The organism is Paraburkholderia sediminicola (assembly GCF_046027825.1).
GTDB lineage: Bacteria > Pseudomonadota > Gammaproteobacteria > Burkholderiales > Burkholderiaceae > Paraburkholderia > Paraburkholderia sediminicola_D.
The window spans coordinates 115,343-173,013 of the sequence record NZ_JAQQDU010000005.1 but is presented as its reverse complement, the minus strand read 5'-3'; the positions used below and the strand labels follow the sequence as shown (position 1 = coordinate 173,013).

General features: G+C 61.9%; 43 protein-coding genes (2 of these 43 running past the window's edge). 18 read left to right on the top strand and 25 right to left on the bottom strand.

Annotated elements, in window-relative coordinates:
* Positions 1-340: the 5' portion of a Rap1a family protein gene (locus PQQ96_RS04615; RefSeq protein WP_408289360.1), read on the bottom strand. It extends 5 nt beyond the left edge of the window; only the first 340 of its 345 coding nucleotides appear in the window; the start codon lies at positions 338-340; its stop codon lies beyond the left edge, outside the window.
* 346 nt (positions 341-686) lie between these two features.
* Between PQQ96_RS04615 and PQQ96_RS04610 the strand changes: the two genes are divergently transcribed.
* A complete protein-coding gene (locus tag PQQ96_RS04610) occupies positions 687-2,501 on the top strand; it encodes a methyl-accepting chemotaxis protein (protein WP_408289357.1) in 1,815 nt (604 codons plus the stop codon).
* Positions 2,502-2,601: 100 nt separating this feature from the next.
* Here the strand turns inward: PQQ96_RS04610 and PQQ96_RS04605 are convergent, their stop codons facing one another.
* From PQQ96_RS04605 to PQQ96_RS04590, 4 genes are all read right to left on the bottom strand, one after another.
* Positions 2,602-3,225, bottom strand: coding sequence for a glutathione S-transferase family protein (locus tag PQQ96_RS04605; protein ID WP_408289355.1), 624 nt, complete (start codon positions 3,223-3,225; stop codon positions 2,602-2,604).
* A gap of 260 nt (positions 3,226-3,485) precedes the next feature.
* Complete coding sequence (locus PQQ96_RS04600; RefSeq protein WP_408289353.1) at positions 3,486-4,517, bottom strand: histone deacetylase family protein; 1,032 nt, start codon at positions 4,515-4,517, stop codon at positions 3,486-3,488.
* A gap of 45 nt (positions 4,518-4,562) precedes the next feature.
* Positions 4,563-5,456: an N-carbamoylputrescine amidase gene (gene aguB / locus PQQ96_RS04595; protein ID WP_408289350.1), complete on the bottom strand. Its 894-nt coding sequence runs from the start codon at positions 5,454-5,456 to the stop codon at positions 4,563-4,565.
* 206 nt (positions 5,457-5,662) lie between these two features.
* Positions 5,663-6,700 carry an AraC family transcriptional regulator gene (locus PQQ96_RS04590; RefSeq protein ID WP_408289347.1) on the bottom strand — a complete coding sequence of 346 codons (1,038 nt, stop codon included), beginning with the start codon at positions 6,698-6,700 and terminating at the stop codon, positions 5,663-5,665.
* Between the two features lie 208 nt (positions 6,701-6,908).
* Between PQQ96_RS04590 and PQQ96_RS04585 the strand changes: the two genes are divergently transcribed.
* The 3 genes from PQQ96_RS04585 to PQQ96_RS04575 all read left to right on the top strand — a co-directional run bounded on the left by PQQ96_RS04585 (position 6,909) and on the right by PQQ96_RS04575 (position 10,402).
* The gene (locus PQQ96_RS04585; protein WP_408289388.1) at positions 6,909-8,246 is read left to right on the top strand and encodes a glutamine synthetase family protein; all 1,338 of its coding nucleotides are present in this window, start codon (positions 6,909-6,911) and stop codon (positions 8,244-8,246) included.
* Between the two features lie 40 nt (positions 8,247-8,286).
* Entirely contained in the window at positions 8,287-9,645 is a 1,359-nt protein-coding gene (locus PQQ96_RS04580) for an aspartate aminotransferase family protein (RefSeq protein ID WP_408289345.1), read from the top strand.
* Between the two features lie 109 nt (positions 9,646-9,754).
* Entirely contained in the window at positions 9,755-10,402 is a 648-nt protein-coding gene (locus PQQ96_RS04575; RefSeq protein WP_408289342.1) for a GntR family transcriptional regulator, read from the top strand.
* A 112-nt stretch (positions 10,403-10,514) separates the two neighbouring features.
* On the opposite strand, the gene PQQ96_RS04570 is transcribed toward PQQ96_RS04575, so the two are convergent.
* Positions 10,515-11,411 carry a LysR family transcriptional regulator gene (locus PQQ96_RS04570; RefSeq protein ID WP_408289339.1) on the bottom strand — a complete coding sequence of 299 codons (897 nt, stop codon included), beginning with the start codon at positions 11,409-11,411 and terminating at the stop codon, positions 10,515-10,517.
* A gap of 147 nt (positions 11,412-11,558) precedes the next feature.
* Between PQQ96_RS04570 and tam the strand changes: the two genes are divergently transcribed.
* Together tam and PQQ96_RS04560 are read left to right on the top strand one after the other, a co-directional pair.
* Positions 11,559-12,335 (top strand): trans-aconitate 2-methyltransferase, encoded by a 777-nt coding sequence (gene tam, locus PQQ96_RS04565; protein WP_408289336.1) that lies wholly within the window; start codon positions 11,559-11,561, stop codon positions 12,333-12,335.
* Between the two features lie 173 nt (positions 12,336-12,508).
* A complete protein-coding gene (locus PQQ96_RS04560; RefSeq protein ID WP_408289334.1) occupies positions 12,509-12,874 on the top strand; it encodes a hypothetical protein in 366 nt (121 codons plus the stop codon).
* Between the two features lie 82 nt (positions 12,875-12,956).
* Here PQQ96_RS04560 and PQQ96_RS04555 read toward each other — a convergent pair whose 3' ends face one another.
* The 3 genes from PQQ96_RS04555 to PQQ96_RS04545 form a co-directional block, all read right to left on the bottom strand.
* Complete coding sequence (locus tag PQQ96_RS04555) at positions 12,957-14,171, bottom strand: porin (RefSeq protein ID WP_408289331.1); 1,215 nt, start codon at positions 14,169-14,171, stop codon at positions 12,957-12,959.
* A 157-nt stretch (positions 14,172-14,328) separates the two neighbouring features.
* The gene (locus tag PQQ96_RS04550) at positions 14,329-15,780 is read right to left on the bottom strand and encodes an APC family permease (protein WP_408289328.1); all 1,452 of its coding nucleotides are present in this window, start codon (positions 15,778-15,780) and stop codon (positions 14,329-14,331) included.
* Between the two features lie 284 nt (positions 15,781-16,064).
* A complete protein-coding gene (locus PQQ96_RS04545; RefSeq protein ID WP_408289325.1) occupies positions 16,065-17,063 on the bottom strand; it encodes an AraC family transcriptional regulator in 999 nt (332 codons plus the stop codon).
* Between the two features lie 199 nt (positions 17,064-17,262).
* Between PQQ96_RS04545 and PQQ96_RS04540 the strand changes: the two genes are divergently transcribed.
* From PQQ96_RS04540 to PQQ96_RS04525, 4 genes are all read left to right on the top strand, one after another.
* Complete coding sequence (locus tag PQQ96_RS04540; RefSeq protein WP_408289323.1) at positions 17,263-19,248, top strand: primary-amine oxidase; 1,986 nt, start codon at positions 17,263-17,265, stop codon at positions 19,246-19,248.
* Between the two features lie 202 nt (positions 19,249-19,450).
* Positions 19,451-20,512, top strand: coding sequence for a hypothetical protein (locus PQQ96_RS04535; protein WP_408289320.1), 1,062 nt, complete (start codon positions 19,451-19,453; stop codon positions 20,510-20,512).
* Between the two features lie 275 nt (positions 20,513-20,787).
* Entirely contained in the window at positions 20,788-22,266 is a 1,479-nt protein-coding gene (gene styD, locus PQQ96_RS04530; RefSeq protein WP_408289317.1) for a phenylacetaldehyde dehydrogenase StyD, read from the top strand.
* 758 nt (positions 22,267-23,024) lie between these two features.
* Positions 23,025-23,960, top strand: a complete 936-nt coding sequence (locus PQQ96_RS04525; protein WP_408289385.1) for a LysR substrate-binding domain-containing protein — start codon at positions 23,025-23,027, stop codon at positions 23,958-23,960.
* 151 nt (positions 23,961-24,111) lie between these two features.
* Here PQQ96_RS04525 and PQQ96_RS04520 read toward each other — a convergent pair whose 3' ends face one another.
* The 4 genes from PQQ96_RS04520 to aldA form a co-directional block, all read right to left on the bottom strand.
* The gene (locus tag PQQ96_RS04520; RefSeq protein ID WP_408289314.1) at positions 24,112-25,773 is read right to left on the bottom strand and encodes a GMC family oxidoreductase; all 1,662 of its coding nucleotides are present in this window, start codon (positions 25,771-25,773) and stop codon (positions 24,112-24,114) included.
* A gap of 119 nt (positions 25,774-25,892) precedes the next feature.
* On the bottom strand, positions 25,893-27,110 hold the full coding sequence (locus PQQ96_RS04515) for a mandelate racemase/muconate lactonizing enzyme family protein (RefSeq protein ID WP_408289311.1): 1,218 nt from the start codon (positions 27,108-27,110) through the stop codon (positions 25,893-25,895).
* Positions 27,111-28,433, bottom strand: coding sequence for an MFS transporter (locus tag PQQ96_RS04510; protein ID WP_408289309.1), 1,323 nt, complete (start codon positions 28,431-28,433; stop codon positions 27,111-27,113).
* Between the two features lie 148 nt (positions 28,434-28,581).
* Positions 28,582-30,006, bottom strand: a complete 1,425-nt coding sequence (gene aldA / locus PQQ96_RS04505; RefSeq protein ID WP_408289306.1) for an aldehyde dehydrogenase — start codon at positions 30,004-30,006, stop codon at positions 28,582-28,584.
* A gap of 283 nt (positions 30,007-30,289) precedes the next feature.
* Between aldA and PQQ96_RS04500 the strand changes: the two genes are divergently transcribed.
* On the top strand, positions 30,290-31,447 hold the full coding sequence (locus PQQ96_RS04500) for a porin (RefSeq protein WP_408289304.1): 1,158 nt from the start codon (positions 30,290-30,292) through the stop codon (positions 31,445-31,447).
* A gap of 4 nt (positions 31,448-31,451) precedes the next feature.
* On the opposite strand, the gene PQQ96_RS04495 is transcribed toward PQQ96_RS04500, so the two are convergent.
* The 3 genes from PQQ96_RS04495 to PQQ96_RS04485 form a co-directional block, all read right to left on the bottom strand.
* Positions 31,452-31,769, bottom strand: coding sequence for an ArsR/SmtB family transcription factor (locus PQQ96_RS04495; RefSeq protein ID WP_408289301.1), 318 nt, complete (start codon positions 31,767-31,769; stop codon positions 31,452-31,454).
* A gap of 61 nt (positions 31,770-31,830) precedes the next feature.
* A complete protein-coding gene (locus PQQ96_RS04490; protein ID WP_408289299.1) occupies positions 31,831-32,316 on the bottom strand; it encodes an SRPBCC family protein in 486 nt (161 codons plus the stop codon).
* Positions 32,317-32,508: 192 nt separating this feature from the next.
* Positions 32,509-33,525, bottom strand: coding sequence for a zinc-dependent alcohol dehydrogenase family protein (locus tag PQQ96_RS04485; RefSeq protein WP_408289296.1), 1,017 nt, complete (start codon positions 33,523-33,525; stop codon positions 32,509-32,511).
* Positions 33,526-33,662: 137 nt separating this feature from the next.
* Here PQQ96_RS04485 and PQQ96_RS04480 point away from each other — a divergent pair, with 137 nt between their 5' ends.
* The gene (locus PQQ96_RS04480; RefSeq protein WP_408289293.1) at positions 33,663-34,589 is read left to right on the top strand and encodes a LysR family transcriptional regulator; all 927 of its coding nucleotides are present in this window, start codon (positions 33,663-33,665) and stop codon (positions 34,587-34,589) included.
* A gap of 159 nt (positions 34,590-34,748) precedes the next feature.
* On the opposite strand, the gene PQQ96_RS04475 is transcribed toward PQQ96_RS04480, so the two are convergent.
* From PQQ96_RS04475 to glcC, 6 genes are all read right to left on the bottom strand, one after another.
* Positions 34,749-36,116: an MFS transporter gene (locus tag PQQ96_RS04475; protein ID WP_408289290.1), complete on the bottom strand. Its 1,368-nt coding sequence runs from the start codon at positions 36,114-36,116 to the stop codon at positions 34,749-34,751.
* 204 nt (positions 36,117-36,320) lie between these two features.
* Positions 36,321-40,520 carry a bifunctional nitrate reductase/sulfite reductase flavoprotein subunit alpha gene (locus PQQ96_RS04470; RefSeq protein ID WP_408289287.1) on the bottom strand — a complete coding sequence of 1,400 codons (4,200 nt, stop codon included), beginning with the start codon at positions 40,518-40,520 and terminating at the stop codon, positions 36,321-36,323.
* Between the two features lie 41 nt (positions 40,521-40,561).
* Positions 40,562-40,915 (bottom strand): nitrite reductase small subunit NirD, encoded by a 354-nt coding sequence (nirD, locus tag PQQ96_RS04465; RefSeq protein ID WP_408289284.1) that lies wholly within the window; start codon positions 40,913-40,915, stop codon positions 40,562-40,564.
* Between the two features lie 34 nt (positions 40,916-40,949).
* Positions 40,950-43,490, bottom strand: a complete 2,541-nt coding sequence (nirB, locus tag PQQ96_RS04460; RefSeq protein WP_408289282.1) for a nitrite reductase large subunit NirB — start codon at positions 43,488-43,490, stop codon at positions 40,950-40,952.
* Positions 43,491-43,909: 419 nt separating this feature from the next.
* Positions 43,910-44,785 carry an MOSC domain-containing protein gene (locus tag PQQ96_RS04455; protein WP_408289279.1) on the bottom strand — a complete coding sequence of 292 codons (876 nt, stop codon included), beginning with the start codon at positions 44,783-44,785 and terminating at the stop codon, positions 43,910-43,912.
* 158 nt (positions 44,786-44,943) lie between these two features.
* Positions 44,944-45,711, bottom strand: coding sequence for a transcriptional regulator GlcC (gene glcC / locus PQQ96_RS04450; protein ID WP_408289276.1), 768 nt, complete (start codon positions 45,709-45,711; stop codon positions 44,944-44,946).
* A gap of 250 nt (positions 45,712-45,961) precedes the next feature.
* Here glcC and glcD point away from each other — a divergent pair, with 250 nt between their 5' ends.
* The 5 genes from glcD (at position 45,962) to PQQ96_RS04425 (ending at position 52,660) form a co-directional block, all read left to right on the top strand.
* On the top strand, positions 45,962-47,461 hold the full coding sequence (gene glcD, locus PQQ96_RS04445) for a glycolate oxidase subunit GlcD (protein ID WP_408289274.1): 1,500 nt from the start codon (positions 45,962-45,964) through the stop codon (positions 47,459-47,461).
* Positions 47,461-48,528: a glycolate oxidase subunit GlcE gene (gene glcE, locus PQQ96_RS04440; protein ID WP_408289271.1), complete on the top strand. Its 1,068-nt coding sequence runs from the start codon at positions 47,461-47,463 to the stop codon at positions 48,526-48,528. The genes glcD and glcE overlap by 1 nt, the downstream gene beginning before the upstream one ends.
* 134 nt (positions 48,529-48,662) lie before the next feature.
* Entirely contained in the window at positions 48,663-49,919 is a 1,257-nt protein-coding gene (gene glcF / locus PQQ96_RS04435) for a glycolate oxidase subunit GlcF (RefSeq protein WP_408289268.1), read from the top strand.
* A gap of 48 nt (positions 49,920-49,967) precedes the next feature.
* Positions 49,968-50,372, top strand: a complete 405-nt coding sequence (locus PQQ96_RS04430) for a heme-binding protein (protein WP_408289265.1) — start codon at positions 49,968-49,970, stop codon at positions 50,370-50,372.
* Positions 50,373-50,488: 116 nt separating this feature from the next.
* Positions 50,489-52,660, top strand: a complete 2,172-nt coding sequence (locus PQQ96_RS04425; RefSeq protein ID WP_408289263.1) for a malate synthase G — start codon at positions 50,489-50,491, stop codon at positions 52,658-52,660.
* A gap of 237 nt (positions 52,661-52,897) precedes the next feature.
* On the opposite strand, the gene galU is transcribed toward PQQ96_RS04425, so the two are convergent.
* On the bottom strand, positions 52,898-53,815 hold the full coding sequence (gene galU / locus PQQ96_RS04420) for a UTP--glucose-1-phosphate uridylyltransferase GalU (protein WP_408289260.1): 918 nt from the start codon (positions 53,813-53,815) through the stop codon (positions 52,898-52,900).
* 305 nt (positions 53,816-54,120) lie between these two features.
* Positions 54,121-54,264: a hypothetical protein gene (locus PQQ96_RS04415; RefSeq protein WP_408289257.1), complete on the bottom strand. Its 144-nt coding sequence runs from the start codon at positions 54,262-54,264 to the stop codon at positions 54,121-54,123.
* 242 nt (positions 54,265-54,506) lie between these two features.
* Here PQQ96_RS04415 and PQQ96_RS04410 point away from each other — a divergent pair, with 242 nt between their 5' ends.
* Positions 54,507-55,718: an acyltransferase family protein gene (locus PQQ96_RS04410; RefSeq protein ID WP_408289255.1), complete on the top strand. Its 1,212-nt coding sequence runs from the start codon at positions 54,507-54,509 to the stop codon at positions 55,716-55,718.
* Between the two features lie 284 nt (positions 55,719-56,002).
* Here PQQ96_RS04410 and PQQ96_RS04405 read toward each other — a convergent pair whose 3' ends face one another.
* Positions 56,003-57,671, bottom strand: the 3' portion of a protein-coding gene (locus PQQ96_RS04405) for a glycosyltransferase family 4 protein (protein WP_408289252.1). Its footprint extends 779 nt past the window's final position; 1,669 of the gene's 2,448 nt are visible here — the last part of the coding sequence; its start codon lies beyond the right edge, outside the window — the gene reads right to left on this strand; the stop codon is at positions 56,003-56,005.

Sequence of the window (57,671 nt, the reverse complement as noted above, 5' to 3'; positions counted from 1 at the left end):
AGGGAAACGCCGCCTGAAGCGTGCGCAGAATGGCGAGGCCGATCGGAAAGTCGTCTGAAAGGCCCGGATGGTTGGTGAAAAACTGATCGAGCAGCGGATAGACGTTCTGGTTGCCAATCGCGAGATTCGGCGGCGGACAGAACAGCGGCGGGCGCTTCTTCGTCACCAGATCCCCATTCGCCCACCCCAGCGCGTTGATCGTGCCCGTGATGTAAGCCGCGTAGACCGAGTTGTTGTCGGCATGCGCCCAGAGCTTGTATTGCGCGGCCGTCATTTCGGCGCTTGCGTTGAGCGTAAAACAGGCCGCCAGCACAGCCAGTGCAAATTTCAATACCCGCATCTTTGAACCTTCAATCTGTATCGCAAAAGCGGCCATTGTAGGCGAGTCGGGCCGTGATACGCAGAAGCATCGAACGTTCAGGATTTCGTAAGAATCTCGCGGATATTTTTGTAAGCGATCATCTGCGAATGAGCCCGGCGACGTGAAGGTCGCCGTAACTGGGCAGCGCCGGCGTGTTCGCCGAGGCGCAAGCGCGCGCGCCACGCCGCCCACTGCGCCTCAAGTTCTCCCTTTTTTCGCCGTAGTCCTTGAAGGTAGCCCGAAAACCGTGGCCCGGCTCGGGTCGTGCCGAGGTGTCGCTGCAGGCGTTCCGATTCGTGCAATATCCTCCCCCTTCACGGAAACCATGATTTCGTCACTCCGCACCCGCATCCTGATCATTTCCTCCGCCACCGTCATCGGCGCGCTCGCGCTCTCGGGGGCCACCGCTTACGTCACGGTGCGCGCCAACACGATGGAGACCATCTCGCAGAACCTGAGCGCCATCGCCGGCGCCAATGCGCTGGCCATCGACAAGTGGGTGGCGGCCAAAGCCCAGGCCGTGAAGGTGACCGCGGAAGAAGTCGAGCACGGTGATCCGCAAGGCTTCGTCAAGCATATGAGTGCGGCGGACGGCTTTCCGATCACCACAGTCGGCTGGACCGACAAGACCTTTTTCTCGACCAGCAGCACCACGCCCAAGGACTACGACCCGACTGCGCGACCCTGGTACAAGGCTGCCGTCGCGGCCGGCACGCTGATTGTCACGAAGCCGTACGGCGACTCGTCGACGGGCGTGCCCTACGTGGCGTTTTCCGCGCCGATGATCCGTAACGGCGAAGCGACCGGCGCGTTGAGCGGCGCTGTCCCGCTCGACGGCGTGCGCGAAGTGGTCGCCGCCGTGCATCCAACGCCGTCAAGCCTGGCCTTCGTGGTGGCGCGCGACGGTCAGGTTATCGCGCATCCGGATGCCAAATTGATTCTCAAGCAGGCAACCGACATTTCCGCCGCGCTCACGCCGGACGCGCTGGCATCGCTCGCGCAAGCCGGCGCGCCGATGAAAGTCGATCTGGGCGGGGTTGCGAAGCTGCTCAAGGCGCAGCCCGTACACGGCACCGACTGGTATCTGGTGATCGCGCTCGACAAGGCGGAGGCCACGGCAGGTCTGGCCAACGTCCTGCAAGCGCTCGGTGTGGCGATGGTGCTGCTGACGCTGGCGGCGGTGGGCATTGCCGCGTTCTTCACCTCGCATTCGTTCCGCAGCCTCTCGCAGGTGCGCGATGCGATGGATACCATTGGCTCGGGCAGCGGCGATCTCACGCATCGCCTGCCGGTGGTCGGCAACGACGAGGTGGCGCAGATTTCCGCCTCGTTCAACGCGTTTGTCGACAAGATCGGCACGGTGCTACTCGAAGTGCGGGCCGGCGTCGAGAACATGAAGACCGCGACCAGCGAAATCGAAATGGGCAACCGCGATCTGTCACAGCGCACGGAAACGTCCGCCTGCAATCTGCAGAACACCTCGGCTGCCCTTACGCAACTGACCGCCAGCGTCAAACAGTCAGCCGAAGCCGCCATGGAGGCGACGCGGCTGGCGACCTCGGCGAGCCAGGCAGCGGCGCGCGGCGGCGAAGTCGTGACGAGCGCGGTCAGCACGATGGATGACATCGCCAGGTCCTCGGCGCGTATAACCGAAATCATCGGCGTGATCGATAGCATTGCGTTTCAGACCAACATCCTCGCGCTCAACGCTGCCGTCGAAGCGGCACGGGCCGGCGAGAACGGCCGCGGATTTGCCGTGGTAGCGGGCGAAGTGCGCACGCTGGCGCAGCGCTGCGCAACCGCCGCGCGCGAGATCAAGGACCTGATTCAGACCTCGGAAGCCAGCGTCGGCACCGGCGCGCAGCGTGTCCAGGCGGCCGGCGCCGCGATGCAGGAAATCGTCGCGGGTATCGACCGTGTGAATCGCGTCATTGGCGAAATCGACGGCGCGATGAATGAGCAAAGCGCCGGTATCAGTCAGATCGACCGCAGCGTCGCCGAGATGGACCAGGCGACACAACAAAACGCCGCCCTCGTGGAGCAATCGACCGCCGCCTCCGCGACGCTGAACGAGCAGGCGCACGGCCTGTCGCGCATCGTGGGCCTGTTCAGGCTGCGCCACGCCGACGCACGCGCTTGAGGGACACCAACGTCGGCACACCGACGACGCGACTTCGCTTAAAGCCACCGTTGCCAGCGGGCGCCAGATCGGCGATCTGGCACCAGCGCGAATGCGCGGCTTACGGCGTGCCGTTGCGGCAGTACGCCAGGTAGCCCGGGCGCGCGGCAAGGCGCGCCATATAAGCCGTCAGCGCAGGAAAATCGGCATGCTGCAGCGGCGTTTCGAGCCAGCGGTTGATCGAAAGCGCAATTGGAATGTCCGCAAGCGAGAACGACGGCCCGGCGATGAAGGCGCCAGTTGTCGCCAGTTGCCTGTCGACGATGGCAATATGCTTCGCCCAGTTCGCGCACGACAGGTCGATCTGCTGACGGTCCTGATGAGCCGGCGAGTGCCGGACCAGCGCGAGAAACGCATAGCTCCATGCCCGGTTCAGTTCGCTCGCCTGCCAGTCGATCCATTGATCGCACTTTGCGCGCTCGCAAGGGGCGCTCGGATAGAGCGATTCGCCGTCATAGCGGCCGGCCAGGTAACGGATGATCGAGTTGGATTCCCACAGGACGAACTCGCCGTGCCGGATCACCGGCACCATGGCGTTGGGATTCAACGCGACGAATTCGGGCACGTCGGTTGCCCTGAATCCAGCACCCCAGTCCTCCCGTTCAAACGGCAGGCTGAGTTCGGCACACGCCCACAGGACTTTGCGCACGTTGATGGATGAGGCTTTGCCTAGTATCTGGAGCATGGGATCGTGGCCGCTCGTTCGGTCGCTATGGATAAATTCGCCGGGAATCCGGCTCGAATCGTAGCGTATCGGCGGCGCGATAAACCGGACATAGACACTTTGTACGTTGCGCGCTGGGCCAGCCGCTAAGCATGTCTTGTGGCTGCTTTTCCGCCTAAGTGCTCTGGCACTCGCGTGATGAGCAAGGTGTGAACGCCGCGCTGACTGTGTCACCCCCTTCGTTCACAGTCAGCCGGCGCCAGGACAAAGGACAAACCAAGCTAAACCGACTCAAACCCCGTCAGCACATTCACCGCGTTCACTCCAATCGCGGCGACCGCGTAGCCGCCTTCCATCACGAACAAAGTCGGTTTCCCCAATCGTCCGATCGCCTCGCCGATGCGCAGATAGTCGGCGCTGCGCAGCTTGAATTGCGAAATCGGGTCTTCTTCAAACGTATCGACACCGAGCGACACCACCAGCGCATCCGGTGCGTAGTCAGCGACACGCGCGCACGCCGCGTCGAGCGCCACCGTATAGTCCGCCCACGCCGTACCCGGTTGCAGCGGGAAGTTAGCGTTGAATCCAAGGCCCGCGCCCGCGCCGGTTTCATCCGCGTGCCCGAGAAAGAACGGGTACTCAGTGCGCGGATCGCCATGTAACGACGCGAACAATACGTCCGGACGGTGATAGAAAATGCTCTGCGTGCCGTTGCCGTGGTGATAGTCGACGTCAAGAACCGCCACGCGTTTCGCGCCTGCGTCGAGGAACGACTGCGCTGCCACTGCCGCGTTGTTGATGTAGCAGTAACCGCCCATATAGTCCGCCGCCGCGTGGTGCCCAGGCGGGCGGCACAACGAAAACGCGCCGCGTGCGCCCTCCCTCACGTGGCGCGCGCCGGTCAGCGCGACATCCACTGCATCGCTCACGGCAGCCCACGTGCCCGCGGTAATCGGCACACCCGCATCCATCGAGTAGTAGCCAAGCTTGCCGTCGATATCTTCCGGCACGCGGTCCTGCCGCATGCCGCGCACCGGCCATATGAGCGGCAGCGCGTCGTGCTTGCGGCCGAGCGCGCTCCATTCGTCCCATGCGCTGCCGAGAAACGCAATGAAGCCCTTGTCGTGAATACGATGCACTGGATCGAGCCCGAACGATGCGGGCGCAATCACGTCGCCGAGTTTCGTTTCGCGCACCCGTTCGAGGATGAAATCGGCGCGGCTCGGCATTTCGAAGCAAGGCTTCATTTCGCCGTCGATCAATTCAGCATGGCCATGGTGTAGCCGGTGCCGATCGCTATACACAGTCAACATGCAACGTCTCCTAAGGATGCTTGCTGCTCGAATTCGATACGACGCTCAAGCTCGACCTTCGTGGGTACGGTGTTCGCCATCGCTCGTCCCGAGGAGGCCGTAGCAGGCCGGACGCCGGTCGCGAAACACGCCCCATGCGTGACGTGCCGCGGCAACCGCGTCCAGATCGAAACGATGCAGCAGGATCGCGGGCTCGTCGCGCCCCGCTTTTTGCACCTGCTCGCCGTACTGATCAGCGATGAAGGATGAGCCGTAGTAGCGCTGCGGGAAGTCGCGGCCTTGCTCGCGGCCGGTGCGGTTCGCGGCAATCAACGGCACGAGGTTCGCGCCTGCATGGCCCTGCATCACGCGCTGCCAGTGCGCGCTGCTGTCGAGCGAGGGGTCTTGCGGTTCGCTGCCGATCGCGGTCGGATATAACAGCAGTTCGGCGCCGAGGAGCGCCATCGCGCGGGCCGTTTCCGGAAACCACTGGTCCCAGCAGATACCGACGCCGAGTGTGCCGTACCGTGTCGGCCAGACGCGAAAGCCCGTGTCGCCAGGCGTGAAGTAATACTTCTCGCTGTAGCCCGGGCCGTCAGGAATATGGGTTTTGCGGTAGCGGCCGAGCACGCTGCCATCGGCGTCGATCATCGCCACCGTGTTGAAGAAAACGTTGCCGGCCCGTTCGAAGAAGCTGATCGGCAGGACCACGTTTAATTCGGCGGCCACGCGGCTAAAGCGCTTGATAGCAGGATGGTCCTCGTACGGCAGTGCATGGCGGAAGTGCTTCGCGTCCTGTTCGGTGCAGAAGTACGGCAACTCGAACAACTCGGGCAGCAGAATCACCTGCGCACCCTGGGCCGCCGCTTCGCGCACCAGGCGCTCAGCCTCGGCGAGGTTAGCCTCGCGATCCCATCCCGGGACGGCCAACTGGATTGCCGCCACATTGACTGCTCGCATCTCGTGTCTCCTTTGTATTCGTCTGGGAAAATTCTGCCCGAGGTGCGCGGATGAGCGATAACGGAGAAGCGGTCATCGAGGGGATAAATGTGGCCAATCTGGTTGGGGTGGCCGGGGTGGACATAGGTCAAGACGTGGCTTCACAGCGCATGGCCACGCGGTCGATGGCTGGTAGGCTTCGAAGAGACTGTCGACAGAACCGCTGACTACGCGCAGCGGTAGTCGCTCGGGCAATGACCGGTCCAACGGCGGAACGCGTGCCGGAAGCCGGCCGTTTCGCTATAACCGAGCCGCTCGGCGATATCCGACATCGACAGGCGCGTCCGCACCAGGTAGTCGAGCGCGAGATCGTGGCGCACGCGGTCGAGCAGCGCCTGGAAGGCGGAGCCGCTGCCCGCCAGACGCCGTCTGAGCGTGCGTTCCGACACGCACAGCGCATCGGCGAGCGCGCGCAGCGAACCGTAGCGGCGTGGGTCGGAATACAGCAGGCGCAGGCTGCGCGCGGTCACGTCGTTACCCGCCGCGGTGGCCCATTCGCGCTCCAGTTGCGCGCATTGCTGGCGCGCCATCAGATAGCTCACCGGCTCGGCGAGCGGCAACGGTTCGTCGAGCCAACTGGCCGGAAAAATCAGCGCGTTTTCGGTGGCGTCGAAGGTGGCGTGACGGCCTATCCGTTCTTCGTAGGCATCCGCGTGCGCCGGCGCACCGAACGTAACCTCAAGCGCCGCAGGTGCGCGCCGCGCTGACAGCACGTCGCAGACGATCGCCCACATCGACGCGAGACACATGTCGGTATTGAGCACCGTGAGATCGGGCCGGTAGTGATAATCGGCCGCAACGATCGCCGCTTCGTCTCCGTTGCGGCGCAGCGAAACCTTGAAATAGCTCCCGAGCAGTACGGGAAAGTCCTGGGCGCATTGCAGCGCGTCGCCGAGCGTGGGACTCACCAGCATCGCGTAACCGAGGATGCCGTAGCTCGAAATATGCATGGCGCGGCCGATGTCCAGCCCGATGCGCGTATCGCCGCAGGCACGCAGCGCATTGGCGAACACGATCAGCTCCTGCGCGTGCGTGACGAGCCCGGACGGCTGGCGCAACCCGGGCTCGCCGACGCCGCTGCCAGCCAGCAACACATCAGCGCCGATCCCCTGCCGCTCCAGCAAGGAGACGGTGGCGGCAATCGTATGCAAGGTCGCGACGCATTGGGCCGGCGACGGGCATGGCGAGCTCGGTGCATCGGTCATGGGCGGTTCTCAGGTTCCCTCGATCAGCCGATGATATTTGATCAAATTTCCCAAAAGGAAAAATCCGTGCGATGATTTGATCAAATCCCATCATGCAAAATGCCCAGCTTTCCCGAACAGGCTCGTCCGCGCAAGGTTTGCAGCCGCGCTTCGCGCCGTCTTCATCAACCGACTGGAGTCAACCTTGCAAAGCGACCTACGCGACGACCTGCGTGCGGATTTGCGTGAATTCCTGGAACATCACCACATCCATGAAGTGGAATGCGTGATACCGGACATGACGGGCGTTGCGCGCGGCAAGATCGTGCCGAAGAACCTGTTTCTCTCGGAAGGCAAGATGCACATGTCGAACGCGCTCCTGATGATCACCGTCAACGGCGAGTTCGCGGATTTCGAGCGCTTTGTCGGGCCGAGCGATCCTGACATGGTCTGCATCCCCGATCCCAACTCGGTACGGCTGGTCCCGTGGGCCCTCGAGCAGGTCGCGGTAGTGATCCACGATTGTGTCGGACTCGACGGCAAGCCGATCGCCATTTCGCCGCGCGCGGTGTTGCGCCGTGTGCTGAAGCTCTATGAGGAGAAAGGCTGGCGTTCCGTGGTCGCGCCGGAGATGGAGTTCTACCTGATCGCGCAGAACAAGAATCCGCATGAACCGCTGCGCCCGCCGCTCGGCCGCGCGGGGCGCAGCGAAGCCGGCCGCCAGTCGTTTTCGATCGATGCGGTCAACGAATTCGATCCGTTCTTCCAGGACCTGTCGCGTTTCTGCGAGATGACGCATCTCGGCGTCGAAACGCTCGTGCATGAAGTCGGCGCGGGGCAGATGGAAATCAATTTTTCTCACGGCGACGCGCTCGATCTCGCCGACCGTGTGTTTCTGTTCAAGCGCGCGGTGCGTGAAACCGCCTACCGTCATGGCATTTTCGCGACTTTCATGGCCAAGCCGATGGAGCACGAACCTGGCAGCGCGATGCATATTCATCAGAGCATTGTCGATCACACAACCGGCGAGAACATCTTTTCACTGCCAGACGGGACGGCGAGCCCGCTGTTTTTCAACTATATCGGCGGCTTGCAGAAGTACATGCCGAAAGCCATGCCGATGTTTGCCCCCTACGTGAATTCCTACCGGCGTCTGTCACGCTTCACTGCCGCGCCGATCAATGTGCGCTGGGGTTACGACAACCGCACCTGCGGCATCCGCGTGCCGAATTCCGGGCCGGACGGACGGCGGCTCGAAAACCGCGTGCCGGGTGTCGACGTCAATCCGTATCTGGCGATGGCGGCCACCCTCGCCTGCGGTTATCTCGGCATGGTGGAGCAACAGGAAGCGTCGGCGCCGATGGTCGAAAGCGCCTACGACCTCGAATACGAACTGCCGCGCGGTCTGGAAGATGCGCTCAAGGCGCTCCTGAAATGCACCGAACTCGCGGATGTGCTCGGCGACAAGTTCGTGCAAGCCTATTGCGCAGTAAAGGAAAAAGAGTTCGAGACCTTCTCGCAAGGCATTACCGCGTGGGAACGCGAGCACCTGCAACTGCTCGTCTGAGCGCGAGCGGCTTATGGAAACATCATTGGAGAAGTAGGATTTGAATACCCGCCACGGCATCAACTGGGAGCGTGCGCAAGCGCTCGTCGAACGCGAACGCCGCGCGTTTACCGAGGCCATGCCGAAGTCGCGCGCGCTATCTGAACGCGCCGCGCGCCACCTGTTGTTCGGCGTGCCGCTGCACTGGATGAACGACTGGTCGACGCCCTTCTCGCTCTACGTCGATCAGGCGCGCGGCGCCTCGTTCACCGACGTGGACGGTCATCGCTACGCGGACTTCTGCCTCGGCGACACGGGCGCGATGTTCGGCCACTCGCCCGCCCCGGTAGCCCGCGCGCTGGCTGACCAGGCTGAGCGCGGCTTGACGACCATGTTGCCGGGCGAGGATGCCGCATGGGTCGGCGAAGAACTCGCGCGCCGTTTCGGGCTGCCCTACTGGCAGTTCGCGATGACGGCAAGCGACGCCAACCGCTTTGCGTTGCGCTGGGCGCGCGCGGCGACCGGACGCCGGCAGATCGTGATCTTCAACGGCTGCTATCACGGCACTGTGGATGACGTGTTCGTCGATCTCGTCGACGGCAAGCCGCAGCAGCGCGACAGCCTGATCGGCCAGGTGCACGACCTGCTCGAGACCACGCGCGTAATCGAATTCAACGACCTCGCGGCGCTGGAAAACGCCCTGAAAGATGGCGACGTCGCCTGTGTGCTGGCCGAACCGGCGATGACCAACATCGGCATGGTGCTGCCCGAACCGGACTACTGGCGGCAAGCGCAAGCGCTCATGCGCCGCTACGGCACGCTACTCGCCATCGACGAAACCCACACCATCAGTTGCGGGCCAGGTGGTTACTCGACGGCGTACGGCCTCGAACCCGATCTGTTCATCCTCGGCAAGCCGGTGGGCGGCGGCTTTCCCTGCGCGGTGTACGGTTTCAGCGCCGAGCTGGCGGCCCGCGCGCAGCACGCCAAACGCAGCGCACCGCCTGGCCACTCCGGTATCGGCACCACCCTCACGGCGAACATGCTGGCGATGAGCGCGATCCGCGCAACGCTCGCCGAGGTGATGACCGAGGCCGCCTACGATCACATGTTCGTGCTCGCCGAGCGGATCGAGGCCGGCCTGAAGAGCGCGATCGAGCGTCATGGCCTCGCGTGGTGCGTGACGCGCGTCGGCGCCCGCACCGAATTCCAGTTCACGCCGACACCGCCGCGCAACGGCGCCGAAGCCGGCCGCCAGCTCGACCCGGATCTGGAACATATCGTGCACCTGTACCTGCTCAATCGCGGCGTGCTGATCACGCCGTTTCACAACATGATCCTGGTGTGTCCCGATACGTCTGCGGCCGACGTCGACAAACTGGTTTCCACGTTCGACGCCTGCCTTGCCGAACTGACCTGAGCGTTTTCGGCTCGAGGTTGATCGAGCGCGGCCCGCGCTAAACTGTCGGCCTTTTGCAGCCTTCTCGCAGCATTTTTGGCAGCCTTTTGGGGCCCCAGCACTGAACTTTATGAAAACTTCGCGCCATCACACGCTGCAGGACCAGACCTACGAAACGCTGCGGCAATGGCTGACGATCGGGCGCTTCGTGCCGGGCGAGCGCATCAAGATCCGTCACGTGGCGGCCGAACTCGGCGTCGGCGAAATGCCGGTGCGCTCCGCCTTGCAGCGCCTCGCGGCCGAATCGGCGCTGGTGAACGTGCCTAATTGCGGCGTGACCGTGCCGCGTCTGTCGAAAGAACAATTCGACGATGTGCTTCGCGTGCGCCTGATTCTCGAAGGCCAGGCCGCCGAACTGGGTGTCCCACATCTCAGCGCGCACGATCTGGGCACGCTGGACAAGCTGAACCAGGAGATGGTGCGGGCCCTGCGGACTGTCGACGCCAAGGGCTATCTCGATGCCAACGAGGCGTTCCATCTGATTCTGTACCGGGCAGCGGGCTCGCCGCTTTTGCTTGAATTGATCGAAACGGTGTGGCTGCAGGTCGGGCCGATTTCGAATCTGTTGTTCGGCGACGCGCAGTTTGCCGGCACGCTTAACGACGCCCACGACGAGCTGCTAAACGCCGCGAAAGCGCGTGACGCGGCCGGCGTGCGGCGCGCGATCGAGCATGATCTGAGCCACGCGGCGAGTTGTTTGCGCGCGCAGTGTCGTTAAGGGTCGAGCTAGACCCAGGCTTGGGGTTCAGTCTCGGGGGCCCATTGGGGTCTCAGGCTTAGCGCATCAGACTTCGGGCGTGCAGGTTTAGACTTCGCGCCTCGAACCGGCATCACGCTTTCAGCGTCGCCTGTTCGAGAATCATGTCGTACAGCGCCTGCGCCGCCGGCGACAACTGAGCAGTCTTGCGCGCCACCAGAACGAGCGTGCGCGAGACCACCGGATGCGTGAGCTCGACGGTACGAACCGTCGGATACGCGCCCTTCTGAATGGCGAGCGCCGGCACCACAGCCGCGCCCACCCCCTGCGCGACCAGCCCGACCGCTGTCGAACTGCGTTGCACTTCATAAAACGAGCGCAGCGCCAGTTCGCTCTTTTCCAAGGCGACATCGAGCAACGCGCGATTACCGCTGACCTCGCCAGCAAAGATCAGCGGATACGGTTGCAGTTGCGGCCACGCGATGCGCCGCCGTTTCGCCAGAGGATGATCCTCATGGCAAATCAGCACGTAGCGGTCTTCCGTCAACGGCACGCTGGCGAGATCCGGATGATGATCGCCGGCGATATTGATGCCGAACTCCACCTCCCGGCGCAGCACCGCCTCCTCCACCGCGGACGACGCGTGATCGAGAATCTTGATGCGGTTATGCGGATAACGCGCGGCATACGCCTGCAGAATGCGCGGCAGATACTGCACGCCCACCGTCGGCACACAAGCGATCGACACGTCGCCGCGACGGGCCACACCCGTCTCGCGAATCTCCACCAGCGCATCGGCAAGCTCGCCCAGCAAACGGCGCGCTTGAGGCAGAAAACTACGCCCTATCTCCGTCAGCGCCATGGAACGGGTAGTCCGCTCGATCAGCGTGACGCCGAGAAACGTCTCGAGCTTACGCAAGCGTTGCGTAATGGCCGTTTGCGTGACGTGCAGTGAATCGGCAGCGCCTTGAAAGCTGCCGCGATCCGCAATCGCCACAAACGCCTGGACACCGAGCGTGTCGATTTTCATTAGAAAAATGAAGGAATTGGAATGATAAATTCATTTTACTCCGCCTTCATCACCGCACAAAATGAGCGGGTTGGATCGGTTTGACACCGCACGCAGTGAGCGGATGTCGGCAAACACGGCCCAGCGGCCAGCATAAAGGAGCGAGAGATGACTTCGTCGACGAACTGGGTTGCAAAGCAGTACGTGATGTTCGAAAGCGAGCGCACGCGTCCGGTCAGGGATCTGCTGGCGGCAGTCCCAGCAACGGATGTGCGGGTGGCGGTGGACATCGGCTGCGGCCCGGGCAATTCCACCGAAGCGCTGGCGGCCCGCCTGCCCGGCGCGGCGGTCAGCGGACTGGACAGTTCCGCCGACATGATCGCGGCGGCTCGCAAACGCCTGCCGCAATTCCAGTTCGAGGTGAGCGACATTGCGACATGGGATGCGCCAGGCCCTTACGGCCTGATCCTCGCCAATGCCGTGCTGCAGTGGGTGCCGAATCATGAGCAACTGTTTCCGTCGCTGGTGAAGAAACTGGCGTCAGGTGGCAACCTGGCCGTGCAAATGCCGGACAACCTCGACGAACCCGCGCACCGTCTGCTGCGCGAAATCGCGGCGGACGGCCCCTGGGCCAGCAAACTCAAGGGTGTGGAACGCACCATGCGCTACGGTGCCGACTGGTACTACTCGCTGCTCAACCCGCTGTGCGCGCGGGTCGACGTGTGGCGCACCGTCTACCATCACCCGCTCGCGGGCGGCGCGGATGCGGTGGTCGAATGGTTCAAGGGCAGCGCACTGAGACCGTTTCTGGCCGAACTCGACGACAGTGAGGAAGGCGCCTTCCTGGAGCGCTACCGCGACACGGTCGCGCAGGCTTATCCGGCGCTGCCCGACGGCACCGTGCTGCTGCCGTTCCCGCGGCTGTTTATCGTCGCTACACGCTAGCGGAGGCGGGCGCGGCTGCCGGTTGGCGGTTGCCGCCGTGTGATGTTTGTGGCGTCGGCGTCGCCAGGGCAGTCAGGCATTGCCGCCCGTGAATTCTGCGTGATATTGTGTAACGAAGCGGGGGACGGCCTGCCGTCCTCACCGGAACGCAAATTACAGCAGCGAGCGTCGCCATGAGTGATGTACGCCATCATCTGAGTCCACGGGACCGTTTGGAGCTGTTGTGCTGGCTCACATGCGGCTGCCTTGGCGCTTATTACCTGAACGAGGACTGGCCCGACGCGGCGTTTCACGTGCAGGCCGCCCATAAGTGGCTCGACCATCGGTCGCGGGAGGCAGACTGGCTGAGTATTGCCAGGTTGTCGGCCACCGCACTGGAGATTGCGCAGCGGCACGCGAGGTTTGTCGATGCCGACTGGGCGCGGGATGCGGTTGAGGAGATTCTCGATACTGACGAACTCGACCCTCAAGCGCGGCTGGTGAGGCAGGTGCTGGCGGATTGCCAGAGCGCGCTTGCTGACAAACGCCTGGCAGATTAACGTTTTTTTCTTGCGGCATGTCGCGTGGTTCGCTACGCGGCGTTGGCTCCGTTTATCTGTTTGCCAGCGCCGCGCCAGCAGATTAAAAATTGTGCCGCACACCGACGATCACGGAGAGTTGTTTATCCGAATCCGAATTGACGATATTCGGAATCTGCGCCAGATTCTCCGTCTGCCCGGCCGCCGGATTGATCCCCAGTCCGGCGCCGGACGATTTCTGCCCAATCGCCACCGCATAGACCGCCGTCCGCTTCGACAAGCTGTATACCGCGCCGAGGTTGATCTGATGCACGCGTGTTGAAGCACTGTCACTCGGTTTCGCGTCGTTGAAAATATACGCGAAGCCAAGCTGCAAATCGGGCGCGAGCATATAGGTCGTATTCAACTCGACAATGTCGAACGAAATATCGGCCCCGGCAGGGCTCGCCGCACTCGCGAAATACTGGCTCTGCGACAGACGCGTATGCGTATAGCTCACTGCCACGCTCGCCTTACCGAACGCATACGAGCCCCCTGCTCCGAAAATTCTCACCTTGCTCGCCTGCTGCAGCAGACAATACGACGCATCGGCATTCGAGCAACTGAAGTCGCCGATATACCCAGCAGTCCCGCCTAAGGCCGCCTGCAACGGCTGATTCAACTCCAGATAACCCGCGCTCAGCGACAACGGACCCTGTGCGTAATTCGCCGCCAACGCCCAGCCCTTGTTCTGCGAAAAATTCCCCGCCACGCCACCCAGGCTGAACAACCCGCCGACGGTCAAACCACCGAAGCTCGGGCTGATGTACTTGATCGAGTTGTTGAAGTTGAATGCTTCGTTGAGGTTGTCGACGTCGCCGAAATGCGAGCCGTACAGCGTCGCCCAGTTATTGCTCGACGCATACGCACCCATGTAGTCGGAGAACGGATCGTATTGACGACCGAACGTCAGCGCGCCGTACGTGCCGTTGTTCAAACCGACCCAGGCGTTGCGGTTGAACAGCGTGTTCGATTGCAACATCGCGCCGTTGCCGATCAGAAAGCTGTTCTCCAACGTGAAGTTCACGGTGGTGCCGCCACCGATATCCTCAGTGCCCATCAAGCCCCAACGCGACGGCACCAGATTGCCGCCCGCCAGTTGATAGTTCGCGTGACCGTTGGTGCTGCCGTCGGCGAGCGTCGTCTGCTGGTTGGTCGTGTAGACGACACCCGCGTCGACCGTGCCATAGAGCGTTACCGAAGATTGCGCATGCGCGCCCATCGCGAGGCCGCACGCGGCCAGCGCAAGCGCCGAGCGCTTGACGAATTTGTCTGCCATATTTTTTTGCCGGAAGTTGAGTGGTGAAATCAGCAAGAACGAACGGGACGAACCGGACGAACGACACCGTTCCGCCGCCGTTCGAAAATGAACGGCAGCAGTCGATCGTTAGAACGTGACGAGAAGGCGCGCGCTGAGTATCCTGCGCGCCGTTCGATTACTGCCCGAAGCGCGCGTAGATATCCGGCCGTTTCTTACGCAGAATAAGACCGACCACGACGCCGAAGAGCGCCACCGCGAATACGATCCAGGGGAAAGACCTGACGATTGGGCTATCGGAGCCGCTGAGCGCATCGAGATTGCGCACCAGAATCACACCGATATACAGCAGGCCGATGCCACCCACCAGGGGCGCGACAAACGAGTGCCATACGCGCGTGTCCTTGCGCGTCTTGCGGAAGAACGCGATGACGGAGAAACTCGTCACCGCTTGCAGCATCACGATGCCGATCGTGCCGAGCGCCGAACTCCAGCTGAATACGATGTTGAACGCATCGCTGCCTGCCGCGATGAAGAGCCCGAGAAGAACGCACACGGAGAGTGTCTGCAGATAGCTCGCCACATACGGCGAACGGTATTTTTCGTGCACCCGATTGAGCGCTTGCGGCAGGATGCCCTCCAGGCTCAGCGCGTGGATATAGCGCACCAGCGTGTTATGAAACGACAACAGACTCGCGAAGATACTGCTGAGCAACAGGAAGCTCATCACGGTCGTTACCGCCCCGCCCAGATACTTGCCGGATTGAATAAACCAAAAATCGCCGGGCTGCTTCGTCGCGACCGCGACCACATCGTTCAGTCCGTACGCGCAAACAATTGTCCACGTGACGAAAGCGAAGAACACGAGAATCAGCATCACTGAGACATACGTCGCGCGGGGCACCGTCACCTTCGGGTCCCGGCATTCCTTGCCGTAAATCGCCGTCGCTTCGAAGCCGATAAATGACGCAAAGGCGAACATCACCGCAATGCCGAGGTGGCCGCTAAACACATGTTCCGGCGTGAACGGCGCGAGCGTGAGGCCGTTCGGGCCGCCGCCATGCACGACGATGGCAATGGCGAGCAGCAGCAGAATGCCCAGTTCGAGACACATCAGCACGCCGAGCAGCCGGCTATTCAGATCGATACCGCGGATGCCGGTGAATTGCACCACCGCCACGCAGAGCAGCGAATAGCCGTACCAGGGCATTGCCGTGTGCAGGAGCGGAGAAAGAATCACCGTGCAGAAAAATCCAAACAACCCATACAACGCGATCTGGATGAACGTGTACGACATCAGCGCGACGAGTGCGCCGGCCATGCCCAACGGCCGTCCGAGTCCGGCGGTGATGTACGCGTAAAACGCGCCGGCGCGCACCACGTGCCGGCTCATCGACGCAAAACCCACGCTGAAAATCAGCAGCACGACACCGGCAATCACGAACGCGCCTGGAATGCCCGCACCATTGCCCAGGCTGATCGCAGGAGGCACCGCACCGAGCATGCCGGTAAGAGGCGCTGCCGCTGAAATCACGAGAAACACGATCTGCCACAAGCCCAGCGTATTGCCCTTCAATTCCACAGGGTTCTCCGCGTCGATCAGACGGATCGGAGAGTAGGGTTCATTCATCGCTGCCTCTATTTTGTTGGCTAGTCTGGAACTCGCCTAAACCCTGGTCATGCTGGTGAAGGCGCTCGGTTGACCGACGTTCGATGTCTCGGTGTGAGCGCATGGTAGGTAGCTAAAAAATAAAGGGACTTCGCTAACTGCGCCAAATTTTCGATAATTTGCGCCAATGCTTGTGAGCGCGCCAAAACGTGATAGTCCGCTCCAAATAGTTAGGAAACTGAAGTTTTTGTATGACGATCTCGTTCTGCTTTCAGCAGTGAAAGCGTTTGCGACACCGACGCCTTTCATTGTTTTTTCCAGTTGCGCGTGGCGCGCCACAACACGGTTGCGTCGGCATAACCCACAGCACGAGCGATCGCCGCGTTGGTCAGCCCGTCGCGTTCGAGCAGCCCTTCCACGCTGCGCTGCCGCTCTTCGCGCACGATCTGCCGCACGGAAGTCCCCGCCTCGGTCAGGTGCCGTTGCAACGAGCGATGCGAGAGACCGAGATCTTTCGCGATGTCGGCGACGATCAGTTTTTCATGCGCGAGCCGCCGCGTCACCAGATCGCGCACCTGCTCGACGATGCTGTGCGGCACCGCATCGCGTGCAATCAGATCGGTGGCATGGCGCTCCATCATGCGCGCCATTTGCGTGTCGGCGCTCTTGAGCGGCGCATCGAGATCCAGCGGACGCAGAATCACACCATTGAAAGGCTGCTGAAAGCGAACGGGTGCGCGGAAATTGCGCGCATACGGTTTGAGATCGGCGGGAGCGGCATGTTCGAAATGCAGTTCGACTGGATTCCACGCCGCGCCCCGCACCAGCCGGATCATATTGCACATCGTCGACAGGCTGTATTCCGCGTCTTGCCGGCGCGGCCAGATCTGCGGATTGGCGATCTGATAGGTCCAGACCGGCCATTCGCCATCGCGCAGCAACTCACAGGCCGTGGCGTTCTGCCACGACGCGAGTGCGAGCGTGAACTTGCGCATCGCCGCGTTCAAAGTTGGCGACGATAGAAACACGAGACCCGCCGGCCCAAGCTCCGTCAATTGCAATTCGCTGCCCAGACGCAAGCCGAGCGACGATTCACCGAGTACTTCAGCCGCGCGCTCGAATGCCGCCACATAACGCGTGAGCGGCAGGATTTCATACGGATTCGACAGGAGCTTGCGGCTCATGCCGAACTCCTCCAGCAGCGCGTCGCAATGGGCGCCTGACGCATCGAGTGCGCGCACAACCGGTCCCATGACCGCCGCGCGGATCATCGGAAAACTGCCATTGAGCGTGACTTTTTTCATGCTGAGCGTCTCCTCTCAAGTCTTCGCTGATGTACTGCGGGTCATTCCTCTTGGCGCACTTTATCGTTCATTTGGCGCGATAGGCAAGCGCGAAAATAATATTGGGTTCCTACGATTTGCCATCGACTCAGCGTTCGCCGCGCTTTACCGAGCCACGCGGGCACGCAGTCCGGTCCAGCACATTTCTTACGGAAATCTTATGAACACGAATGCCACGAAAGCCGCCCACGCCCCAGTTCACCCGCTCGATCCGCTGAGTCCGGACGAAATGCAGCTCGCCTGCGATCTCGTGAAGGCCGCCGAAGAACTCGACGCGCACGTACGCTTTCCGATGGTCGAATTGCGCGAGCCGCCGAAGGCTGAAGTAGTTGCATTCAAGACTGGCGAATATTTTTCGCGTACGGCGTTCGTCATGGCAATCGACCGCACGAATGGGACGACCACCGAATTCAACGTGGACCTGAGAGAGAAAAGAATCGCCTCACGCAACGTGTTGCCGTTCGATCAGGCGCCTTACGGCCAGCCGCCGATCATGATCGAAGACTTCATGAATGCCGAGCAGATCGTCAAGAGCGACGACGCATGGCGCGTTGCGATCATGAAGCGCGGCTTGACCGAGAAGGAACTCGAGCGCGTCCAGGTCGATCCGTTTTCCGCCGGCTGCTTCGACCGCGAGAACGAGAATGGCCGACGCCTCGTCCGTTGCGTGAGCTACTACCGTGAGACCGTGACCGATAACGGCTACGCACATCCAATCGAGGGCGTAGTCGCAGTGGTCGATCTGCTCGAGAAGAAAGTAATCGAACTGGTGGACGACGGTCGCATCATTCCGATTCCGCGAGCGAAGCACAACTACGACACGCCGAGTCTCGGCAAGCCGCGCGACACGCTCAAGCCGCTGTCGATCAGCCAACCCGAGGGCCCGAGCTTCAAGATCGACGGCTGGCATGTGAGCTGGCAGAACTGGAACTTCCGGGTCGGCTTCACACCGCGCGAAGGGCTGGTGTTGCATCAACTGTCGTGTGACGACGGCAAGAATGCGCGGCCGATCATCTACCGCGCAAGCGTGACGGAGATGTGCGTGCCCTACTCCGACCCGAGCACGAATCATTACTGGAAGAGTGCGTTCGATGCCGGCGAATACGGCCTGGGCAAACTGGCAAATCAACTTGAACTCGGTTGCGATTGCCTTGGCACGATCCGCTATTTCGACATTCCCTCCGCCGACGATTTCGGCAATGCGTTCCTGATGAAGAACGCCGTCTGCATGCACGAAGAGGACTACGGCACCCTGTGGAAGCACTACGAGTTTCGCACCGGCGTTTTCGAAATGCGCCGCTCTCGACGCCTCGTGATCTCCTTCTTCGCGACGGTCGGCAACTACGACTACGGTTTCTACTGGTACATGTATCAGGACGGCACGATTCAACTCGAATGCAAGCTGACCGGCATCGTGCAAACGTCGGCGGTGGCGGACGGCGACACGTATCCGTGGGGCGGCATGATCACCGAGAACCTCGGCGGCCCCACCCACCAGCACTTTTTCAATGCACGGATGCACATGATGGTGGACGGTGAGCGCAACACCGTGACCGAACACGAGTTCGTCCCGCGTCCGATGGGCGAAACGAATCCGTACGGCAACGTATTCGACACCACCAAGCGCGTGTTCAAGACCGAGAGCGAAGCTGCGCGTCTCGCGAACGGCCGCACGGGACGTTACTGGAAGGTGACCAACCCGAACGTGAAGAACGCTGTTGGTGCGAATCCTGGCTACAAGCTGATTGTGAACGACTCGCCGCTGATGCTCGCTGACGAGCGCTCGAAGGTCCGCCAACGCGGCGGCTTTGCCACGCGTCACGTGTGGGTCACACCGTTCGATCCGGCTGAGCGCTACGCGAGCGGCGACTATCCGAACCAGCACGCGGGCGGTGACGGCTTGCCGCGCTACATCGAGGCGAACCGTAACATCGAGAATGAAGACATCGTCTTGTGGCACAGCTTCGGTCACACACACGTCTGCAAACCCGAGGACTTCCCGGTGATGCCGGTGGAATACGCCGGCTTCATGCTCAAGCCGAACAACTTCTTCTCTGCCAACCCGACGATGGACTTACCGTCCGAGCGTGATCAAAACAGCGTTGAAGACGGTAAGTCCGCGGATCATGGCTGCTGCAAACGCTGATCCGACGCCGCGCGACGCACGGGCTGAGGTTGCGGGCGTAGCCGACGCGGCACGCGTACAGCCCACGATTGCGGTGGGCCCGGCATGCGGGCTGATTGCAAGCGTGGGTGGTCCGGCACGTGGGCTGAATGCGAGCGTAGGTGACACGCCACGTCGGCTGATCGCGAGTGTGGGCGGCGCGGCACGCGTGTTGATTGCGAGCATGGACCGCACGGCCTGTGTGCTGACTACGAGCATGGGCGGCGCGGCCTGTGTGCTGCTCGTGAGCGGCGCCGCGACATTGGTGACGCAAGCTGGCCTCGGCCAGCGAGCCAATGCGCTGTTGATGAGCGCGCTAGCGTTGGCAACGATGACGATCGTGCCGCTGTTGATGTCTCGCCTATCTAGGCGGCACACCACGCTTGCGACGGCGGTGACGCTAATCGTCACGATGAGTGCGATGGGCGTCGTACCGGCGTATGTCGGCGGGTTGGAGCACCGCATCGCGACAGCCGCGTTGGCTATCGCCTTGGGTGGCGTATTGCTGTTTTACGGGTTGCACCTCGCTAGCGAGAAGGCCTCGCCACCTGCAACGGCATCATCACCTGAACACTCCGATCGAAACACCTACTCAAACCAAAATGCGCACGATTCCACTACGACCATCCACTCGACTGGCGCGGCGGCGCTGCTCGCATTGTTTGCGGGCTTATCGAGCGGAAGTCTCGCGCGTTTCCAGCTCTATGCGATTTGCGGCATGAGTGGTGCGCCGCCGATGTGGCAGATCGCGCTTTCGCTGGGTGCTGTTTGCGCGCTGGCGTTGATCGCCGACCGATCTGGCAACAACAACCGAATGTTAATTGTGCTGTACGTGCTGCGAGCGGCGTTAATTGGAGCACTTGCGGCCGTAGACAGTCTGATTCTTGCCCTGCTCACAGCAAAGATGTTTCTGGTTCTCGACTGCGTGACGATTCCATCGCTCATGAAATGGCGGGGCGAATCGCGCAGCGCAATACGCGCGGGCTGCCCGGGCGCGGCCCACCACATTGGGATGGTACTGGGAGCAACGTTATCGACGACGCCCTACTTCTTCGGCGACGGATTCATGGTGCTGTATGTACTAAGTGCGATCGCGACCCTGATATGTGCGTACACATTAGCAACCAGTTGGCTTGAGAGAAAACCGTTCCGTGGGCAAGAAAATCGTGCCCGCCGCCGGGCAAACCCTTCCGACGCGCACGAAGTGCAAGACGGGAAGCATGACTCCTTTGTCACTCAGTGTTGAACGTGCGAGGATTCAGATTCCAGATGCACCACTACCGCGACTGCGCGGGGGCCCCGCTTATGAGCTGGCGGTGTGAACCGCTTTCTTTGCTTATCTTTCTTTGCGGCGGCAAAGAAAGTAAGTGCCGCCCCGCACAGGGGCAACCCTAGTAGAGCACTAAGAAAACAAGAAAAGGCCAACGCCGTAGGCAAACAGACGAACAGACAAACAGGCCAGCAGCCCAGCAGCAACAACCAAACATCACCGCCAACTCACCCCAACGGAGACGAAGCAAAATGCCCGAACAGAAAAATCCAGCGCAGCTACCCACCACCATGTTCATCAACGGCGAAAGAACCCCCAGCGCCGCAGGTAAAACCTTCCCGATCTACAACCCGGCCACCGGCCAAGAACTAGCCCAACTTCCAGACGCATCAGAAACCGACATTGACCACGCGGTCAAAACCTCAAAAGCAGCCTTTGAGTCAGACACTTGGCGCAGAATGCCGCCCGCCGCCCGCGAACGCCTGCTGCTAAAACTCGCCGACCTGGTAGAGCAACACACCGACGAACTAGCCACGCTAGAAACCCTGAACCAGGGAAAACTAATAGCCTTCTCCAAGATGCTGGAAGTCTCAGGCAGCGTCCAATGGCTCCGCTACATGGCCGGCTGGGCCACCAAAATCGAGGGCACGACTTTCGACCTATCGATCCCCTTCCCGCCCGGCACCCGCTACAACGCCTCAACAAAACGCGTCCCGGCGGGCGTCGTCGCCGCAATCGTCCCGTGGAATTTCCCGCTGTTGATGGCGGTCTGGAAAATCGCCCCGGCACTCGCATGCGGCTGCACTGTCGTGCTAAAACCGGCGGAAGAAACGCCCTTAACAGCAATCCGTCTGGCCGAACTGGCACACGAAGCCGGCTTCCCACCGGGCGTGTTCAACGTCGTCACAGGTCGTGGAGAGACCGCGGGCGCCGCGCTGGTAAGGCACCCCTTGGTGAACAAAGTCACCTTCACAGGATCGACCGAAGTGGGCCGCATCATCGGCCGCCAATGTGCTGACGATCTGAAACGCGCGTCGCTGGAACTGGGCGGCAAGAGCCCGGTGATCGTGCTAGACGATTGCGATCCGAAGAAAGCGATTGAAGGCGCGGCAGGCGCGATTTTCTTCAATCATGGGCAGGTCTGTACCGCGGGTTCCCGCCTGTACGTGGCGCGTTCGATTTACGACGAAGTGGTGCAAGGCATCGCCGCCGTGGCCGATGGAATCGCATTGGGTTCCGGTTTCGATGCCGCGACGCAGATGGGACCCATGGTTTCCGCCCGGCATCGCGATAAGGTTATGGGAATGATCGCGCAAGGCCGGCAGGAAGGCGGCGAGATCCTGTCGCGCGATGCGGCTGTCGATGCGGAGGGTTTCTTTGTCCGGCCGACGGTCATTGCCAATCGCGCGTGCAAGCCGCTTTCCGTGGTCAGGGAGGAAGTGTTCGGACCGGTACTGGTGGCAATGCCTTATGACGATATCGATGAGGTGTTGACGCAGGCCAACGCATCGGAGTACGGTCTTGGCGCGAGTGTCTGGACGAATCAGCTCGACAAGGCGTTGAGGCTGGTTGACGGCATCGAAGCCGGAACCGTTTGGGTCAACACGCACAATATGGTTGATCCGGCGATGCCGTTCGGCGGGTTCAAGGCGTCCGGGATCGGGCGGGAGCATGGGAAGGCCATTATCGATGCTTATACCGAGAGTAAGTCGGTTTGTATTGCTTATTGATTGGGGTTTTTTGCCTGCGCGGCGCTCGTTTTTCTGTTTGCCTGCGGCGTTGGCCTTTCCTTGTGTTCTTAATGGTCTATTAGCGTTGCCCCTGTGCGGGGCGGCACCTACTTCTCTTTGCCACAAAGAGAAGTAGGCAAGAGAAAGCGGCTCAAACCGCTAACTCTTAAGTCGGTCCCCCGCACAGCCGCGGCAGTGGTGCATCTGGAATCGGTGCTCTCGCACATTCGACGCTAGTGACAAAGCAGTCATACTTCCGGCGGCGCTGCGCGCGCCGACGCGGTAGTTCGTCAAACCATACGCTGCGCGTTCGCACTAGCGTTTTGCCGAGGCGAAGCCGATGACCACACCACACAGAATGAAGCGCTGGTTCGCCGGCAAACCCTTCCGGCGAGCACGCAGTGCGAGGCGGGAAGTATGAGCGCCTTGTCACTGACGGCAAATGTGCGAGGGCACAGATTCCAGATGCTCCACTGCCCCCTCCAAGCCAGGAGGCCCGCTTATGTGCTAGCGGTGTGAGCCGCTTTCTTTGCTTATCTTTCTTTGCGGCGGCAAAGAAAGTAAGTGCCGCCCCGCACAGGGACAACGCTAATAAACCAATAACAAATCAAGAAAAAGCCAACGCCGCAGGCAAACAGAAACAAGCGCCGCGCAGGCAAACAACTCCATGAAAAGCCAACCCCATAGGCAAACAAGTAAAATACCCAGCACCCGCGCCGCCGCGCAAAAGCCCCCCGAGCCCAATCTTGAAACGCAAAATGCCCGCGCTGAACGCGCTAAAAGCCTTCGAAGTCGCTGGCCGCACGGGCAGCTTCACCCGCGCAGCGGAACTACTGAACGTGACGCAAAGCGCGGTCAGCCGGCAAGTCCGCCAACTGGAAGCGCAACTCGGCGAGACGTTGCTCCTGCGTCACCATCACCACCTCGAACTCTCGGCCGCCGGCCGCATGCTCCTGCAAGCACTGCAGCAATCATTCGACCGGATTGAGCTCACGGTCCGCAGCCTGCAGGAGAAAACCCACCGCAACCGTCTACGTATCAACGCGCCACCCACCTTCACGAGCCGCTGGCTGATGCCGCGTCTTGGACGTCTGCGTGACGCACATCCGCATCTCGAACTCAGCCTGTCGACCCGCGTCGACGACAACCTCGCCGAATCAGGTGTACTCGACTGTGCCATCCGCTTCGGTAATGGCGAGTGGGAAGGCGTCGACAACCTGCTGCTGATGAACGAGCGGCATATCGCCGTCTGTGCACCCGCGTTGCTCGCGCGCCAGACCAGTCGTGCGGCCATCGATCTGAATCAGTTCACGCTGCTGCACGTGCTCGCGAGCGCCGATCAGCGTTATCTGACCTGGCAGCATTGGTTGAAAGCCGCCGGCATTGAAAACGTCGACACCCGCGGCGGCTACGAATTCGATCTGCTCGATCACGCGATCCAGGCCGCTATCGACGGGCTCGGCGTGACCATTGCCGATCGTCACATGATCGGGCGTGAGCTGGCTGAGGGGCAGCTGGTACAGGTGCTCAATGTGCACGTCGACGGCCACCAGTCGTATTGGCTCGTTACGCGCGCAGAGCAGGACGAGCTCCCACACGTCGCGCTATTCCGCGACTGGTTGCAGCAGGAAATCTGGCTGACTGAACGTGCACTCGATTCGTCGGAGTCGGCACAGTCGGGCGCAGTCGATTGATGCGAGTGAAATTCGTCTGAATGCGGGCGCCCAGGCGACTCCGGTCCATTTGAGCCACACCGATGCGGTCTTACATGACGCAAAAAAACGCGCCGATGGCATTGCATCGGCGCGTTTATTCTCTACACCGCCAACGGTGACTTCTCACCGCTCAGGCAGCAGCAACCAACTCCACCGCCTCACGGTTAAAAGCAGCGTCGATGGCGGCGTCCTCGAGAATCATCTCGGCCCCCTTCTCCGCCACCATCATCGTCGGCGCATTGATGTTGCCCGATGTGATGTTCGGGAAGATCGACGCGTCGATTACGCGTAGACCGGCAATTCCATGCACCCGCAAACGCGCGTCGACCACCGAGGTGCGCGAGTCATCGCCCATCGCGCACGAGCCGCACAGATGGTAGATCGAACCCGACTGCTCGCGGAAATACTGCAGGAACCCTTCACGCGTATTCACCTGCGGTCCCGGAGAGATTTCCTCGACCGTGATCTCTTTCAATGCCGGCGATGCCATCACTTTGCGCACCAGCTCGCAGCCCTGGATCACCTCGTCGATGTCCTTCTCCGTGGTCAGCGCGTTGATGCGGATTTTCGCGGCGTCTTCCGCACGGTTCGATGCGATCTCAATCGATCCGCGACTGGTCGGCCGGCACGGGTTGAATGCCAGCAGAAAGCCCGAGTACGGCTCGGGTTCGAGATTTGCCTTATTGCTCTTCGGAATCCGGTACGACAGCGGATTGAAGTACAACTGCAGATTCGGTTGCGTTTCCTGATCGTTGCCCTTGAAGAACCCGCCCGACTGGTTCACGCTCATCGCGAGCGGCCCCTTGCGCGTGAACAGATACTGCAGACCCAGCTTGAGCTTGCCAAGAAGTGGACGCATCTCGTCGTTCAGCGTCTTCACGTTCGCGCGATAGTAAAAACTCACGCACAGATGGTCTTGCAGATTCTGCCCCACCGCGGGCAGTTCCTTGACCATCGCGATGCGATGCTTCGCCAGCAATGCGCTATCGCCTACGCCCGAGAGTTGCAGCAGCTTGGGCGAATCGACCGCGCCCGCCGACAGGATCACCTCGCGGTTCACCATGAACTGCCGCGTCGCGCCATTCTGCGTCACGCTCACGCCAATTGCCCGCTGGTTGCCGTCAAATAGCACGCGGCTTGCCAGCACGTCACGCTCGACCGTCAGGTTCTTGCGCGTCAGCACCGGATGCAGGTATTCGAAGCTGCTCGACGAACGTTGCCCGTTGCGCGTATTCACGTCGTAGATGCCCGCGCCTTCGAATCGCGCGCCGTTGAAGTCGTCGCTGCGCTTGTAGCCGGCCTGGTCGCATCCTTTCAGGAACACGTGACAGATCGGATGGACGGCATCCTTCATCGGCGAGATACGGATCGGGCCGTCCGCGCCGTGATACTCGGTGTTGCCAAGCGGATGCGATTCGAGCTTGCGGAAATACGGCAGCACGTCACGAAACGCCCAGCCCTTGTTCCCCGCCGTGGCCCAGTCGTCAAAATCGTGCGGCTGGCCGCGCACGTAAATCATCGCGTTGATCGACCCGGAGCCGCCCTGCACTTTGCCGCGTGGGCAATAGATCGGCCGATTGTCGAGTTCCTTTTCGGGCTCGCTGTAGTACATCCAGTTGTAGGTTTCGTTGTAGTACGTCTTGGTGAAACCCACCGGGATCTTGAACCAGAACGAGCTGTCGTTGCCACCCGCTTCGAGCAGCAGCACCGAATGGTGACCCGACGCCGAAAGGCGATTGGCGAGAATGCAGCCTGCCGAACCCGCGCCGACGATAATGTAATCGTAGTTCATGCTCTATGTCGCCAAACGGCGCTCAATCCATTGAATGCGAAAAACAGGTTAAAACCCGCAGGTTGAAACCCGCGGCTCGAAACCCACAGGTCGAAACCCACAGGTTCAACTCAGCAGGTTCAACCTTTGGCCGGCGCGAGATCTTTCACGTCAGCGGGTTGTGCCGCCATTTGCAGATGCAGACGCTCGCCGGTGTACGGCGTGTGCTGTCTGACGACATCCATGTTCAACTCCACGCCCAAGCCCGGTTCCTGCGATGGAATGATGTAGCCGTCTTCCCATTGAATCGGCTTCTTCAACACCGCTGCATGGAAACCGTCCCACGTGCCGATGCTTTCCTGAATCAGGAAATTCGGCGTGCAGGTTGCAAGCTGAATGCTGGCAGCCGCGCCAATCGGCCCGTTGTACAGATGCGGTGCGATCTGCGCGTAATACACCTCGGCGATCGACGCGACTTTCTTCGCTTCGAGCAAGCCGCCCACACGCGCCACATTCAATTGCAGGATCGACGCCGCACCCGCTTCAAGCAGCTTGAAAAATTCATACTTGGTGGTCAGGCGCTCGCCCGCGGCGATCGGAATACTCGTGTGCTGCGCGACTTGCGCCATCGCGCCTTCCTGCCCCGGCGGCACCGGTTCTTCGAACCACAGCGGATCGTATTTCTCGAGGCGTTTGGCAAGCCTGATCGCCGACGAGGGCACCATCTGCCCATGCGTGCCGAACAGCAGATCGGCCTTGCTGCCGACCGCTTCGCGCACGCGGCGGCAGAAAGTCTCGCAACGGTCGAGTACTTCCATCGACAGTTGATGACCCGAGTAAGCCGTGTACGGCCCGGCCGGATCGAACTTCACCGCGGTGAAACCACGCTTCACGTTTTCAACGGCGCATTCGGCAGCAAGATCGGGATCGTCGTAGTCGTATTCGCCGCGGCTGTTCTTCGGATAGAGATACGTGTACGAGCGCAGACGCTGGTTCACCATGCCACCGAGCAGTTCGTACACCGGCTTGTTCGCCGCCTTGCCGATGATGTCCCAGCACGCCATTTCCAGCCCGCTGACCACGCCCATCATCGTCAGATCGGGACGTTGCGTGAAGCCGCTCGAATACGCTTCGCGCCAGAGCCGTTCGATATGGTGCGGATCTTTATCGAGCAGATAGCGGCCGAATACATCGTCGATGATGTGAGTCATCGCCTTCGGATGAAACGTCGCCGAATAGATTTCGCCGACGCCTTCAATCCCGCAATCGGTCTTGAGCTTGACGAAGATCCAGTACATGCCGCCCACGTGCGGCGGCGGTACGGCGACGATATGCGTTTCGAGCGAGACGACTTTCATTTACGCAACCCCTTTCCTGTTAAGCATGGTTCTCAGCGCAAGGGCGGCAAAACCGCCGAGCGCCGCCATTCCGGCCACATAGCCGAAGTAAAGCTGGTAACCAAAGACGCCCGGGAAGTTCTGCGTCAGATAGCCGTTGATCAACGGCAGGAACACGTCGGGCGAATAACCGAGTACGGAGATCAGGCCAATTGCGAGACCCATCGTTTCGACCGGAATATTGCAGCGATCCAGCAGCGACCAGTACAGACCGCGGATCGCGTAAGTCAGAATCCCGATGAAGAGCACGAGGAACACCAGCAGCACGTGGCTCGAGATACGCGGCGCCGCCATCAGACCCAGCAGCGACAGCGCGGCGAGAAAGAGCGCGATCACCAGCACCGAGACCTTGGAATAACGGTCGCCGAGAAAACCACCGCCGATGCCGCCGATCGGCCGCATCCACAGCTTGAGCGTGGTAATCGTGCCGGCCATCACCACCGTCAACCCGATCTCACCTTCATGCAAATACGCTGAGAAGCTGTACGTCGCCCAGAACACCTGATAGCCGCAGAACACAATCGCTGCGACCAGCCACAACTCGGGAATCGACGCGAGCGTTTTCAGATCGACCAGCACGTTGCTGCGTTTCTTCGCGGCACGGTTGGCGGCGGCATCTTGAGTGCCTTGCGGGTCTTTGACCAGGGCAAGCACCACGCCAAGTGCAATGCAGATAAACGCATACATGTAGACGACCAGCTTGAAGCCAGCCGCAACCGGTTCGCCTTTGGTCTGAGTGAACCATGCAAACAGCGTGATCGCGATGGTCGCGAGCATGGCTTCGATCAAACCGCGTCCGCCGTCGAGCAAACCGAAGAAGCGGCCCTGCTCGTGCGTGCCGGCGATCATCGCCACGCGCTTGATAACCGCGGCCCAGAACGTCAAACCGGTCGACAGGCCCCAGCCGCCGAAGATCAGCATCAGCACCTGGAAAGACGGCGCGGTCGAATACCACAGGCCGAGCACGCCGGTTGCGATCAAGGAGAAGCAGATCAACAGGCGCGGTGCGATCCGGTCGGCGAGCCAGCCGCTCGGCAAGTAACTCAGCAGAAAGATCGTGCCGAGCGACGAATACAGATAGCCGAGTTGACTATCGGTGATGTGGAACACTTCGAGCATCGTCGGCTGATAAACCTGCCGCAGATACAGAATCGGGTAAATCGCGCCGGCCGCCAGCACCAGCAACATGAGCTGGACGTAGCGTTGAGCTTTGCTGTTTTGCAGCGCGGCTTCTGCTTCGCTTGAGGCGAGCGAAGCGGTGGTTTCAACGGATTGAGATGACACGGGAACGCTCCTGAGAGATACAGCGCCGGTCCACCGGTCGCCGGATCTCCAAATTTTTTTATAAGTGCAGCGGTTTGCTGCGTTTCTGCGGGTTTTAAGGCGACGCGTGCCGTCTACTCCGAATCGCGCGGCACGCGCCGTTTTAGCTTCAGTACTTCATGACCACGAGACGGGTCTGCGTGAATTCGAGCATGCCGTGCTTGCCGTCGTCGCCACCGAGACCCGAACGCTTCCAGCCCGCGTGGAAACCTTGATACGGATCGGCCGGTGTGCGGTTCACATACAACTCGCCTGCCTCGATGCCGTTGGCGATCTTCATCGCGCTGCGGTAGTTCTCGGTATAGAGCACCGACGACAAACCGAACTGATGGTCATTGGCCATCTCCAGTGCTTCGTCGAGCGTGCGGTATTTGACGACCGGCATGATCGGACCGAAGGTTTCTTCCTGGATGATTTCCATGTCCTGACGGCAGTTCGACAGCAACGTGGCCGGATAAAAGAAGCCCTTGCCTTGCGGCAGCCTGCCGCCGGTTTCCAGCGTGGCGCCTGCCGCAATCGCGCGCTCCACCATGCCGTGAATCGACTGGCGCGAAGCGTCGTTGACGAGCGGGCCCATCAGCGCAGGCTGTTCGCTGCGATCACCGCTTTCCACCGCGCTCATGTGCTTCTTCAGCATTGCGACGAAACGGTCATGCACGCTTTCCTGCACATAGACGCGTTCGATCGCCGTGCACAACTGGCCGCAGTGCGTGGTCTTCGACGCGACCAGGTCGCGTGCGGCTTTCTCCAGATCGGCATCGGCCTCGATGATCGCGGGCGTCTTGCCGCCCAGTTCGAGCGACGGCTTGGCGATGTTCGCCTTGCAGTATTCGAGCACCTTGCGGCCCGCGCCGACACTGCCGGTCAGCGTGATCATGCCGACCTTGGAGTGCGTGCAAAGCGCCTCGGCGGTTGCATGATTCATCGCGAGAATGTTTACGACACCGGCCGGCAGGCCGGCCTTCTCAACCGCTCTCGCGATCTCGAACGCGGAGGTCGGCGTGTTGTTGCTCGGGCGCACCACCACGGTATTGCCGGCGATCAGTGCCGGCGCGACCTTGCGCATGAACGTGTAGACCGGGTAGTTGAACGGGATCAGGCACGCGACCACGCCGATCGGCTCGCGATGCAGTACGAGGTTTTCGTCGGGTGTGTCGCTCGGGATCACCTCGCCTTCGATGCGGCGCGCCCATTCGGCGTGGTAGCGGGTGATCTGGCCGGCGTAGATCGCTTCGTTGGTGGCGTCGGCGACGCTCTTACCCGACTCCAGCGCGAGCGCCGCGCCGATGGCGGGCGCGCATTCGGTAAGCGCGTCGGCAAGCTTGTGCAGATAAACCGCGCGCTCGGCCGAAGGCAGCTTGCGCCAGCCCTTCTGGGCGGCGGCTGCGGCGTCGACCGCGGCGATTGCCTCAGCCCGGGTGGCGCCCGTGACGTGGGCAATCACGGCTTCGGTGGCCGGGTTGGTGACGGCGATGAGCTCGTCGCTTGCCGCGTCGATAAAGCAGCCGTTAGCAAAATTCCGATCGAGTCGCATCTCGTCTCCTGAAAAACCTGGTGCAGTGGCGCATTACCTTCGGCTATCGATTTCATGCCAAAGGTGCATGAACGGAATTTTTCTCTCGAGCACGGCACACCACAAGCGAATAATTCGCGGGACAAACATTCGAAAAAATCACGTTTATCCAGGGATCTGCCTCATACGCGAATGCCATCTCGAATAGCAGAATCCGGGCTTTGCCAAATAGCAGCGGCCTTTGAGACCGTTCGAACCCCTTCGAACCACCCGGGCCGTTCAAGACCACCGTTTGGAGCTCACAATGAAAAAGAATGTCATCGCCACCGCAGCACTCAGCGCACTCGCCTCGCTGGCAGCCCCATCAGCCTTTGCACAAAGCAGCGTGACCCTGTACGGCGTGCTGGATGAGGGCATCGACTACACCAACAACGCCGGGCGCGGCGCGGTCTGGGAAATGGCGAGCGGCTATGCGCAAGGCAGCCGCTGGGGCATGAGCGGTTCGGAGGATCTGGGCGGCGGCATGAAGGCGGTGTTCCAGCTGGAAAACGGCTTCGACGTGAGTTCGGGACGGCTCGGCCAGGGCGGCCGCATGTTCGGCCGTCAGGCTTACGTGGGCTTGAGCGACAACCGCTTCGGCACGGTCACGCTCGGGCGCCAGTACGACTCGGTGGTCGACTACCTTGCGCAGACCACCGCCAACGGCAACTGGGCCGGCTACCTGTTTGCGCATCCGTACGACAACGACAACACGGACAACTCATTCCGTCTCGGCAACAGCGTGAAGTACGCGAGCCCGGAGATCGCGGGTTTCAAATTCGGCGGCGTGTACAGCTTCAGCAACGACACGAACTTCGCGAACAACCGCGCCTATAGCTTCGGCGGCCAGTATGCGAACGGCGGCCTACTGATTGCCGCCGCCTACCTGCAGGCGAACAATCCGGGCGCAGGTTCCACCGGCGCGATCACCGCGAACGACGCGAGCTTCATCGCCGGGCGCATGCGGGTGTTCGGCGCCGGCATCAACTACACGTTCGGCGCGGCAACCGCCGGCTTTGCTTACACCAATTCCAACTATAGGGATCCGACCGGCAACGGCTATATCGGCATCCCGCTGGCGGCGTCCGGCGTCAGCTTGAATACGTTGAAGTACCAGAACTTCGAAGTGAACGGCAAATATCAGTTCACGCCGGCCTTCTTTATCGGCGCGCAGTATGTGTACACGATGGAGAACTACGATGCGTCGACTGGCAGCGTGAAGCCGAAGATTCACTCGGTCGGTTTGATGGCGGATTACAACCTGTCCAAACGCACGGACGTTTATGTACAGGGCGTGTACCAGAAGGTCGCGGGCGACTCGACCAACTCGATTCTCGACAACGCGTTCATTCCGGGCGTGCAGGCGCCGTCGTCGACGGGGAATCAGGTTGTCGCGCGAGTCGCGCTGCGGCACAAGTTCTGAGGCCTCAATCCCCCTCCACCGCCGCCTTCAACCTCAACAACGCCTGATCCCACTGCTGCGAAATCGCTTCCAGCGCGCGCCGTGCTTCGTCGAGGTGCGCCGGTTCGAACGCCCATAAGCGTTCACGGCCCACCTTGACGTCGCGCACCAGACCCGCGTTGGCAAGCACCTGCAAATGTTGTGTAACAGACTGCCGCGTGATCTCCGTTCCGGCGGTCAACTGCGCGATCGACATCGCACTGCCCGCGCACAATATGGCGATCAGACGCAGGCGCGTTTCGTCGCCGAGCGCCGCAAAGATCTGCGCGGAACTTCGCAACATGGCCGCCTTCACACGCGCATGACCGGCAGTCGGTCCGGTGTTGGACGGCTTGTTGGGCAACTTAACCCTTGGCGACATGCTTTTCGATGTTAGTCATCTGCTCTTCCCAGCCGCCGCTATTCATGCGGAATGCTTCCGCGCGGCGCGCGGTGGGAATCTGATCAAAGCCCGATTCGATCACGCGCAACAACGTGCCCGAATCGACCTCGCTCAACTCGAATTCGACCAGCGTGGTGGGCTCGGGCGAGTAATCGACCGACGCGTCCACTGCGGCCGGATGCCAGCGAAACGAAAAATGATGTTCCGGTTCGACCCGATTGACCAGCACATCCATCACGAGATGCTCATAACCCGGATAGGTAATCTGGCCTTGAATGGATTGACCGGCGACAAACTGTTTACCGCTGAAATCCACGCAAAACCAATTGCCGAATTCTTCGGCGTTGGACACCGCGCGCCATACCCGCGAGCGCGATGCCTTCAGCAGAATCTGTTTTTCGATGCGATCGGTCGATGCGTCTTTTGATGCGCCAGATGATGTGTTCATATGCAGCCTCCTTACTGCATATTAGGCTCACACCTCTCAACATGCAAGTATTTGCCTGCCTATCTTCCGACTCACGGCAAACACCACCGAGACATGATTGCTCCTCAGCTTGCGCTTCTTGCGGCAGGCACGCGCTGACATGATCACAAGCGCGATCGCCACGCTGAGGATTACGGTGGCTTCGCGCCCGTCTTAACCGCCGACCTTGACCACCACCTTGCCGAACGCGCCACGCTCGAGATGCGCCAGCGCGGCCGGCAGTTCGTCGAATGCGTAGACCGTATCGACAACCGGCTTGATACCGAGCACATCGACCGCGCGCACCAGATCGTCGAGCGCGCGCCGATGCCCGACGCCGATGCCCTGGATCGTCGGCCGGCCGATGAACGACGGGATACTCGGCAGCGACATGTTGTAGCCGTCGAGCGTGCCGATCAGCGAAATGCGGCCGCCCTGACGTAGCGCGCACAACGAGGCACCGAGGTTATCGCCGCCCGCCAGTTCGAACACGTGATCGACACCACGTCCGCCCGTCATCTCGCGCGCAACGCGATCCCAATCGGGCGTCTCGGTGCGGTCGATACCATGGGTCGCGCCGAGTTCGCGCACGCGGCGCAGCTTGGCGGCGCTGCTCGAGGTAACGATCACCTCCGCGCCGTGGGCGCGGGCGAGTTGCACGCCGAACAGCGCAACGCCGCCAGTGCCTTGCATCACCACGGTCTGCCCGGCATGCACCGCGCCCTTCTCGACCAGCGCGAACCACGCGGTGAGTCCGGCACACGGCAGCGTGCTGGCTTCAATCGCACTCAGCGTGTGCGGCGCGCGCACGGCCCACGCTTCGTTCAGGACGACGTACTGCGCCAGCACGCCGGGCAAGGAGCCACCGAGCACGCGGGCCTCAGGCGGACATTCGCCGTCGATCCAGCCCGCCCAGAAGGTGCCGAGCACATCGTCGCCCTCGCTGAAACGCGTGATGCCCGTGCCCGTAGCGACGACGACGCCGGCCAGATCGGAGCCGGGTGTGACCGGCAACGTCAACGGCGCGCCCGACTCGCCGCCGGCAATGAAACCCAGATCGCGGTAATTCAATGCCACCGCCGCCACGCGCACGACGATTTCCCCCGCGCCGGGTGTCGGTACGGCCGTTTCTTCCAGCCGCAGATGTTGCACGCCCGCTTCCCGCAAAACCCATTTGCCCATTGTTTGCATATCGGCTCCCGCCTGCTCGTTATCGATGGCAAAAAGTCTACCGTCTCGATATCAGCTACAGTGACGGATAAAATTCGCGAGTCTGTAGCGTTTTAGGAACCAATTGCCATGTACCATTCCAACAGAGCGATCCGTCGATGAGAGACCGTCTGAGCGGCATCGCCGCCTTCGTCAATGCGGCTGAAGCCGGCAGCTTCGCGCTGGCCGCCGAGCGCATGCACCTGTCGCGCTCGGCGGTCGGCAAAACCATTGCGCGTCTGGAAGACCAGCTCGGCACGCGGCTCTTTCACCGCACCACACGCAGCCAGAGTCTCACCGAAGATGGCCACGCGTTTTACGAGCGCTGCGTGCGCGCACTGGCCGAACTCGATGCCGGCGAAGCAACGCTGCATGCGGGCCGCCGCGATCCTCAGGGGTGTTTGCACGTCAGCGTGCCGGTGCTGTTCGGGCGGCGCTGCGTTGCGCCGATTCTGCTGGAATTAGCGCAGCGATATCCGCAACTGGACTTGCAGATCAGCTTCACCGACCGGGTCACCGATCTGGTCGAAGAAGGCATCGATCTGGTGGTGCGCAGCGGACGCCTGCGCGACGCGCCGGCGGGGCTGGTGGCACGCAAGCTCGGCGAGCAGGCGATGACGCTATGCGCGGCGCCTGCCTACCTGGCGAAGCACGGTACGCCTCGCACGGTCGCCGACCTCGCCAGCCATGAAGGCATTTTCTACGCGAACCGGCGCAACGAAGCAGCGTGGCCGCTGCCGGATGAAAACGGTGTCTGGCAGAACGTCTTGGTCCGGCATCGGTTACGCCTCGACGACCTCGAGACCATTCTCGCGGCCACCATGGCGGGTGCCGGCATCGCACGTTTGCCGTGCTGGCTGATCGCCGACGCGTTAGATAGCGGCGCGCCAGTCAAGGTACTGCCCGAGCTGCCCGGGCCGCGCATCGAGCTTCATCTGGCGTGGCAACAGACACGGCATCTGCCGTCGCGGATGCGCGTGGCCATCGACGAACTGACGGCACGGGTGCCCGTCATTCTCGCCGTCGGCACGGCGGAAATGAAATAGGACCTGGAGAGGTCTGCTTCGTATGGTTGTGCCCTAACCGGTCCCTCCGCGATGCTCGTCTCGTCTTCTTATGCTTCGACTGGCACCATCGCTCTAACCGTCATCCGCGCCGCGCGGCCGTCAACCACGGGCACGCCACGACGCGGATGTCCCCTTGCTTCACTCCGTTGCGTGCGCATGCATCACGCCGGTGTGCATCGACCACGCCATCCACGGACGGCGCAGTGCGACGATCGCGACGAACGCGCAAGCCGCCAGCGCGCCAAAAGTCACGAAGCCCATCTGGTAGCTGCCCGTGCTTTCCTTCGCGATGCCCATCACGACCGGCAGATAAAAGCCACCAATGCCGCCCGCGGCGCCGACGATACCCGACATCAACCCGGTGCGCCCGGCCCAGCGATGCGGCACCAACTGGAAGGTCGCGCCATTGCCAAGACCGAAGGCCACATACAGGCACAGCAGCAATGCAATCCCGCCCACCATCGACGGCATCGCGGCAGCAAAGACGAAGTCGCACAGAGAAATAATCGCGAGCAGGAAGGTCAGCGCGCGCACGCCGGACACCTTGTCGGCAACCAGGCCGCCAAGCGGCCGCACCATCGCGCCGGTTGCGGCAAGCAGCGCCATGAACAGACCCGCGTCGATCTTCGACAATTGATACAGATTGGTCAGCAGCAGCGAAACATACGACGACATGCCGACAAAACCCCCGAACGTGATGCTGTACACCAGCATGATCACCCACGTGTCGCGTTCGGCCAGCACCGCGCGATAGCGCTTGGGCAGCACCGCAATCGCCAGCAGCGCGCCGACCACCGGCAACAGCAGCACACCGGTCTTGCCCGAACCGAACAGGCCTGCCTCGACCAGCAGCACGAGCACGATCAATCCCACGAGCGTGACCGCAAAGCTGCCGAACGCGCGCAGCACGCTGCCGGATTTAATGCCCGAATCGTTGGCCCAGAAGTACAGCGTGATCGCCGCGATGGCGAGCAACGGTAGCGCGCTGGCGGTTGCCATTTGCCAGCCGTAGTGCGTCGCGAGTTGCGGGAACAGGAAGCCGTCGAGCACCGCGCCGATGTTGCCGGCAGCGGCAAGACCTAGCACCAGGCCCTGCACTTTCGGCGGATAGTTGCTGCCGGCCATCGGCAGCGCCACGGCGAAGCTCGCTCCGCCGACACCGAGGAACACGCCGAGCACCAGCAGCAAGGTGTACGACGGCACGAACGGCAACAGCGGCAGCACGATCGTCGGCACCGCCGACAGCAATACGCCCATCAACGCGATGCGTTTGCCATGCGCGGATTGATAGAGATTGCCGAGCGTGACCCGCAGGATCGCCGCCGACAGCACCGGCACAGCAACCAGCAATCCTTGCTGCGCGGGCGTCATCGCAATGCTCTTGCTGATGAACGGCGCGAGCGGTCCATAAAGGACCCAGACGGTGAAGCCGGTGTCGAAATAGAGGAAGCACGCCACCAGTGCGCGCCAGTCCCCACTTTTTAACGAGCTCATCACGTTTTTCATTAGACATCCTAAAATATGCTGATTGTTTTCCAACCTGGTGCACGGCGCTGGCATATTGCGCTGAGACACTACGCACCGGAATGGTCACGACGTTGAATACCGGTCTGAACATGCAACCTTCATGCCATCCGGGCTCTACTTTTGAAGCTCGACTGCGTACTCTCTGAAACCGTGATCCCGCGCCTCTGACGGCCGCTTCAAAAATCAATAAACGTCGCGTACGTAGCGCTTTTCTTGCGCTAAGCGGCTCACATACCCGGCGGCTTTTTCTTCGTTCATCCCACCGTGCTGCGCGACCACATGCTTGAGCGTCGCATCGACGTCTCTCGCCATCCGGCCTGCATCGCCGCAGACATAGAAATGCGCACCTTCTTCAAGCCACGCCCACAGTTGCGCCCCCTGCTCGCGCATGCGGTCCTGCACGTAGATCTTTTCTGTTTGATCGCGCGAGAACGCGACGTCGAGCCGGGTCAGCACACCGCTGTCGCGCATCGCTTCGAGTTCGTCGCGATAGTAGAAATCCGTGGCCGCATGTTGCTCGCCGAAGAACAACCAGTTGCGGCCCTTATCGCCACGTGCACGCCGTTCGTGCAAAAAGCTGCGGAACGGTGCAACACCAGTGCCCGGACCGACCATGATGATTGGCGTGTCCGAAACATGAGGAAGCCGAAAGTGTGCGGATTGCTGCACGAATACCGGCACATTCACGTCACCGGCACGGTCGGCGAGAAACGTCGACGACACCCCCTTGCGATGGCGGCGACCGTTGCTGTAGCGAACCGCTGACACCGTCAGATGAACTTCGCCGGGATGTGCCTTCGGGCTCGATGCAATCGAGTACAAACGCGGTTGCAGGCGCTTGAGCATGCCGGTCAATTCGGTCGCCGTCAGGTTGACGGGAAATTCGTGGAGGACGTCCGCGAGTTGCTGGCCCCACAACCATTGTTTGAGGTCGGCCTTGCGCTCGGTGGAGAGCAGATCGCGCAGTGCGCCGTTGCTGCTGCGCGCGGCAATGAACGCGAGCGCATCAGGGCTGGGGCGTGCGATCTCGTAGTGCCTGGCAAGCGCGTCAGCGAGGCGCATGTCACCCGCGCCGGACACGTTGACCGCAGCCTCGGCGCTCAAGCCGCTCAGGCTGATCAATTCGTCGACCAGTTCGGGACAATTGCTCGGCCATACGCCCAGCGCGTCGCCGGCTTCGTATTCGAGGCCCGAGTCGCCCGTGTTCAGGGAGAAGTAGCGCGTATCCTTCGCGGCGCCCTGTTTGTTCAGTTGCAGGTTCCTGACGAGCCGCGATGCGGCCGGACGCGTTTTGGTCGGCATGGCGCCAGGCACCACAGCGTTGATCATGCCGCCCGGGGGTACCGCATGCAGCGCCGCATCTTCTTCCTTGATGCGCGCGATGATGCTTTCGAGCCACGCGTCGGCATGCTCCTGATACTCGCTGTCACAGTCGACGCGATCCATCAAACGCAGCGCGCCAAGCGCTGCGAGACGCTCATCGAGCCGGCGACCGTGACCGCAGAACGCATCGTAGTTGCGGTCGCCCAGCGCGAGCACCGCGTAGCGCACGCCGTCGAGACGAGTCGCTGCGTCGCCAGCCAGTGGAGACCAGAAACTTTGCGCATTATCGGGCGGATCGCCATCGCCGAAGGTGCTCGACATCAGGAGCACGTATTGCGCTTTCGCGAGCGCCGAAACCTGATAGTCCGCCATGCACGACGTGCGGATCTCGAAGCCCGACTCCATCAGACGTGTGGCATAGCGTTCGGTCAGCGATTCGGTGTTGCCGGTTTGCGAGGCCCACAGCAGGGTCACTTTGGGTCGCACGCGCAAGATGCGCACACCGGATGCGTGTGCCGCATCGGACTGCGGCGCGGCAATCGCACCGGCTGACACGGCCGCAGGTGTTCCACTGCGGCTATAGAGACCAGCCAGCAAACCGTCCACATACAAGCGATTCACCGGCTCAAACGGCGCGCTGGCAGGCAACACCGGCACGCTGTCACTGCCCTGTCCTTCAGCCGAACGCAGCCCACTGACGAAACCGCGTAGATAGGCCCGCTCGGTTTCCGTGAACGACGGCACGGGTGTCGGCGGAAGCTGCAGCAGACTCGTGAGTGCGTTGATGCGGGGCATATCCAGTTCCTTGGTGTTCGCCGATATAGCGCTTGACGCCGCGTCGACGCCAACGGCTGGCGCATCGATAAGCGTCTCGTCGTCCGCATTCGAAACCGGCTCGATGGCGTCGATCGCAACCGGGCTCAGCGCGACCGCGCAGAACTTGAGCTCGGGTTGCTGGGAGACCGGATCGATGGCATCGCTCGTGACCGCGTTGATGCACAGATCGTCGCCGAAGACGTCGTTCCAGTGCATTGGCGCAAAGCAACTCCCTGCCTGCACGCGCTCCGTGACGACCGCCGGCAACACGGCACGCCCGCGCCGCGACCGGATCTCGACCGGATCCCGGGCTTTGATGCCTAGCGTGGCGGCGTCTTCGGGATGAATCTCGACGAACGGGCCCGGGTTCAGCTTGTTGAGCATCGCGACCTTGCCGGTCTTGGTCATGGTGTGCCATTGATGCTGCAGGCGGCCCGTATTCAACACGATCGGAAATTCCCGATCGGGCAGTTCGGCCGGGGCGGCAAAGGCCCGGGCGAAGAACACGGCTTTGCCACTTGCGGTCGGAAACACGAATCGCGGACGGCTGCCGTCGGGCCGTTCTTTCAGCGTCTGGCTGACGCCGTCGTTGATGTAGCGAATGGGGTTGCGGTCGGCAGCGTCGTCGGCAGCAAGCGGCCATTGCAGCGGCGTATCCTTCAGCCGGCGATGGCTCGCGCCGCGCAAGTCGTAGCCGGTTTTCGGATTCGACGCGCGAATGATCTCCGCGAAAACTTCTTCGGCGTTAGCGTAGGTAAACCCATCGGCGAAACCCATTTCACACGCGACGCGCGCGATGATCTGCCAGTCCGGCAACGCGGCGCCCGGCGGCTCGATACCCTTTTGCATCAGCGTCAGATTACGCTCGGAGTTGATCATCACGCCTTCGGCCTCGGCCCACAGCGCGCCGGGCAGCAGCACATCGGCGTAACGGTTGGTTTCGGTGTCGAGAAAGGCGTCCTGCGCAATCACGAGTTCCGCGGCGCGCAAACCAGCGATCGCGTTCTGACGGTTCGCGACGCTCGCCACCGGATTCGTGCAGATGATCCAGCACGCCTTGATCTCGCCTTCGGCCATACGGGTGAACATATCGATGGTGCCGTTGCCGACCGATGTCTTCAGCGTGCCCTTCGGAATGCCCCACAGGTCCTCGATAAACACGCGGTCTTCTTCGACCAGCACCGAACGCTGCCCCGGCAAACCAGGCCCCATGTAGCCCATTTCACGGCCGCCCATTGCATTGGGCTGGCCGGTCAGCGAGAACGGTCCGCTGCCGCGTCGGCAGATCTTGCCCGTCGCCAGATGCAGATTGCAGATCGCGTTCGTGTGCCACGTGCCATGCGTGCTCTGATTCAGACCCATGGTCCAGCAACTCATCCACTCCGGCGCGGCGCCGATCATGTGCGCGGCCTGGCGGATGTCTTCTATGGAGAGGCCCGTAATCGCCGACACTTTCTCCGGCGTATAGTCGGCGAGGAAGGCGGGCATCGCGTCCCAGCCTTCGGTGAAGCTGTCGATAAAAGACGCATCCGTATGGCCGTTATCGTGCAGAAGATGCAACAGGCCATTGAGCAGAGCCAGATCGGTGCCCGGCTTGATCTGCAGAAAGAGATCAGCCTTCTCGGCGGTCGTATTGCGGCGCGGATCGACCACGATCAGCTTCGCGCCCGCCTTCACACGATCCATCATCCGCAGAAACAGAATCGGATGACAGTCGGCCATATTCGCGCCGATTACGAAGAACAGGTCGGCATGATCGATGTCTTCGTACGACCCCGGCGGGCCGTCCGCGCCGAGCGAGAGCTTGTAGCCGCTGCCCGCGCTCGCCATGCAAAGACGTGAATTCGATTCGATGTTGTTGGTGCCGACAAAACCCTTCGCGAGCTTGTTGACGAGGTACTGCGCCTCGATCGACATCTGCCCGGACACATAGAACGAGATCGCGTCCGGTCCATAGGTGTCGAGCAGGCCGCGCAAACGCGCCGCCGTGTCGCTGATCGCCTGTGCCATTGGCAGCGGCACCGGATCCTGGTCGCGGGCATGACGCACGAACGCGCCTTCCAGACGTCCCGACTTGCGCAATGCGACGTGCGCCGATTGGCCCTTCGTGCACAGCCGTCCGAAGTTCGCCGGGTGTTCCTTGTCGCCTGAGATCTTCACGACCTGGCCGTCCTCGACGTGCAGCACCATTCCGCAGCCAACGCCGCAGTAGGGGCACACGGTTTTTACGCTAGTGGAGGACATGGCAAATAACGTCGTCGAAGAGGATGACAAAGATCAGTGGCTCACATCGCGACCCACACCTGCCCGTTTTCCACCCGCGCGATGAACGCGCTGACGGAAAACGCCGGTGTTTCGAGACACTCGCCGGTGCGCAGATCGAAGTGATGCTTGTAGATCGGTGAAGCGACGACAACGCGCTCGCCAAGACTGCCGATCAGCCCGCGCGAGAGCACGGCCGCTTGCGAGCCCGGATCGTAGTTTTCGATCGCATACACGACGGTGTTCTCGTCGCCGTTGTCCACATGAAATACCGCCACCTGTTCGCCATTGACGAGCGCACACACGCCTGTGTTGGGAACAATCTCGTCGATCGGGCAAACTGGTGTCCAGGCAAGCGGAAGACGGTCAAGGTTCATGGCATGGGTCCTCAGTGAGTGACGCAAAAAAGAATCAAACGGTTTCCACAACCACAGGAATCGAAGCGATCTTCGAGCGCCGCTCGTCAATCGTCGCGGGCCGGATCTGGCCGCGTTCCTCGACAAAGGCAACATTGCTGTCCGACTCGCCGCTGTTGACGAAGTGACGGAAGCGCTTGCGCGTCTCAGGATCGGTGACGGCCTTCTTCCATTCGCATTCGTAGGTTTCGACCACGTGCTGCATTTCCACTTCGAGTTCCGCGACCACGTTCAGACGATCGTTGACGACTACGTCGATCAGATAGTCGAGGCCGCCTTCGAGGTTGTCGCGCCACACGCTGGTGCGTTGCAGACGGTCTGCCGTGCGCACGTAGAACATCAGGAAGCGGTCGATGTAGCGCACCAGCGTTTCCTTATCGAGGTCCGAGGCGAGCAGTTCGGCATGGCGCGGCTTCATGCCGCCGTTGCCGCAGACGTAAAGATTCCAGCCCTTCTCCGTCGCGATGATGCCGACGTCCTTGCCCTGTGCCTCCGCGCATTCGCGGGTACAGCCGGAGACGCCGAACTTGATCTTGTGCGGCGTGCGCAGCCCCTTGTAGCGGTTCTCGAGTTCGACCGCGAGGCCCACCGAATCGCCGACGCCATAGCGGCACCACGTCGAACCGACGCACGACTTCACCGTGCGCAGCGATTTGCCGTACGCATGGCCCGATTCAAAACCGGCCGCGATCAGTTCTTCCCAGATGAACGGCAGTTGCTCGACCCGCGCGCCGAACAGATCGACCCGCTGGCCGCCGGTGATCTTGGTGTAGAGGCCGTATTTTTTCGCCACCTGGCCGACGGCGATCAAACCGTCAGGCGTCACTTCGCCACCTGCCATGCGTGGCACGACCGAATAGGTGCCGTCGCGCTGGATATTGGCGAGGTAGTAATCGTTGGTGTCCTGGAGCGAAGCGTGCTCCTTCTTCAGCACGAATTCGTTCCAGCACGACGCCAGGATACTCGCCACGGCCGGCTTGCAGATATCGCAGCCGAGGCCGTGTCCGTGCTTCGTCAGCAATTCACCGAAGCTGCGCACGCCTTCCACGCGCACGAGGTGATACAACTCCTGGCGCGAAAACGGGAAGTGCTCGCACAGGTGGTTGTTGACCGCGAGGCCCTGCTTCTTCATCTCTGCCTTCATCACCTGGGTGACGAGTGGCACGCAACCGCCGCATGACGTGCCAGCCTGGGTCGCGCACTTCAGAGCGCCGATGTCGGTCGCGCCCGCGCGCACGGCGGCGCACAGGTCGCCCTTCGAGACGTTGTTGCACGAGCAGATCTGCGCGGCGGCGGGCAATGCCTCGACGCCGAGCGCCGGTTTCGCCTGACCGTCAGACGACGGCAGGATCAGGAATTCCGGCGACGCCGGCAACTCGATCCGGTTCAGCATCATCTGCAGCAGCGTGCCGTATTCGCTGGCATCGCCCACCATCACGCCGCCGAGCAGATGCTTGCCACACTCGGACACCACTAGCTTCTTGTAGACCTGTTTGCGTTCGTCGCTGAACTGATAGGCGCGGCTGCCCGGCGTGTTGCCGTGCGCGTCGCCGATGCTGGCGACGTCCACCCCCATCAGCTTCAGTTTGGTGCTCATGTCGGCACCGGCGAATTCCGCCGAGTCGCCGAGCAGTTGCTTCGCCACCGCGCGCGCCATCTCGTAGCCCGGCGCGACGAGGCCGAACAACTGACCGTTCCACAGCGCGCATTCGCCGATCGCGTAGATATACGGGTCGCTGGTGCGGCACGCATTGTCGATCACAATGCCGCCGCGTTGGCCGAGTGTCAGACCGCTTTCGCGTGCGAGATCGTCACGCGGACGAATGCCCGCTGAGAACACGATCATGTCGGTGTCGAGGAAGCTGCCGTCGGCGAATTGCATGCGGTGCGTGCCGTTCTCGCCGTCGACGATCGCCGACGTGTTCTTCTGCGTGTGCACCGTCACGCCGAGTTCTTCGATCTTGGTGCGCAGCACACGGCCGCCACCTTCGTCCACCTGGACTGCCATCAGGCGCGGCGCGAATTCGACAACGTGCGTTTGCAAGCCCATGTCGCGCAATGCCTTGGCGCATTCGAGCCCGAGCAGGCCGCCGCCGATCACCGTGCCGGTCTTTGAGCGGGCCCCGCATTCCTGCATCGCTTCGAGGTCGTCGATGGTGCGGTAGACGAAGCAGTCGCCCCGCTCACGGCCTTGCACGGGCGGCACGAACGGATAGGAGCCAGTGGCGAACACCAGCTTGTCGTAGGGCAAGGTCTCGCCGGTCGATACCGTCACGGTGCGCGCGGCGCGGTCGATCGCCACGGCTTTCGCATTCAGCTTCAGCAAGACGTTCTGGCGCTCGAAGAAACCCGGCTCGACGAGCGACAGATCGTCCGCCGTTTTGCCCGCGAAGAATTCGGATAGGTGCACGCGGTCGTACGCCGGCCGGGATTCTTCGCACAGCACAGTGATGTCGAGGCCATGCGCCGCGTCTTGTGCCAGACATTCGACCAGTTTGTGGCCGACCATCCCGTGACCGATAACGATGATTTTCATGACCGCGACTTCCTCACTGTGCTGGGCTCGAATCGCTGCCGGTGGGCTGCTATGCGAAAGCGATTCCGGAAATAAAAACGGCGTCCCGCGAACCCAGTCGATGACTGAATTCGGGGGACGCCGTTGTCCTGACCTGTGCTGCAGCGAGTCCTGTGTGGTTGCACTCGCAACGGATCCACGTTGATCCGATGGCAAGGTTTAACGCAAGGGTCGTGCCAATCGGGCGAAATTCCCGCTGGAGCGCCGTGGTGCAAGGCCCGGCGGCGAATGGCACGCTTGTGCTGTTGGGATGATGCGCGACACGTTTTGATGCAGCGAGGCACAGCGATGGTGCGACGCAGCACTGTGCGCGTGCGGGCGGAGAGCCCGCGGTGCGCGCCGATTCAGGCGTTCAGCTCCGTGCCGGCCCGAACCCCAGCCTAGTCGCCGAAGCCCAATTCGGCTTCGACTGCTTGCCCGACACGCAGCCACGCCCCAGCGCCGCGCGCGACGATCGCATTGTTGCCGAACGTCAGCGCACCATTTCGCTGCGGATTCGCCCGGTAGACGCTCAGGGTGTCGGTGGGTTCGTTCGGCCAGTCGGGATCGGGCGCGCCCTTCGCCTGATCGATGGTCGGCATCGGACAGCGCGCGCACAGTTTGACCAGCTGCAATTGCACGGCCTGATCCTCGGCCCCGTCGACACTCAGACTCTCGACATAGTCCTCTTCGTACGCATCGAGCCCCGTCAGCACGACGTTGGGGCGAAACCGGTCGATCGGAATCGACGGTGCGCCCTTACTGTTCAGACGCCCATTCAGATCGTCGAGCGAGGCCTGGCCGATCACCAGCAGCGGAAAACCATCGGCGAAATAGGTGGTGGCGCCGCCGATGCTACCCGTGTAGTCCGGATCGACAATCCGCTCGTGCTCGGGATTGAAGCGCAGCAGCCGCGACGGCACGCCGAGAAAAGCTGAAAACCAGGCGGCGCACTCCTCTCCCGTGTCGAGCCCGTAGGCCGCGTCGCGCCAGACCACGGTTTGCACCTTGTGCGGTGCGCTGAGTGCGGCGGCGTCGAGCGACGTGCGCAAGTCGCTCATGCCCGGTGCGCGAATCACGAGTTCATGTTCGCCGAGCTCGACCTTGATCAACGCCATGCGTGGATACGCACGCTGCGTGAGCATCGCACCGCTCGGGTCGGTGACCATCCAGCATCGGTCGTATTCGAGGCCGGTGGCGAGCAGACGCGCTTCATTGAGCGCAATGCCGGCGCAGGATTTGATCGGATAGACGAAAAGCTCGCTGATGGTAGGCATGGTGTGGGGCGTGGGGAACACGCGATTTTTTGTGTTGACGCCCGATTGTAAAGCGCCTGCGGCACGCCGTATTGGCAGTCCTACGGTGCCCGTCCCCATCGCCGGTCAAAAACGCTGCGCCGGCCAGGTCGATCCTTCGAGCTAAAACGGCTGCGCCGCTACTCCCAGCCTTCCAGCCGCAGCGTGGCACGCACGAGCCGCTGCTCTTCCTGTTCGATTTCCCGTAGGTTCGCACACACGCTCTCAATATGATCGGCTGCCGCCTTCTTCGCCTGTTCGGGCAGCTTGCCGGTGACGGCGTTATAGAGCCTGGCATGCTGACGATCGATCACCCGTTTTTGCGGCTCGCGGTGATAGAGATTGTTCACCGACGCGAACACCGAACTCAGCAGCAGATCGGTGAGCGTGCTCAAGGTATGCACCAGCACGGGGTTATGCGAGGCCTCGCAGATCGCGAGATGAAACGCATGATCGAGGCGCGCGTGAGTGGACGCACTCGTCTCCTTGCCGTGCGCCGCGAGCATTTCCTCGTAGCGGCGCGTGATCAGCACGAAGTCGGCGGGCGTGCCGCGCAGCGCCGCAAGCCGCGCGGACTCCGCTTCGAGCAAACCGCGCACTTCGAACAGGTCGTAGAGCGTGCGCGGCTGCGAGCCGAGCAGATGCATCATCGGCGTGAGCGTGGGTTGCGCCGTGAGGCTGGCGACGAACGAGCCTTTGCCGTGCGCAGTTTCGATGATGCCGCGCGCCCGCAGGAGCTTGAGCCCTTCGCGCAGCGCCGTGCGCGATACGCCGAGCTTGTCGGTGAGACGCCGCTCGGACGGCAGCGCCTGCCCCGTTTTCAGCACACCGTCGACGATCAATCGTTCGATACGCTCGGCGACGACGTCCGCCACCTGCCGTGAGCTTTCCTGATCCGCTATCTGCATTGCCAATCCAACTGGTATGACCACTTTGAAATGCTAACACGCTGGCGACTGGCGTGCCTTCTGTAACCCATGCACATCAAAGCATCTGGCACATCGCCCCTGAAAACATCAAATCAAAAACTGGTACGACCACTTACTTCACCCGTCGACAGCGATTCCCATAGCCGCAACAATCCCGCCTGAGACACGCTCGCGCACCCGTGCCCACGGGGATGACCGCCAGGTTAGCGCGACACCAGGAGCCCCCCACATGAGTTATCTCTATGACGAGCGCGTCGACGGCGCGCTCGCGACGCACGACAAATCCGCAGTCGTCGCGCAACTGCAGTCGCTGATCCCCGACCTGCAACTCCTCTACGAACAGGAAGATTTGCGGCCGTTCGAATGCGACGGCCTCGCCGCCTATCGCGCCACGCCGATGCTGGTCGCGCTGCCCGACAAGGTCGAACAGGTCGAAGCGTTGCTGAAATTCGCCAATACCCACAAGATTCCCGTGGTGGCGCGCGGCGCCGGCACTGGTTTGTCGGGCGGCGCACTGCCGTTGGACAAAGGCATTCTGCTGGTGATGGCGCGCTTCAACCGGATTCTCGAGGTCGATCCCGAAGCCGGCATTGCCCGCGTGCAACCCGGCGTGCGCAACCTCGCGATCTCGCAGTCCGCGGCGCCTCATGGCATGTACTACGCGCCGGACCCCTCGTCGCAGATTGCCTGCTCGATCGGCGGCAACGTCGCGGAGAACGCCGGCGGCGTGCATTGCCTGAAATACGGGTTGACGGTCAACAACATCCTGAAGCTCGAGATTCTCACCATCGACGGCGAGCGCATCACGCTCGGCTCGGATGCGCTGGACGCACCCGGTTTCGATTTTCTGGCGCTCTTCACCGGCTCGGAAGGCATGCTCGGCATCGTCACCGAAGTCACCGTGAAGCTGCTCACCAAGCCGCAAAGCGCGAAGGTGCTGCTCGCCAGTTTCGACAATGTCGAGAAAGCGGGCGCGGCGGTCGCGCAGATCATCGGCGCGGGCGTGATCCCGGGCGGCCTCGAAATGATGGACAACCTCGCGATCCGCGCCGCGGAAGACTTCATCCACGCGGGCTATCCGGTCGATGCCGAGGCGATCCTGCTGTGCGAAGTCGACGGCGTGGAAAGCGACGTGCAGGAAGACGTGGAGCGCGTCGAAGCGCTGCTGCGCGCCGCGGGCGCCACCGATATCCGTCTCGCGAAAGACGAAGCCGAGCGCCAGCGCTTCTGGGCCGGCCGCAAGAACGCGTTCCCGGCAGTGGGCCGCATCTCGCCGGATTACTACTGCATGGACGGCACCATCCCGCGCCGCGAATTGGCGCGTGTGCTCAAAGGCATCGAGAACCTCTCGAACGAGTATGGCTTGCGTGTGGCCAATGTCTTCCATGCCGGCGACGGCAACATGCATCCGCTGATCCTGTTCGACGCGAATGCGCCCGGCGAAACCGAACGCGCCGAAGCCCTCGGCGCGAAGATCCTCGAACTGTGCGTGGCAGTGGGCGGCAGCATCACCGGCGAACACGGCGTAGGCCGCGAAAAGATCAACCAGATGTGCGCGCAGTTCAATAGCGACGAACTGAGCTTCTTCCACGCGCTGAAAGCCGCTTTCGATCCAGATGGCCTCCTGAACCCCGGCAAGAACGTGCCGACCCTGCACCGTTGCGCCGAATTCGGCTCGATGCATGTCCATCATGGCGCACTGCCCTTTCCTGAACTGGAGCGTTTCTGATGCTGATCGAAGCGGTATCGATGGACGATAGCGAACGGCTCGTCGCCGAAGTCTCGCAAGCATGGGCAAGCGGTACGCCACTGAAGATTCGCGGCGGCAACAGCAAGGCTTTTCTCGGCCGCCCGGTGCAAGGCACACCGATCGACACGCGTTCGCATCGCGGCGTGGTGAGCTATGACCCGACTGAACTCGTGATCACCGCGCGCGCGGGCACGCCGGTCGCCGAACTGAACGCCGCGCTCGACGCGGCCGGTCAGATGCTGCCCTGTGAGCCGCCGACCTTCGACGGCTCCGCCACCGTCGGCGGGATGGTCGCGGCCGGCCTCGCCGGCCCACGGCGGCCGTGGTCCGGTTCGGTGCGCGATTTCGTGCTCGGCTGCCGTGTGATCACGGGTCAGGCAAAGCATCTGCGTTTCGGCGGTGAAGTGATGAAGAACGTTGCGGGCTACGACGTCTCGCGACTGCTGGCCGGCAGCTTCGGCTGCCTCGGCCTGATCACCGAAGTGTCGCTCAAGGTGTTGCCGAAGCCGCGTGCGGTCGGCAGCCTCATGCTCGAGCTCGACGCGGGCGAAGCGCTGCGTGAACTGTCGGCGTGGCGCCGCGCCGCGTTGCCGGTTAGCGGCGCGGCTCACGTCGACGGACGCCTGCATGTGCGGCTCGAAGGCGGCATGGGATCGGTGGCCTCGGCCGTGGATCGCATCGGCGGCGCCGAACTCGATCTCCAGTTCTGGGACGCCTTGCGTGAGCGCCGTCTGGCGTTTTTCGACGACCCGCGTCCGTTGTGGCGCCTCTCGCTGCCGAATGCTTCGCCGCTGACCCGCTTGCCCGGCGATACGCTGCTCGACTGGGCCGGCGCGCAACGCTGGCTGAAAAGCGACGCCCCGGCTGAGACGATCCGCCAGATCGCCCATGCCGCCGACGGCCATGCGACCTGCTTCACGCCACGCGTGGACGCCGAGCCGTTCGCCCCGATGCCGGAAGCGCTGCTGCGCTTTCACCAGCAGTTGAAGCAGCAACTCGACCCGCGCGGCCTCTTCAACCCCGGCCGCCTTTATGCCGGTCTGTGAAAGCCGGTCTGTGAAAGCCGGCCTGTGAACTCGGCCTGTGAAGCCATCCCCATGAAACCCGGTCCGCTGAACGCGGCCTGTGAACACGGGTCCGGTGAACCCTGGCCTGTGAAGCCCTGAAGGCGAACGACACCATGCAAACCAATCTCAGCGACGCCGCCAAAACCCTGTCCCGCGCCGACGAAGCCGAACAGATCCTGCGCTCGTGCGTGCACTGCGGCTTCTGCAACGCGACCTGCCCGACCTATCAGTTGCTCGGCAACGAACTCGACGGCCCGCGCGGCCGTATCTATCTGATCAAACAGATGCTGGAAGGCGAACCGGTTACGCAGAAAACCCAGTTGCACCTCGATCGCTGCCTGACCTGCCGCAACTGTGAAACCACCTGTCCGTCGGGTGTCAACTACCATGCGCTGCTGGATATCGGCCGTGCCGAACTGGCGCGACGGATCGAGCGTCCTGCCTCGGAACGCCTGCTGCGCGAGGGTTTGCGCCGGGTGATCCCGAATCCGGCGGTGTTCGGCGCGCTGCTTAAGACCGGCCAGGCCATGCGACCGTTTCTTCCGGCCGCGCTTGGACGTAAAATCCCCAAGCGAAGCGCTCGGTCAAATGTTGGGATAAAACCCAGGCCGGCGTCGCGGCATCCGCGCAAAATGCTGATGCTGGAAGGCTGCGTGCAACCCGCGCTGTCGCCGAACACCAACGCGGCCGCCGCGCGCGTGCTGGACCGGCTGGGCATCAGCATCGTGAATGCCCGCCAGGCCGGCTGCTGCGGGGCGACCGATTATCATCTGAATGCGCAAGAGGCAGGCCTCGCGCGGGCACGACGCAATATCGACGCGTGGTGGGCCGCCATCGAGGCCGGCGCCGAAGCCATCGTGCAAACCGCGAGCGGTTGCGGTGCGTTCGTCAAGGAGTATGGGCATCTGCTGCGCCACGACCCTCGCTATGCGTCAAAAGCGCAGCGGGTCAGCGAGCTGGCGCGAGACCTCGTGGAGGTATTGGCTAACGAGCCACTCGGCCAGTTGCAGGCGAATCCTTTGCCGGCAAAGGTGCCCAATCAGGCGCGGCAGAAAATCGCGTTTCACTGCCCCTGCACGTTGCAGCATGCGCAGAAGCTGGGCGGCGCGGTCGAGTCGATCCTGCAACGGCTCGGTTTCGACCTCACCGCCGTGCCCGACGCGCATTTGTGCTGCGGATCGGCGGGCACGTATTCGATCACCCAGCCCGAGCTTGCGGAAAGATTACGGAGCAACAAGCTCGATGCACTGGAAAGCGGCAAGCCGGAGATGATCGTCACGGCCAACATTGGTTGCCAGACACATCTGGACGGCGCCGGGCGCACTCCGGTGCGCCACTGGATAGAACTTGTAGAAGCATCCCTACCATAATAGAACTTGTAGAAGCATCCCTACCATAACCGAAACAGGAAATTCATTATGCTGAGCAAACCCGTGTTGACCGTTGCCGAAACGACCCGGATCCTCGAAGCCGCCCGTGCGGAAGCTGAGAAGAACCAGTGGGCCGTTGCTATCGCGGTGGTCGACGATGGTGGCCACCAACTCGGCATGCTGCGTCTGGACGGCAGCGCGCCGGCCAGCGCGTACATCGCGACGGAAAAAGCCCGCACTTCGGCGATCGGCCGCCGCGAAACCAAGGTATACGAAGACATGATCAACAACGGCCGCACCGCATTCCTGAGCGCGCCGTTGCAAGGCACACTGGAAGGCGGCGTGCCGGTGATCGTCGACGGCCAGGTGGTCGGCGCGGTCGGCGTGTCGGGCGTCAAGTCAGATCAGGACGCACAGATCGCCCGCGCGGGTATTCAGGCAATCGCCGCTTAAGTTCGAGTTTCGTTAGAATTTCGTTCTGAATTCGCTCAAAGCGGCGGCACTAAAACAACGAAACACAACACGGACCGGTGCCCCCACATCGGTCCCATTCAAGGATGGAGCAGTCGATGACTCAGATGAACCAGCGCGGTGGACTGCAAGTCGCCGCCAACCTCGACCAGTTCGTCGAAACCGAAGCCCTGCCCGGCACCGGGATCGATAGCGCCGCATTCTGGTCAGGTTTCGACGCCCTCGTGCACGAGCTGGCGCCGAAAAACCGTGCGCTGCTGGCCGAGCGCGACCGCCTGCAAACCGAACTCGACACCTGGCATCGCGCCAATCCGGGTCCGGTGCGCGATTTGCGCGCGTACCGCACCTTCCTCGAAGGCATCGGCTACATCGTGCCGTCGCCGGCGAGCGTCAAAGCCACCACCGACAACGTCGACACCGAAATCGCCGAACAGGCCGGCCCGCAACTCGTGGTGCCGCTGTCGAATCAGCGCTATGCGCTGAACGCGGCGAACGCACGCTGGGGCAGCCTGTATGACGCCCTGTACGGCACCGATGCGATCCCCGAGACCAACGGCGCCGAAAAGCAGAAGGCCTTCAATCCGGTGCGCGGCGCCGCGGTGATCGCCTATGCCCGCAAGTTTCTCGATCAGGCCGCCCCGCTCGCGAACGGCTCGCACGTCGACGCCACGCTGTATAGCGTCGAAGGCGGCAAGCTCGTCGTCACGCTGAAGAGCGGCAAGACCGAACTGAAGACGCCGGCGCAGTTCATCGGCTATCAGGGCGACGCGAGCGCCGCGTCCGCCGTGCTGCTGAAGCACAACGGCCTGCACTTCGAAATCCAGATCGACTTGAACGATTCGATCGGCAAGACCGATTCGGCACACGTGAAAGACGTGCTGGTCGAAGCCGCGGTGAGCACGATCATCGACTGCGAAGACTCCGTTGCCGCTGTCGATGCCGACGACAAAGTCCAGCTCTATCGCAACTGGCTCGGCCTGATGAACGGCGATCTGGCGGAAGAAGTCACGAAGGGCGGCAAGACGTTCACGCGCCGTCTGAATGCCGATCGCGAGTACACCGGCGCGGACGGTAAACCGGTCAAGCTGCATGGCCGCTCGCTGCTGTTCATCCGTAACGTCGGTCACCTGATGACGAATCCGGCGGTGCAGACGAAAGACGGCCTGGAGATTCCGGAAGGCATTCTCGATGGCGTGATCACCGCGCTGTGCGCGCTGCACGACCGCAAGCACAAGCTGAATTCGCGCACCGGCTCGATCTACATCGTGAAGCCGAAAATGCACGGCCCGGCCGAAGTCGCATTCGCGAGCGAACTGTTCGCGCGCGTCGAAGACCTGCTGAAGCTGCCGCGCAACACGATCAAGATGGGCATCATGGACGAGGAGCGCCGCACCAGCGTCAACCTGCTCGCCTGTATCGACCAAGCGTCCGAGCGTGTCGCGTTCATCAACACCGGTTTCCTCGACCGCACCGGCGACGAAATGCACTCGGCGATGGAAGCCGGCCCGATGATGCGCAAGGGCGACATGAAGTCGAGCACGTGGATCACCGCCTACGAGCGCAGCAATGTGCTGGTCGGTCTGAGCGCGGGCCTGCGCGGCCGCTCGCAGATCGGCAAGGGCATGTGGGCCATGCCCGACCTGATGCACGCCATGCTCGAACAGAAGATCGCGCATCCGAAGGCCGGCGCGAACACCGCATGGGTGCCCTCGCCGACCGCCGCGACGCTGCACGCGCTGCACTATCACCAGGTCGACGTGCAAGCCGTTCAGCAGGAACTCGAACGCACCGACTACGCGAAGGTGCGCGACGAACTGCTCGACGGCCTGCTGACGATTCCGGTTGTCGCAGAGGCGAAGTGGAATGCGGACGAGATCCGCAGCGAAGTCGAGAACAACGCGCAAGGCATTCTCGGCTACGTGGTGCGCTGGATCGATCAGGGCGTGGGCTGCTCGAAGGTGCCGGACATTCACAACGTCGGCCTGATGGAAGACCGTGCAACGCTGCGCATTTCCAGCCAGCACATTGCGAACTGGCTGCATCACGGCGTGGTGACGCGTGAGCTGGTCGAAGAGACCTTCAAGCGCATGGCGAAGGTGGTCGACGAGCAGAATGCGGGCGATCCGCACTACACGCCGATGGCGCCGGGCTTCGACACGCTCGCGTTCAAGGCCGCGCAGGCGCTGGTATTCGAAGGACGCCAGCAGCCGAGCGGCTATACGGAACCGTTGCTGCATAAGTTCCGGCTGGAAGTGAAGAAGGGGCAGTAAAGGCTTTCTGGTTGTAGCTCGGGTCCAAGGCTTGATATTTGGACCCGGGTTTCAGCCGCGAACCAGGCTGGAGAGAAAGACGGGCGCCGCGTGATGCGGCGCCCGTTTTAATTTGCGCGGTCGTGCTGCGCGGTACTGTTGCGTGAACTTGATGCATCCAACCGCCGCATGAAGCGTTTGCGGCAGCCGCTTACCCTTACCTCTTACCCTTTGCTTCTTTAGCGTTGCCGCTTGCCCTTAAGCCGCTGCAGCCGTGTACTGCGCCGGCAGGTTCACCTGCATGTTGGCCTGCATATACGTCTGCAGATACGCTTCGAATTCCGCCTTCACTTCCGGATGACGCAGCGCGAACTCCACCGTCGCCTTCAGATAGCCCAGCTTGCTGCCGCAATCGAAGCGCGTGCCGAAGTAGCGATACGCCAGCACCTGCTCTTCGGTCAGCAGCGACTGCACCGCGTCGGTCAGTTGCAGCTCGCCACCCGCGCCTGGCTTGAGCGCGCGGATATGCTTGAAGATGGTCGGCATCAGCACGTAGCGGCCCACCACACCGAGGTTTGACGGCGCGTTATCCGGTGCCGGCTTTTCGACGATGCCCGACAGTTTGATCACATTGTCTTCCCATTCGCGGCCGTCCACGACGCCGTACGAGCGGCTGTCTTCACGCGCGATGGTTTCGACGCCGATCACCGAGCTGTGATAGTGATTGAAGGTGTCGACGAGCTGGCTCATCACTGGCTTCGAGCTGTGCAGCAAGTCGTCAGCCAGAATCACGGCGAACGGGCTTTCGCCTACCAGCTTCTCGGCACACAGCACTGCGTGGCCCAGACCGAGCGCTTCGGCCTGCCGCACGTAGAAGCAGTCGACATTGGCCGGCTTGATGCTGCGCACGAGGTCGAGCAACTTCTGCTTGTTGCGGGCTTCGAGTTCCGCTTCGATCTCATAGGATTTGTCGAAATGATCTTCGATAGCGCGCTTGCTGCGGCCCGTTACGAAGATCATCTCGGTGATGCCAGCGGCAATGGCTTCTTCAACCGCGTATTGGATCAACGGCTTGTCGACGACCGGCAGCATCTCCTTGGGGCTTGCTTTGGTAGCCGGCAGGAATCGTGTCCCGAGGCCCGCTACGGGAAACACGGCTTTGGTGACTTTCAGCATGGTAGGCATTCCCACATCGGTTAGAGATTAGTGTGTTCGCGGGCCTGGCGGCCACTCGATGTCGCCAAAAAGACTAACAAAAAATTAATCCGTTTCACGCGTGAATTTTCTCGATTCAAATAAACAAATCACTTCGATTTCGATATTCCTGATCGCAGCCTGCATCAGGAAACAATTACGTATTCAAATCGAATTATTTTCGGAAATTCCGAACATTTTACGTATCCGTCGACGTGGAGAGCGGGCGGCGCCCAGGCATGTCGGGACGCGAATCGCGGATGCGCTTAGGCGCACCACGGCACCGCTCATTCGTTCTCCTCAAGCTGGGGCAGCTTGCCCGGGCTGACGCGAAAACGACGGATCGGCTCGTTGCGCAGCGCCTCCCGATAGGCGGAGGCAGCGACAAGGATTAGCAGTACGGCAACGCCGGCGAGTAGATGCAGGTTCATGACTTCACCTCGGGTCAAGAGAATCCGTGCCTTAAATTAGCACAAAAAAACCGGCAAATAATTCGATGTAGCAAGTGCTTATACGTAATTACAATTCGTCACAAAATCGACTTTTAATTCGATTCTATACGCAATTTTTTATCGATTTTTTGACGCCGCGGTGCACTAGCATGTGATGCACCGCGGGCGCGCATGGTGTGCCCGGGAATAAGCTTTTTCCTTCTTCAGAATAAGGACCGCGCATGAGCGACTCAGCACTGGATGCCGCCGGCTCATCCCTGCCCCTCTCCCCGTCACGACCGGCCGCCGCGCCACGCGCGCAGCGCGACGTGCGTGCTGACAGCGCCGGCAAGGAGCATGTGATCGACGCCATGCGGGGCTTCGCCGCGCTTCTGGTCGCGTATTTTCATTGCCGCCAGGTCGAATGGGTCGGCATGCAGGCCTTTCACCAGAGCGTCGGCCATTCATTCAGTCTGAGTACGATTGCCGCCTGGCTGACGTTCCCGATTGCGTGGGGCTCGGCCGGTGTGCCGATATTCTTCGTGATCAGCGGCTACTGCATTCATCGCGGTGGCGCGCTGCGCCTCGCTAAAAATCCGGACTACCGGCTCGACACCGGCAATTTCTGGGTGCGCCGTTTCGCGCGCATTTATCCGGTGTTGCTCGCGGCGCTCGTGCTGACTTTTGCACTCGACTGGGTCAGCTTGCAGTTCCCGCCGGTCAATCACAAGATCCGCGAGATCGGCCTGCAGGCGTTCCTCGTCAACCTGTTTTCGCTGCAAGGCGTGGCTGGCAAGACCTTTGGGTCGAACGGCGCGCTCTGGACGCTATCGCTCGAAGTGCAGTTCTATGCGATCTACCCGTTGCTGTTCGCGCTGCGCCGACGTCTGGGCATGACTTCCGTGCTGGCGATCGTCGCCGTGGTCAATGTGGTGTCCGCCTATGTGCTCGAGCGCCACGATATCCAGTTCTTCACGTCCTATTGGTTTTCGTGGACGCTTGGCGCGTGGATCGCCGATGCGAGGACCCGTACCGCGCCGGATGCGCGCTCGTCGGTCTGGCTCTACGTGCTGGCCGCGGCGTTCATCGCGCTCGGCTGCGTGGCGTTCCATTTCGGCCAGTACGGTGCATTCCAGTTCTGGGCGGTTGGTTTCGCGTTCTACCTGTATAAGGCGCTGGAGCGCCGCAATGCGGACAAGGCCGACAGCCCTGGCGTGCGCTTCCTGTCACGCTTCGGCGACTTCAGCTTCTCGCTGTATCTGATCCATCTGCCGATCTTCGTGCTGCTGTCGTCGATCCTGTTCCGCTCGTCGCTGCAAATGTCGATCTGGCCGTCGTTCGGCTACATGCTGGTGGCCGTGCCGGTCGCTTACGTGTTCTACCGGCTGGTCGAATTGCCGGCGATGAAGTGGTCGGCGAGTTTTAAGCCAAAAGGTGCGGTGAAGCAGGCTTGATAGTAGCGATGCGGTAGAAGTCTCGGGGAAACACGACGTTCGGATCTGCAACAGGTTTCCCCTTTCGACAATACGAGCGGCACGCAACGTGCCGCCGGAGCGGCGTAGTACGGCCCGGTCGCATATCCCAGCCCCAGCCGTAGCACGATAAAAAAAACGGAGCGAAGGCCCTCAGGACTTTCGCTCCGCTGCGCTAACGACAGGAACCGGCCGAGTCCCTGCCTACCCCTGCGTTTAACTATCCACGCCAAGCATCCGCATCAATCGGCCCGCGCAAAGGCACCTTAACGCCCCGCCACGCGCTTCAGAATCCGCTCGACACCTTCGACATACGTTGCGGTCCCGAACCGGCTCAGCGCCGTCTGATACCCGTTCCTGACCAGCCTATTGCGCAGGTCGTCGTTCGAACGCAACTCGGCGAGCGTATCGGCGAGACCATGTGCGTCGGCGGGCGTACACAGCACGCCGTTCTCGTAGTCGTCGATGATCTCCAGCACACCGCCCGCGCGCGCGGCCACCACCGGCCGCTGCGCCAGCATCCCCTCGACGATCACGCGACCGAACGGCTCCGGCGTGATCGACGTATGGACAACCGCATCGACCGCGCACATGCAGGCCGGAATGTCGTGCTGGAAACCGAGGAAATGCACCCGTTCGCCGAGGTTGTGCGCGGCGACGAAGGCATGCAGTTCGATCTCGTACGCGTCCTCGCCGAACAGCGGCGCCCCCACAAGCACCGCATGCATGTGCGGATTGAGAACCATCGCTTCGAGCAGCACGTGCTGCCCCTTCCAGCGTGCGAGGCGGCTGAACGAGCCGACCAGGAACGCGTCCTGCGGAAGGTTCAGACGCCGGCGCAGCGTCGCTTGCCGGACCGTGCGCAACGCGTCGAACGGTCCCGCGGAAATGCCGTTGAACACCACGTCGATACGCTTTTCGTCGAAGTGCGTCAGGTCCGCGAAGGCGCGAGCGGACGCCGCCGAATTGGCAATCACGTGCGAGAGGCCGAGGCGTGCGCACCACTTGATGATCGCCAGTTGCTTGCCGCCGAAATGCTCCGGGCTCACGATATCGCGCAGATGCCAGACCACCGGCCGCCTCGCGAGCTTGCCGGCAATCGCGCCAATCACCATCGCGCGCTGTGTGTTCGCGTAGATCACCTCAGCGTTGCGCGCGTGTTTCGCGGTGGCGCGCACGAGCGAGATCAAACCCTTCAGCGCGTGGCCCTTTGGCAACGAGCCGCCCTGCTTGCGGACATGGCGCAAAGCGCCGGCGTCCAGCACGTTGACAGTCACGCCGGCCTTAGCCAAGGCGGTGCGAAACGGCCCGTCGTCGAACAGCACGACTTCGATGCGCGTGCGCAAAGCTTTAACGATTTCCAGCAGCGATAACTCCGCGCCACCGAGCACGCCGCTCTGATCGACCGCGAGGATACGAGGCGTGCTGGCCGCCGCGTTTGCTTTATAGGGGACGTACGGCGGCAGCGTCGCCGAGCGCAATGCCGGCACTGAAGCCCGCACATGAGCGAAGAAGCGTTCGCGGAAATGGGCGGCGGAGAATTGCTCGGCGTTCGCGCGGCAATCCACCGGCGAAATGCGCTTCACGTGGTCGTCGAAACGCTCGACCGCCGCAATGATCGACTCGGCGTTCTGCTCGTCGAAGAACATGCCCGTGGGCCGCGTCTCCGACAGATCACGCACGGTTTCGAGCGCCCCGCCCTTGCCGTAGGCGATCACCGGCGTGCCACACGCCTGCGCTTCGACCACTGAAATGCCGAAGTCTTCTTCCGCGGCGAACACGAACGCTTTCGCGCGGCTCATCTTCTCCTTGAGCACCTTGAACGGCTGGTAGCCCATGATCTCCACATTGGGCCCCGCCTTGGCGCGGATCTTCTGCATGTCGGGGCCGTCGCCGATCACCACCAGCTTGCGTTCGGGCATGCGCGCGAACGCT

Excerpts from the sequence above, each read along its gene's own strand:
- galU (WP_408289260.1), bottom strand. The coding sequence starts at position 53,815 with ATGCTGAAAGTCACCAAAGCCGTGTTTCCCGTAGCGGGCCTCGGGACA.
- PQQ96_RS04475 (WP_408289290.1), bottom strand. The coding sequence starts at position 36,116 with ATGAAAAACGTGATGAGCTCGTTAAAAAGTGGGGACTGGCGCGCACTG.
- PQQ96_RS04605 (WP_408289355.1), bottom strand. The coding sequence starts at position 3,225 with ATGCTCCAGATACTAGGCAAAGCCTCATCCATCAACGTGCGCAAAGTC.
- glcC (WP_408289276.1), bottom strand. The coding sequence starts at position 45,711 with ATGCAGATAGCGGATCAGGAAAGCTCACGGCAGGTGGCGGACGTCGTC.
- glcF (WP_408289268.1), top strand. The coding sequence starts at position 48,663 with ATGCAAACCAATCTCAGCGACGCCGCCAAAACCCTGTCCCGCGCCGAC.
- styD (WP_408289317.1), top strand. The coding sequence starts at position 20,788 with ATGCCCGAACAGAAAAATCCAGCGCAGCTACCCACCACCATGTTCATC.
- PQQ96_RS04490 (WP_408289299.1), bottom strand. The coding sequence starts at position 32,316 with ATGAACACATCATCTGGCGCATCAAAAGACGCATCGACCGATCGCATC.
- aguB (WP_408289350.1), bottom strand. The coding sequence starts at position 5,456 with ATGCGAGCAGTCAATGTGGCGGCAATCCAGTTGGCCGTCCCGGGATGG.
- PQQ96_RS04555 (WP_408289331.1), bottom strand. The coding sequence starts at position 14,171 with ATGGCAGACAAATTCGTCAAGCGCTCGGCGCTTGCGCTGGCCGCGTGC.
- PQQ96_RS04410 (WP_408289255.1), top strand. The coding sequence starts at position 54,507 with ATGAGCGACTCAGCACTGGATGCCGCCGGCTCATCCCTGCCCCTCTCC.
- PQQ96_RS04535 (WP_408289320.1), top strand. The coding sequence starts at position 19,451 with ATGGACCGCACGGCCTGTGTGCTGACTACGAGCATGGGCGGCGCGGCC.
- PQQ96_RS04415 (WP_408289257.1), bottom strand. The coding sequence starts at position 54,264 with ATGAACCTGCATCTACTCGCCGGCGTTGCCGTACTGCTAATCCTTGTC.
- nirD (WP_408289284.1), bottom strand. The coding sequence starts at position 40,915 with ATGAACCTTGACCGTCTTCCGCTTGCCTGGACACCAGTTTGCCCGATC.
- tam (WP_408289336.1), top strand. The coding sequence starts at position 11,559 with ATGACTTCGTCGACGAACTGGGTTGCAAAGCAGTACGTGATGTTCGAA.
- glcD (WP_408289274.1), top strand. The coding sequence starts at position 45,962 with ATGAGTTATCTCTATGACGAGCGCGTCGACGGCGCGCTCGCGACGCAC.
- PQQ96_RS04480 (WP_408289293.1), top strand. The coding sequence starts at position 33,663 with ATGAGAGACCGTCTGAGCGGCATCGCCGCCTTCGTCAATGCGGCTGAA.
- nirB (WP_408289282.1), bottom strand. The coding sequence starts at position 43,490 with ATGAAAATCATCGTTATCGGTCACGGGATGGTCGGCCACAAACTGGTC.
- PQQ96_RS04560 (WP_408289334.1), top strand. The coding sequence starts at position 12,509 with ATGAGTGATGTACGCCATCATCTGAGTCCACGGGACCGTTTGGAGCTG.
- aldA (WP_408289306.1), bottom strand. The coding sequence starts at position 30,006 with ATGCGACTCGATCGGAATTTTGCTAACGGCTGCTTTATCGACGCGGCA.
- PQQ96_RS04470 (WP_408289287.1), bottom strand. The coding sequence starts at position 40,520 with ATGTCCTCCACTAGCGTAAAAACCGTGTGCCCCTACTGCGGCGTTGGC.
- PQQ96_RS04600 (WP_408289353.1), bottom strand. The coding sequence starts at position 4,517 with ATGTTGACTGTGTATAGCGATCGGCACCGGCTACACCATGGCCATGCT.
- PQQ96_RS04500 (WP_408289304.1), top strand. The coding sequence starts at position 30,290 with ATGAAAAAGAATGTCATCGCCACCGCAGCACTCAGCGCACTCGCCTCG.
- PQQ96_RS04610 (WP_408289357.1), top strand. The coding sequence starts at position 687 with ATGATTTCGTCACTCCGCACCCGCATCCTGATCATTTCCTCCGCCACC.
- glcE (WP_408289271.1), top strand. The coding sequence starts at position 47,461 with ATGCTGATCGAAGCGGTATCGATGGACGATAGCGAACGGCTCGTCGCC.
- PQQ96_RS04520 (WP_408289314.1), bottom strand. The coding sequence starts at position 25,773 with ATGAACTACGATTACATTATCGTCGGCGCGGGTTCGGCAGGCTGCATT.
- PQQ96_RS04540 (WP_408289323.1), top strand. The coding sequence starts at position 17,263 with ATGAACACGAATGCCACGAAAGCCGCCCACGCCCCAGTTCACCCGCTC.
- PQQ96_RS04485 (WP_408289296.1), bottom strand. The coding sequence starts at position 33,525 with ATGCAAACAATGGGCAAATGGGTTTTGCGGGAAGCGGGCGTGCAACAT.
- PQQ96_RS04430 (WP_408289265.1), top strand. The coding sequence starts at position 49,968 with ATGCTGAGCAAACCCGTGTTGACCGTTGCCGAAACGACCCGGATCCTC.
- PQQ96_RS04545 (WP_408289325.1), bottom strand. The coding sequence starts at position 17,063 with ATGAAAAAAGTCACGCTCAATGGCAGTTTTCCGATGATCCGCGCGGCG.
- PQQ96_RS04495 (WP_408289301.1), bottom strand. The coding sequence starts at position 31,769 with ATGTTGCGAAGTTCCGCGCAGATCTTTGCGGCGCTCGGCGACGAAACG.
- PQQ96_RS04550 (WP_408289328.1), bottom strand. The coding sequence starts at position 15,780 with ATGAATGAACCCTACTCTCCGATCCGTCTGATCGACGCGGAGAACCCT.
- PQQ96_RS04525 (WP_408289385.1), top strand. The coding sequence starts at position 23,025 with ATGCCCGCGCTGAACGCGCTAAAAGCCTTCGAAGTCGCTGGCCGCACG.
- PQQ96_RS04425 (WP_408289263.1), top strand. The coding sequence starts at position 50,489 with ATGACTCAGATGAACCAGCGCGGTGGACTGCAAGTCGCCGCCAACCTC.
- PQQ96_RS04515 (WP_408289311.1), bottom strand. The coding sequence starts at position 27,110 with ATGAAAGTCGTCTCGCTCGAAACGCATATCGTCGCCGTACCGCCGCCG.
- PQQ96_RS04455 (WP_408289279.1), bottom strand. The coding sequence starts at position 44,785 with ATGCCTACCATCAGCGAGCTTTTCGTCTATCCGATCAAATCCTGCGCC.
- PQQ96_RS04590 (WP_408289347.1), bottom strand. The coding sequence starts at position 6,700 with ATGACCGATGCACCGAGCTCGCCATGCCCGTCGCCGGCCCAATGCGTC.
- PQQ96_RS04575 (WP_408289342.1), top strand. The coding sequence starts at position 9,755 with ATGAAAACTTCGCGCCATCACACGCTGCAGGACCAGACCTACGAAACG.
- PQQ96_RS04570 (WP_408289339.1), bottom strand. The coding sequence starts at position 11,411 with ATGAAAATCGACACGCTCGGTGTCCAGGCGTTTGTGGCGATTGCGGAT.